Origin of the sequence: Salmonella enterica subsp. diarizonae (genome assembly GCF_008692785.1) — a bacterium.
Lineage (GTDB): Bacteria > Pseudomonadota > Gammaproteobacteria > Enterobacterales > Enterobacteriaceae > Salmonella > Salmonella diarizonae.
On the sequence record NZ_VXJV01000005.1, the window covers coordinates 172471 to 230141 of the forward strand.

Below are 57671 nucleotides of genomic sequence, written 5' to 3' on the forward strand. Positions count from 1 at the left end.
TACGGCCCTGATACATGGTGAACAACCAGTTGAAGATCTTCACCCCGGTCGGGATGGCGATAATCATGGTCGTGATACCGAAGAAGGCGTTAACGTTCGCGCCCGCGCCCATCGTGAAGAAGTGGTGCAGCCAAACGATAAACGACAGTACGGTAATACAGACGGTCGCCCAAACCAGCGAGGTATAGCCGAACAGACGTTTACGCGAGAAGGTCGCTGCGATTTCGGAGAATACCCCGAAGACCGGCAGAATCAGAATGTACACTTCCGGATGGCCCCAGGCCCAAATCAGGTTGATGTACATCATCATGTTGCCGCCCATATCGTTGGTAAAGAAATGGGTGCCCAGATAGCGATCCAGGGTCAGCAAAGCGACGGTAACCGTCAGAATCGGGAAAGAGGCGATGATCAGTACGTTGGCGCACAAAGAGGCCCAGGTAAAGACCGGCATCTTGAACATTGTCATACCCGGTGCACGCATCTTCAGGATCGTCACGAAGAAGTTGATACCGGTTAACGTCGTACCAATACCCGAGAGTTGCAACGCCCATATCCAGTAATCGACCCCGACGCTGGGACTGTACTCTATTCCCGATAGCGGCGGATAAGCCAGCCACCCCGTCTGCGCGAATTCACCCACGCCCAGCGAGAGGTTAACCAGGATAACGCCGACAACGGTGAACCAGAAGCTCAGGTTGTTCAGGAAAGGGAAAGCAACGTCGCGCGCGCCGATCTGCAGCGGAACCACCAGGTTCATCAGACCGATAACGAAGGGCATTGCCACGAAGAAGATCATGATTACGCCGTGAGCGGTAAAGATCTGATCGTAGTGGTGCGGCGGTAGAAAACCCGCTTCGCCTGCGGAGGCAAGCGCCTGCTGGCTACGCATCATGATGGCATCGGCGAAACCACGTAACAGCATTACAATCGCAACGATGATATACATGATGCCGAGGCGTTTATGGTCAACCGACGTTAACCACTCTTTCCATAGGTAGGTCCACTTACCGAAGTAAGTAATCGCTGCCAGTATCGCCAGTCCCCCGACGATAATTGCAGCGATCGTTACCATGACGATGGGTTCATGGAACGGTACTGCATCCAGTGATAATTTTCCGAACATCTTATCTTCCTCAACCCTTGGAGTTGGCGGATTCCGCGTGGCTCATGTCCATGCCTTCCATCCCTTCATGCGAGCTGTGCTCACCTTCAGGTTGGGTCATGTCCATACTCTTACCGTGGTCCATGAATTTGTTAATAACATCCTTGAACAAATCCGGTTTCACGCTGGAGAAATATTCCACCTTGTTGTACTCGCTTGGCATAGCCACTTTCTCGAACGCCGCCATATCATTCATGGTGTTCGGAGACTGCTTCGCTTTTGCGACCCATTGGTCGAACTCTGCGCGGTCTCTGGTGGCGATAGCTTTAAACTTCATACCAGAGAAGCCCGGGCCGCTATAGCTGGCGGAAATGCCATCGTAGCTTCCGGGTTCGTTGGCGATCAGATGCAAACGCGTTTGCATACCGGCCATGGCATAAATCTGGCTACCCAGACGCGGGATAAAGAAGGAATTCATCACGGAGTTGGAGGTCACTTTGAAATAAACCGGCGTGTTCGCCGGGAAGGCGATCTCGTTGACGGTGGCGATACCCTGCTCCGGATAGATGAAGAACCATTTCCAGTCCATGGAAACCACTTCGATGGTGATCGGTTTTTCGTCATGCACCAGCGGCTTGCTTGGTTCAAGCGCGTGCGTGGTTTTCCAGGTCAGTACGGCAAGGAAAATGATGATTAAGATAGGCACCGTCCAGACCACAGCTTCCACTTTATTGGAGTGTGACCAGTTCGGGCTATACTTCGCATCTTTATTACTCGCACGATACTTCCAGGCGAAACCAACAGCCATCAAGATGGCGGGAATAACGACGATCAACATCAGGCCAAATGCCGTCAGTATCAGCGAACGTTGCTCCAGTCCAATCTGTCCTTTGGGATCCAGCAGCGCAGAATTACAGCCACTGAGTAATGCAGTGCCTGCAATTAATGACAACCATCCCAAACTTTTATTGTATTTCCTGAGTCTCATTTAACGACCTCAATTCCACGGGACCTGGTGGCGTTTAAAGTGTAGGGGCATTTTACGGTAAGGTTACATTACTGTAAACATGATTGGTTCTGTGTTACCAAGTTCTGCCGTGCGTGTCACATATGTTGCCAAGTGTGTCGAAATAACTTTAAGACACTGTTGAAACTTTGCGTTATAACGGATGAGGTCTGTAAGAGGGGTGTTGAGGGGTAATTGGTATAACCAATGCAAAAATAAAACAATTACTTAACAGCTTATTATCAATAAAAAGACAATCAACGGTGGAAATTTAAATACAACGGGCTGAATCGTGTAAAGAAAATAGGTAGCATAGAAATTACCAATAATTTCCAAAATTCTGTTGCGCACAAAAAGACAAATATATTTTTATCAATTGATGTTTATTTAGCCGTTATAATTCCGGGTCGTTATTACAACGGCTAATAATGTTTTAGATCAGGCGTGTTTTTCGTAGCGCCAGGTAGTCCAGCAACCCGCCAAAGACAATGCCGCCTACGGCAACCGCTACCGCAGTCTCAAGCAATCCGGGCAGGAATGAGAAGTTAGTGTAATCCACCGCATTCATGGTCAGCAGGAGTATCCAGACTGCCAGTAAAGCGACGCCTGCAAGCAGGATTGAAAGCGCGAGGTTGTAGGCGCTACGGTATTCCGTACGGGGAATGAAACGCTCGCTCTGCCAGCTATATTCCAGCGTTTGCCGACAGACCAACAACAGCACGAGTCCGGGAACGGCGGCGACAACCGAGAAGAGGTAGAATGTCGGCCAACCGTGCGTTTCAACGAACCAGCCCGCCACAGGACCAACGTAAACGCGGCCTACCGCGGAGAGGGCTGACAGTAGGGCAAACTGCGTTGCGGAAAACGACTTATTACATAGCGTCATTAATAAGGCGACAAAGGCGGCAGTACCCATCCCCCCGCACAGATTTTCGAAAAAGACCGCAGCGCCCATGCTGAACATGTTTTTATCGGTAATGGAGAGTAACCAGTAACCGGCGTTGGACGCGCCTTGTAAAATGCCGAAAATCAGCAGCGCGCGGAACAGCGAAAGACGCTGCATTAACATGCCGCCGTATAATGCGCCGACGATCGTCGCCAGCAGGCCCAGCGTTTTATTGACCACGCCGACTTCGCCTGCGTCAAACCCGACGCCGCGAATCAAAAAGGTGGTGGTCAGGCTCATGGCGAAGGCGTCGCCCAATTTATAAAGCACAATGAGCAGTAAAATCAGCCAGGCGTTATTGCGGCCAAAGAAATCGCGTAGCGGCGCGACGACCGCCTGTTCCAGCGATTTCGGGGCCGGGATGGTATCGGTCGGTTCCGGCGCCAGTAAGGTGGCGATAATGCAGGGGATCAGCAATGCCGCCATCAGCCAGTACATGCCCTGCCAGCCGAGCCAGCGATCGGCCAGCCACAGCGCCAGGCCGCCGGAAACCAGCATCCCCAACCGGTAGCCAAGCACGCTGATTGCCGCGCCGGCGCCGCGTTCTTCTGCGGGTAAAACATCGGTTTTCCAGGCGTCGAACACGATATCCTGCGAGGCGGAGCAAAAAGCAATCACCACCGCCAGCGCCGCCATCCAGCGTAGCTGCGTGCCGGGTTCAAGAAAGCCCATCGCCGCAATTGCCGCCAGTAATAACAGTTGTGTGGCGAGTAGCCAACCGCGACGACGGCCTAAAAAAGGCGGCGTGTAGCGGTCCATTAGTGGGGACCAGAGAAACTTAAACACATAGGCCTGACCGACCAGCGAGAAGAAGCCAATCGTTTTAAGATCGATATTCTCGACGGTCATCCACGCCTGTAGCGTACCGGAGGTGAGCGCCAGCGGGAGACCGGAGGCAAAACCTAATATCAGCAGAATGGCTGAGCGCGGTTGCTGGAAAATGCGTAAATATTGACTTGACATAGGCATCTACAGGCCCGGCTTCCGCCAGGCCTTGCTGTTGCTATTAACGGGCGTTTTGCTTGATAAAATCGTGAATGCTGGTGTCCTGAGACATATCAGCAATGGTATCAGTCAGAACGCTGTTCACCGCGTCGGCAATATTCTGGTTAGAGGCCTGGAACGCCCCTTCAATAGAGTAACTGGCGCGATAGTTTTTGGTCATCTTGTTGCCATTTGCCGCAGTCGCAATAATCGCGATATCCGCTTTGGTTGCGATGTTGTAGCGCACGCTGCCCTGAGAAACATCAGCATACAGTTGGTTAACAATAATCTGCAGATTAACCGCGCCGTTAGGCCCGATCATATAGCCCCGCGCCGTCATCTGTTTTTCCAGTACTTCTTGTAACAGGAAGCGTAAATCGCGGGAGGCAGTTAACGTTACCAGTTGGTTGTTACGCGTGACCTTCGCTAACGCCTGATCCTGGCGTTGGTCCGCGCCGTTAATGCTAACGGTAACGCCCATCAGGCTCGGGTCCTGCTGTGGTAAGGTGATCTTCGGCGCGACGTCGATGGTCGTCGGCGGCGTGGCGCATCCTGCCAGCATAAACAGAGCGACTAACGGAAAGAGAAGTTTTTTTAACATATTCAGGCTCTCAATGACGCTTAAAACGTGATAGGTAAAAATTCCCGCCATCATAACACCGCTAACGGCGAGGGGAAGTGGTCAACGCAGGTAAATTCGTCGTAATGTCCGATTTGTTATTGATAACGGCGCGAGCGGAGATTTTGACCGCTAAGCGAATGATTAAGTCAGTAAACTTCATACGTTTGGTTGAAATAATCAGACGAAAGCTAAATTTTTGTTGTCATGCTGTAATGGAAACGGTAAAAGCGGCTAGTATTTAAAGGGATGGGTGACATCACAGCGTTGTCGGAGGAGATTTTCATGATGATACGTGAGCAAATAGAAGAAAAATTAAGGACAGCGTTCGACCCCGTGTTTCTCGAAGTTGTGGATGAAAGCTATCGTCACAATGTTCCAGCAGGATCGGAAAGTCATTTTAAGGTCGTGCTGGTGAGCGATCGTTTTACAGGCGAGCGTTTTCTTAATCGTCATCGGATGATTTACGGTACGTTAACGGCGGAACTCTCCACAACCGTACATGCGCTGGCACTGCATACTTATACCCTTAAAGAGTGGGAAGGATTGCAGGATACTATCTTCGCGTCGCCTCCTTGTCGCGGCGCGGGAAGCATCGCGTAGCAAAACGGATTTGCAACTACCTCCGCTTTTCCAGTATGTTGCTACAGAATTATGTGAAAACGGCCTGCGGGCCGTTTTGTTTTGTCTGAATTTTGAGCGTGTCGTACAGTATTCAGACAAAAATTAGCCGGGAATTGTGAAAACCGCCGCAGCATCGCGCAATCACCGTTCTCGACTCACAAAAGTGATGCCGCTATAATGCGCCGTCTTATATATGAACGTCTTCGGGATGATTCTGACAACAGGGAATGTGATTGATTATGAGAACATCCCGGTTCCGCGAAGCAAATAGCACGTGCTTGCGGAGTAGAGTTGACCGAGCACTGTGATTTTTTGAGGTAACAAGATGCAAGTTTCAGTTGAAACCACTCAGGGCCTTGGCCGCCGTGTAACGATTACAATCGCTGCTGACAGCATCGAGACCGCTGTAAAAAGCGAGCTGGTCAACGTAGCGAAAAAAGTACGTATTGACGGCTTCCGTAAAGGCAAAGTACCGATGAATATCGTCGCTCAGCGTTATGGCGCTTCTGTTCGCCAGGACGTGCTGGGCGATCTGATGAGCCGCAACTTCGTTGACGCGATCATCAAAGAAAAAATTAACCCGGCAGGCGCGCCGAACTATGTTCCGGGCGAATACAAAGTGGGTGAAGACTTTACTTACTCCGTCGAGTTTGAAGTCTATCCGGAGGTTGAGCTGACCGGTCTGGAGTCCATTGAAGTTGAAAAACCGGTTGTTGAAGTCACCGATGCTGACGTTGATGTAATGCTGGACACCCTGCGTAAGCAGCAGGCGACCTGGAAAGAAAAAGACGGCGCTGCTGATGCGGAAGACCGCGTGACCATCGACTTCACCGGCTCTGTAGACGGCGAAGAGTTCGAAGGCGGTAAAGCGAACGATTTCGTTCTGGCGATGGGCCAGGGCCGTATGATTCCGGGCTTTGAAGACGGCGTCAAAGGCCACAAATCCGGCGAAGAGTTCACCATCGACGTAACTTTCCCGGAAGAGTACCACGCTGAAAACCTGAAAGGTAAAGCCGCTAAATTTGTCATCAACCTGAAAAAAGTTGAAGAGCGCGAACTGCCGGAGCTGACCGAAGAATTCATCAAACGTTTCGGCGTTGAAGATGGTTCCGTTGCGGGTCTGCGTGCTGAAGTGCGTAAAAACATGGAGCGCGAGCTGAAAGGCGCCGTGCGTAACCGCGTTAAGTCTCAGGCGATTGACGGTCTGGTAAAAGCGAATGACATCGACGTTCCGGCTGCGCTGATCGACAGCGAAATCGACGTCCTGCGCCGTCAGGCTGCTCAACGTTTCGGTGGCAACGAGAAACAGGCTCTGGAGCTGCCGCGCGAACTGTTCGAAGAACAGGCTAAGCGTCGCGTTGTTGTTGGTCTGCTGCTGGGCGAAGTCATTCGTACCAACGAGCTGAAAGCGGACGAAGAACGCGTTAAAGGCCTGATCGAAGAGATGGCGTCTGCTTACGAAGATCCGAAAGAAGTGATCGAGTTCTACAGCAAAAATAAAGAGCTGATGGACAATATGCGTAACGTCGCTCTGGAAGAACAGGCTGTTGAAGCGGTTCTGGCGAAAGCGAAAGTGACTGAAAAAGCCACTTCCTTCAATGAGCTGATGAATCAGCAGGCGTAATTCGCCGCGTTAAAAGTACGAAATTCGCACAAAAACCCGTCACCTTCCAGTGACGGGTTTTTTTTGTCACGCATTTTGCATGGTAAGGGTGCGAAAACCGCGTTTCAGTGTTAGCGTTAGAGCAAAAGATTGTTATGCTTGAATTATGGCGATGCCGTACCCATTACAGAGGGACTGGCTGATAATCCGTCCATCAGGTTACAATCAGTACAGCAGGTTTTTTCAATTTTTATCCAGGAGACGGAAATGTCATACAGCGGAGAACGAGATAATTTTGCCCCTCATATGGCGCTGGTGCCGATGGTCATTGAACAGACCTCACGCGGTGAGCGCTCTTTTGATATCTATTCTCGTCTACTAAAGGAACGCGTCATATTTCTGACCGGCCAGGTCGAAGACCATATGGCTAATCTGATTGTGGCGCAGATGCTGTTTCTGGAAGCGGAAAACCCGGAAAAAGATATCTATCTGTACATTAATTCTCCTGGCGGCGTAATTACTGCGGGGATGTCTATCTATGACACCATGCAGTTTATTAAGCCAGACGTCAGCACCATTTGTATGGGACAGGCGGCCTCTATGGGGGCGTTTCTGCTGACTGCCGGGGCGAAAGGCAAACGTTTCTGCTTGCCGAACTCTCGCGTCATGATCCACCAGCCGCTGGGCGGTTACCAGGGCCAGGCGACGGATATTGAAATTCACGCCCGTGAAATTCTGAAAGTAAAAGGGCGCATGAATGAACTTATGGCGCACCATACGGGTCAATCTCTTGAGCAGATTGAGCGTGATACTGAGCGCGATCGCTTCCTCTCCGCGCCTGAAGCGGTAGAGTACGGTTTGGTTGACTCAATTTTGACCCATCGTAATTGATGCCCTGGACGCAAGTGTGCCGCTATAATAGGTAAAGGCGGCACAACGCTGATTAGCGGCTTGCGCCTGAGAATGGCATTTGCGTCGTCGTGTGCGGCACAAAGAACAAAGAAGAGGTTTTGACTCATGACAGATAAACGCAAAGATGGCTCGGGCAAATTGTTGTACTGCTCTTTTTGCGGCAAAAGCCAGCATGAAGTGCGCAAGCTGATTGCCGGTCCATCCGTGTATATCTGCGACGAATGCGTCGATTTATGTAACGACATTATTCGCGAAGAAATTAAAGAAGTTGCTCCGCACCGTGAACGCAGTGCGCTGCCGACGCCGCATGAAATTCGCACCCACCTGGACGATTACGTTATCGGTCAGGAGCAGGCGAAAAAAGTGCTGGCGGTGGCGGTCTATAACCACTACAAGCGTCTGCGTAATGGCGATACCAGCAATGGCGTCGAGTTAGGCAAAAGCAACATTCTGCTGATTGGACCGACCGGTTCCGGTAAAACGCTGCTGGCGGAAACGCTGGCGCGTTTGCTGGATGTGCCGTTCACTATGGCGGATGCTACCACGCTGACCGAAGCGGGTTACGTGGGTGAAGACGTCGAGAATATCATTCAGAAACTGTTGCAGAAATGCGACTACGACGTGCAAAAAGCGCAGCGCGGAATTGTCTACATTGATGAAATCGACAAGATTTCGCGTAAGTCAGACAATCCGTCCATTACCCGCGATGTTTCCGGCGAAGGCGTACAGCAGGCGTTGCTGAAACTGATCGAAGGCACCGTCGCCGCGGTTCCACCGCAGGGCGGTCGCAAACATCCGCAGCAGGAGTTCTTACAGGTAGATACCTCTAAGATTCTGTTTATCTGCGGCGGCGCGTTTGCCGGTCTGGATAAAGTGATCGCTAACCGTGTTGAAACCGGCTCCGGCATTGGTTTTGGCGCGACGGTGAAAGCGAAGTCCGACAAAGCCAGCGAAGGCGAGTTGTTGTCGCAGGTTGAGCCGGAAGATTTGATCAAATTTGGTCTGATTCCTGAGTTTATCGGTCGTCTACCGGTGGTGGCGACGCTGAACGAACTGAGCGAAGAAGCGCTGATTCAAATCCTGAAGGAGCCGAAAAATGCGCTGACCAAGCAGTATCAGGCGTTGTTTAACCTGGAAGGCGTCGATCTGGAATTCCGTGACGAAGCGTTGGACGCTATCGCCAGGAAAGCGATGGCGCGTAAAACCGGCGCCCGAGGTCTGCGTTCTATCGTCGAAGCGGCGCTGCTGGATACCATGTACGATCTGCCATCTATGGAAGACGTCGAAAAAGTGGTGATCGACGAGTCTGTTATTGACGGTCAGAGTAAGCCGTTGCTGATTTACGGCAAACCGGAAGCGCAGGCTTCTGGCGAATAATTAAACATTCATACAATCAGTTAGCCAAAAAAGGGGGGATTTTATCTCCCCTTTCGTTTTTCCTGTAAACACGCCGTTGAATGTGTGGGAAACATCCCCATATACTGACGTACATGTTAAAGGTGGTATGGAGCACAGCTATACTATCTGATTACCTGGCGGACACTAAACTAAGAGAGAGCTCTATGAATCCTGAGCGTTCTGAACGCATTGAAATCCCCGTATTGCCATTGCGCGATGTGGTGGTTTATCCGCACATGGTCATACCCTTATTTGTAGGGCGGGAAAAATCTATCCGTTGTCTGGAAGCGGCTATGGACCATGATAAAAAAATCATGCTGGTCGCCCAGAAGGAAGCATCAACGGATGAGCCGGGTGTAAACGATCTTTTCACCGTCGGGACCGTGGCCTCTATTTTGCAGATGCTGAAACTGCCTGACGGCACCGTAAAAGTGCTGGTCGAGGGGTTACAGCGCGCGCGCATTTCCGCGCTGTCTGACAATGGCGAACATTTCTCCGCGAAGGCGGAGTACCTTGATTCACCAGCCATTGATGAGCGTGAACAAGAAGTGCTGGTGCGTACCGCTATCAGCCAGTTCGAAGGCTACATCAAGCTGAACAAAAAAATCCCGCCGGAAGTGCTGACGTCGCTCAATAGCATTGACGACCCTGCACGTCTGGCTGACACCATCGCCGCGCATATGCCGCTGAAGCTGGCGGATAAACAGTCCGTACTGGAGATGTCCGACGTTAACGAACGTCTGGAATATCTGATGGCGATGATGGAATCTGAAATCGATCTGCTGCAAGTTGAGAAACGCATTCGCAACCGCGTGAAAAAGCAGATGGAGAAATCCCAGCGCGAGTACTATCTGAACGAGCAAATGAAAGCGATTCAGAAAGAACTCGGCGAGATGGATGACGCGCCGGACGAAAACGAAGCGCTGAAGCGTAAGATCGACGCGGCGAAAATGCCGAAAGAGGCGAAAGAGAAAGCAGAAGCGGAACTGCAGAAGCTGAAAATGATGTCTCCGATGTCGGCGGAAGCGACCGTGGTGCGCGGCTACATCGACTGGATGGTGCAGGTGCCGTGGAATGCGCGTAGCAAGGTCAAAAAAGACCTGCGTCAGGCGCAGGAAATCCTTGATACCGACCATTATGGTCTGGAGCGCGTTAAAGACCGTATCCTTGAGTATCTCGCGGTACAAAGCCGTGTAAATAAAATCAAGGGGCCGATCCTGTGCCTGGTGGGGCCGCCAGGGGTAGGTAAAACCTCGTTGGGTCAGTCCATCGCCAAAGCGACAGGGCGTAAATATATCCGTATGGCGCTGGGCGGCGTGCGTGATGAAGCGGAAATCCGCGGTCACCGCCGGACTTACATTGGCTCTATGCCGGGTAAACTGATCCAAAAAATGGCCAAAGTGGGGGTTAAAAACCCGCTATTCCTGCTCGATGAGATCGACAAAATGTCCTCGGATATGCGTGGCGATCCGGCGTCAGCGCTGCTTGAAGTACTGGACCCGGAGCAGAACGTGGCTTTCAGCGATCATTACCTGGAAGTGGATTACGATCTCAGCGATGTGATGTTCGTCGCCACCTCCAACTCCATGAACATTCCGGCGCCGTTGCTGGATCGTATGGAAGTGATCCGCCTGTCCGGTTATACCGAAGACGAGAAGCTGAATATTGCTAAACGCCACCTGCTGCCGAAGCAGATCGAGCGTAACGCGCTGAAGAAAGGCGAACTGACGGTCGACGATAGCGCGATTATTGGCATTATCCGCTATTACACGCGTGAAGCGGGCGTACGTAGTCTGGAGCGCGAAATCTCCAAACTGTGCCGCAAGGCCGTTAAGCAACTGCTGTTGGATAAGTCATTAAAAAACATTGTGATCAATGGCGATAACCTGCACGACTACCTCGGTGTGCAGCGCTTTGATTATGGCCGGGCGGATAGCGAAAATCGCGTAGGTCAGGTGACGGGGCTGGCGTGGACGGAAGTGGGCGGCGATTTGCTGACCATCGAAACCGCCTGCGTACCGGGCAAGGGCAAGTTGACTTATACCGGCTCGCTCGGTGAAGTGATGCAGGAATCCATTCAGGCGGCGCTGACCGTGGTGCGCGCGCGCGCAGAAAAACTGGGTATTAATCCGGACTTTTACGAAAAACGCGACATCCACGTTCACGTGCCGGAAGGCGCAACGCCGAAAGACGGTCCAAGCGCCGGTATCGCTATGTGTACCGCGCTGGTTTCCTGCCTGACCGGTAATCCGGTGCGCGCAGATGTGGCAATGACCGGTGAGATCACGCTGCGTGGTCAGGTATTGCCGATCGGCGGCCTGAAAGAAAAACTGTTGGCGGCGCATCGCGGCGGGATTAAAACGGTCTTAATTCCATTCGAAAATAAACGTGATCTGGAGGAAATTCCGGACAACGTAATTGCCGATCTGGATATTCATCCGGTGAAGCGTATTGAGGAAGTTCTGACGCTTGCTCTGCAAAACGAACCGTCTGGAATGCAGGTTGTAACCGCAAAATAGTGACCTCGCGCAAATAGCGCTAATAAAAACAGGGCTGGCAGGCTATTTCGGACTTGCCAGCCTTTTTTTGTATAGCTAATTTAGATGGTTGATTGGGTCTGCCACCATTAACGGGTGTTGTAAGGGCGTGGCAGGCCTGATATAACTGCTGCGCGGTCGTACTTCGAAGGATTCAAGTGCGATATAAATTATAAAGAGGAAGAGAAGAGTGAATAAATCTCAACTGATCGAAAAAATTGCTGCAGGGGCTGATATCTCTAAGGCTGCGGCTGGACGTGCGTTAGATGCGATTATTGCTTCTGTTACCGAATCTCTGAAAGAAGGGGATGACGTTGCACTGGTAGGTTTTGGTACTTTTGCTGTTAAAGAGCGTGCTGCCCGTACTGGTCGCAACCCGCAAACAGGTAAAGAGATCACCATCGCCGCTGCAAAAGTGCCGAGTTTCCGTGCAGGTAAAGCGCTGAAAGACGCGGTAAACTAAGCGTGATCCCCTCGGGGGATGTGACAAAGTACAAGGGCGCATCAACTGATGTGCCTTTTTTATTGGCTATTCGGGACTTTCTGCGCGTTGCGGGCTGACAATTGCCCTCGTTTCTTGTCACAATAGGCTTTTGCGCGCTGCGTTCAGAAAATGCGATGCGCGTGAAATATATATACGCAAATCATTCAAGTTGCGTCGACGCGGCAACTGAGCGAATCACTCGGTAGTCTGCAGAGAAGCCGCCTGAAAGATAAAGTGTAAAGTCACCTACAGCGGAGTGTGGTTACACCATGATGGACAGCTTACGCACGGCTGCAAACAGTCTCGTGCTCAAGATTATTTTCGTTATCATTATCGTGTCGTTCATTTTGACCGGCGTTAGTGGTTACCTGATTGGCGGAAGCAATAACTACGCCGCAAAAGTGAATGGCCAGGAAATCAGCCGGGCACAGTTTGAGAATGCGTTTAACAACGAACGTAACCGTATGCAGCAGCAGTTGGGCGACCGGTATTCTGAACTGGCGGCCAACGAAGGTTATATGAAAAGTCTGCGCCAGCAGGTGCTGAATCGTCTGATAGATGAAGCGCTGTTGGATCAATATTCCCGTGAACTGAAACTGGGCATCAGCGATGAGCAGGTAAAGCAGGCGATTTTCGCCACTCCCGCTTTTCAGGTGGACGGTCGGTTTGACAACAACCGCTATAACGCGATTGTGAATCAGATGGGAATGACGGCCGATCAGTATGCTCAGGCGCTGCGTAACCAGCTTACCACTCAGCAACTGATCAACGGCGTGGCCGGTACTGATTTTATGCTGAAAGGGGAAACCGACGAGCTGGCGGCATTAGTCTCTCAACAGCGCGTGGTGCGTGAAGCCGCTATTGATGTCAACGCGCTGGCGGCGAAGCAGCAGGTGACCGATCAGGAAGTGTCCAGCTACTACGATCAGAATAAAGCCCGCTTTATGACGCCGGAACAGTTCCGTGTAAGCTACATCAAGCTGGATGCTGCGACGATGCAGGCGCCGGTCAGCGATGCGGATATTCAGGCCTATTATGATCAGCATTTGGATCAGTTTACCCAGCCGGAGCGTAATCGTTACAGCATTATTCAGACCAAAACGGAAGATGATGCGAAAGCGGTACTGGATGCGCTGAACAAGGGCGAAGATTTCGCCACGCTGGCGAAAGAGAAATCTACCGACATCATCTCTGCGCGTAATGGCGGCGATATGGGCTGGCTGGAAGAGTCTGCCACGGTGCCGGAACTGAAAAATGCCGGTTTGAAAGAGAAAGGCCAGATATCTGGCGTGATTAAGTCGTCTGTCGGTTTTCTGGTGGCGCGTCTGGATGATATTCAGCCTGCCAAAGTGAAACCGTTAAGCGAGGTTCGCGACGACATTGCCGCGAAAGTGAAACAAGAGAAAGCGCTGGATGCTTACTATGCGTTACAGCAGAAGGTGAGCGATGCGGCAAGCAATGACAATGAGTCGTTAGCAAGCGCTGAACAGGCCGCTGGCGTAAAAGCGGTTGAAACCGGTTGGTTTAGCCATGACAACTTGCCGGAAGAGCTGAACTTCAAACCGGTAGCCGATGCTATCTTTAATGGCGGTCTGGTGGGCGAAAACGGTACGCCGGGGCCGAATTCAGACATTATCACCGTGGATGGTGACCGGGCTTTTGTCGTGCGCGTGAGCGAGCATAAACCTGAAGCCGTGAAGCCGTTGGCAGAGGTGAAAGAACAGGTCACTGCCCTGGTGAAGCATAATAAAGCTGAACAACAGGCGAAGCTGGATGCAGAAAAACTGCTGGTCGAGCTGAAAGCGGGCAAAGGCGCGGAAGCGATGAAAGCGGCGGGGCTGAGCTTTGGCGAGCCTAAAACGTTAAGCCGTACCAGTCAGGATCCGGTGAGTCAGGCGGCCTTTGCGTTAAGCCTCCCGACGAAAGATAAGCCAGTCTATGGCGTGGCGAACGATATGCAGGGTAACGTTGTTCTGCTGGCGTTTGACGAGGTGAAAGCGGGCTCCATGCCGGAAGCGCAGAAAAAAGCGATGGTGCAGGGCATCACGCAGAACAATGCGCAAATTGTCTTTGAGGCGCTGATGAGCAATCTGCGTAAAGAGGCGAAAATCAAAATCGGCGACGCTCTGGAACAGCAGTAATCGTCGAGGCGCTTCGCAAAAAATTGCAAAACGTTGTATCCCACAAAGGCCGCTTTCGCGGCCTTTTCCATTTTTGAGAATTGCCGTTTGTTCGTTTTTCTCCGTCCCGCTATCGTGGCTTCACTGTTAACAAACAAGGAGAAAACAGCATGAAACACGGAATTAAGGCACTGCTTATTACGCTTTCTTTAACCTGCGCGGGCATGACCCATAGCGCGCTGGCGGCGACGCCTGTTGCAAAAAACGCAGCGGTGGAAACAAAAGCGGATACGCCTTCTTCATCCTCCACCAAAGCGGCATTACCTGCTAAAGCCAGCGATGATGAAGGTACCAGGGTGAGCATTAATACCGCGTCAGCGGAGGATCTGGCGCGGGTGATGAACGGTGTTGGGCTGAAAAAAGCGCAGGCCATTGTAAGCTATCGAGAGGAGTATGGTCCTTTTAAAACGGTGGATGATTTAAAGCAGGTGCCGGGAATGGGAAGCGCGCTAGTAGAGCGTAATCTGGCAGTTTTAACATTGTAATAACTTGCACAGTGGCAAAAATTTGCCAGACTGTAGAGGTCATACCAGTTATGGCCTCTGTACTTGTCGTTTACTTATAACAACAACGTAAGGTTATTGCGCTATGCAAACACAAATCAAAGTTCGTGGTTATCATCTTGATGTTTATCAGCATGTTAATAATGCCCGCTATCTGGAGTTTCTGGAAGAAGCCCGCTGGGATGGGCTGGAAAACAGCGACAGCTTTCAGTGGATGACGGCCCGCAATATTGCGTTCGTGGTGGTAAACATCAATATAAATTACCGTCGCCCGGCGGTATTGAGCGATCTACTGACCGTTACCAGTCAGGTACAACAGCTTAACGGTAAAAGTGGCGTATTAAGCCAGACGATCACGCTGGAGCCAGAAGGGCAGGTGGTGGCGGATGCGCTCATCACATTTGTCTGCATTGATTTAAAAACGCAAAAAGCGCTGCCGCTGGAAGGCGAATTGCGTGAAAAGCTGGAACAGATGGTGCAATAACGCCTCGCAGCCTGATGGCGCTGCGCTTATCAGGCCTACGGGCGATATTGACCACGGTGAATGTCGCCAGGCCGGATAAGGTGCGTGCACCGCCATCCGGCAAAACAATCACCTTAACCCGGTTTTCTGCTTCATTGCCGCCATTACCGTCGCTTTATTCGCCAGATAATGATTCAGGCCGTTGGCGCGCAGATTACAGGCAGCACAATGACCACAGCCGTCGCCTTTGATGCCGTTATAACAGGTCAGCGTCTCTTCGCGAACTAAATCCAGTTTGCCCCAATAATCGGCCAGCGCCCAGGTTTCAGCTTTATCAATCCACATTAAGGGCGTTTCGAAACGGATATCTTTCGCCATGCCCAGATTCACAGCGTGATTCAGCGCCTTGACGAACTCATCGCGACAGTCTGGATAGCCGGAAAAATCGGTTTCGCAAACGCCGGTGATCACTGCCTCGGCTTTGACCTGATAAGCGTAAATCGCCGCCAGCGTCAGAAAGAGAATATTGCGTCCCGGTACGAAAGTATTGGGGATGCCGTCAGCGTTCGGTTCATAATCCGGCACCGGAATGCTATCCCGCGTCAGGCTGCTGACCGCCAGTTCGTTCAGCAAAGTGACATCCAGCACTTTATGCGCGCGCGCGCCAAGTTTTAACGCCAGAGAGCGTGCGACATCAATCTCTGCGCGGTGGCGCTGACCATAATCAAACGTGACACAATGCACTTCATCATACTGATGTCGCGCTTGCGCCAGACAAGTGGTGGAGTCCTGACCTCCACTAAATACAACAACGGCGCGTTTCATAGTTATCCTGATAAATGACGAAAACCAATATGGTAACGCGTGCGGATAATACCGACCAGCTTCTTCACGGCGAAGGCGGCGGAAGCCAGGCTTCGCTAAATTCAAACCAGCCGCGAGGGGTGAGCCGAACGCCGTTAACGCCAGGTGGAGCGCTGATGCGATAGTGATAATTAAACAGCGGCGTAAGTGTGGCGTCATCCATCAGGTTGGCAAAAACTTGTTGCAGGGCAGTGCGGCGATCCTTTTCATTGGGCTGAATTTGCAGGGCGTCAAGCGTAGCCTGCAGATGGGAAAACGCAGGCGCGTCCAGGACATGCGGCCAGATCTGATCGCAACGTAGCCACTGCTCCAGCGTATATTCCGGCGCTTCGCCGATCAGCCTGTCGCCCATCATCAGATCCGCTTGCGCCAGCGCAGGGCAGTCATCCCAGTTTTTGGCGTTATGAAAAATCAACGTTAACTCACAGCCGAGCGTCGCAAGGTAATGTCGAAGCTGCTCCGCCATCGTATGAAGCTCTACGGGAAGGTGGTACGCCAGGGTGAGTTTTTTAGGCAATGGCGTTTCATCAACAACCTGCCATTGCGGGATTGTCCAGCCGGGTAGCAGCCCCTGACTTGGCGTAATCAAATTCTCATCTACCGGCAATGTTTTCAGCAGAGAAGTATGATGGATAATATGTACCAGACGTCGTGCCTGTTGTACGTTGAGCCGTGAGCCCTTTTTGATAGTTAAATAGCAAAAGCCCAGACTGATACCACTACTTACCTGACTCAGCGTCGCCAGCTCTTCCGGTTTGCCGATGGCGATCTGCACCGGATGGCGGCAACTGGTGCCCAGATCCTGGGCAAACAGTTGCGGGGTGATCCAGAATTCAATCGCTTTCAGCAGCGGATGGTTAAGGTGATAATGGTCATGACTTTCCAGACGTACCAGTTCCGGCGTGAACAACGTCAGGCGAAAAGGGCCGGTGCCGATAAGCGGCAGGTCAGGATGTGCCAGACCGCTACAATAGCTGGCCAGACGATGCGCCAGCCAGTAATCAGGCCGGTGAAGGAGAAAGGTAAGGCACTGAGGATGCGTTATTTCGATACGGGCGACGCTAATAAACAATTTGCTTAGCGCGGGTAGGGTAAGCAGCCTTTCCAGGCGTTCGTGTAGCTGCGCGGTGTCCACCGTATCGCCATTATGCCAGTGCAGCGTGGAGCGAATATAAAAATCCCAGCGTAAACCGTCGGCGGAAACCTCCCAGTGATGCGCCAAATCCCCGCAAGGATATTGGCTGTCGCGGTCGAAGCGCGTTAACCCGGAAAAAATTTGCCCTGCGAGATGTTGTTCCGCGCGTCCTGGCAGGAAACCCGAATGCAGCGGTTCAAGCGGACGATAGTAGGGAATACGCAATGTCGGCGTATCGTTTTGCCATTGGCCGCCCATAAAAGGCTGGAGCATCGCCCGTAATTCGCCAGGCGCCAGTTGCGCCAGTTCCAGTACGTTGAGCTGCTGCCCTTTTTCCAGCGCCTGTTCCATCATGGCGGTACGGAGCGATTCCGGCGTGACCAGAAACTGTAGCCGTCCACGTTTCCCGCGCCCGGACTGTGCTTCCCATTTTAGCCAACCCGCCTGCTGGGCCTGACGCAGCAGCGTTCGCAGGTGGCGCTCGCTACAAAAACAGCGTTCAGCCAGTTCGCTAACGGTGACATGTTGTGTTTCTCCGGCGGAAGGCTGCCAGAGGCGTTGATATTGATTAAGCCGATTCAGTAGCCTCATAGAAACCCGGAACACTTCATTTTATCTGTTCACTATTACTTCCGTATATCTCAGGTAATACTGAATGACAAGTTAACCGCGTCACAGTGTGGAGAAAGAGATGGCCCGTCTGGCAGCATTTGATATGGATGGCACGTTATTAATGCCTGATCACCATTTGGGTAGAGAGACGATCGCCACGCTGTCGCGTCTGCGCGAACGCGATATCACCCTGACATTTGCCACGGGTCGTCATGTTCTGGAAATGCGGCATATTCTGGGGACGCTTTCACTGGATGCTTATCTTATTACCGGTAACGGGACGCGAGTTCATTCGCTGGAAGGCGACGTGCTGCATCGTCAGGATCTCGATCCTCAGGTTGCCGATACGGTGATGCACCATGCCTGGGATACCCGGGCCAGTATGCATGTTTTTAATGACAACGGCTGGTTTACAGGCCAGGAGATCCCCGCGCTACTCCAGGCGCATGTCTACAGCGGCTTTCGTTATCAGGTTATCGATGTAAAAAGCATCCCGGCCCATCAGGTGACGAAGATCTGTTTTTGCGGCGATCATGAAGATCTGATTCGCTTGCGCATTCAGCTCAATGAGGCGCTGGAAGAACGCGCGCACCTCTGTTTTTCTGCCGTCGACTGCCTGGAAGTGTTACCACTGGGGTGTAATAAAGGCTCTGCACTGGCGGTATTGAGCGGCCATTTGGGGCTTTCACTGGCAGATTGCATGGCGTTTGGCGATGCGATGAACGATCGGGAAATGCTGGGCAGCGTCGGGCGGGGGCTCATTATGGGCAACGCTATGCCGCAACTTATCGCCGCGCTGCCGCATTTGTCGGTCATCGGACATTGTGGTAATCAAGCGGTAGCACACTTTTTGACACATTGGCTGGACAAACCGCATCTACCTTATTCCCCCGAATGAGAGATCTCTTCCAGCAAGCCAGACGTTCAGTCTGGCTTTTTTTTTGGTTTTTAGTCGACGGTAAGTAATTTTGCGATGGCTGCTGACCACGGCGTCAAGTCGCCGATATGTTCGCTAACCCATGCCGGATGGTAATAGGTATCCAGATAACGATCGCCGCTATCGCACAATAACGTCACGATAGCGCCGGTTTCTCCGGCCTCGCGCATCCGGGCCGCAAGCTGCAGCGCTCCCCACATATTCGTGCCGGTAGAGGCGCCGACTTTACGGCCTAGCTGCGTTTCCAGCCAGTGTGCGGTGGCAATGCTGGCGGCGTCCGGCACACGCAGCATCTCATCAACGACATCCGGAATAAAAGAAGGCTCTACCCGCGGGCGACCAATCCCTTCAATTTTGCTGCCCACCGGGCTGCGTAATGAAACGTCGCGATCTTGCCAGTAAGGTAAAAAGACGGAATTTTCCGGATCCACCACCATTAGCTGAGTATCATAGCCCTGACAGCGAATATAGCGCCCAATCGTCGCAGAGGTTCCGCCCGTTCCGGCGCTCATAACGATAAATCGCGGTACCGGATGGGGTTCGTTGCGCATCTGTCTGAAAATACTGTCGGCAATATTATTGTTGCCCCGCCAGTCGGTAGCCCGTTCTGCGTAGGTAAACTGGTCCATATAGTGACCGTTCAGTTCATGCGCCAGCCGCTCGGAGGCGGCATAAATTTCGCAGGCGCTCTCCACAAAATGACAGTGGCCGCCGTAAAATTGAATCTGTTCGATTTTACGTTTTGCGGTACAGGCGGGCATGACGGCGATGAACGGCAGTCCCAGTAAACGCGCGAACCAGGCTTCGGAAATCGCCGTTGAGCCTGATGACGCTTCAATAATTGGAGTGCCTTCTTTAATCCAGCCATTGCACAGCCCATAAAGGAACAGCGAGCGCGCCAGGCGGTGCTTGAGGCTACCGGTGGGATGCGTGCTTTCATCTTTCAGGTAAAACTGAATACCTGGAAATGCCGGCAGGGGCAGACGAATAAGATGCGTATCGGCCGAGCGCTGGTGGTCAGCGTTAATTTCATTAATGGCATTTTTAACCCAATTGCTACCCATCATTAATATCCGTTTATCATTTTGTGCCCAGATTAGCGAAAAGCACGGAAAAAATTGTTGCTATTTGACCTTTAAATTACAATGTAAGGAGAAAAATATTCTCTACGGGATGGGTATGTTAGATAAAATTGACCGTAAACTGCTTTCCTTATTGCAGCAGGACTGTACCCTCTCTTTGCAGGCGCTGGCGGATGCCGTTAATCTGACGACAACGCCTTGCTGGAAGCGGCTTAAACGCCTGGAAGACGACGGTATTCTTCTTGGCAGGGTCGCGCTGCTGGACCCGGAAAAACTGGGTCTGGGATTAACCGCTTTTGTATTGATAAAAACGCAGCACCACAGCAGTGAATGGTACTGTCGGTTCGTGACTGTCGTCACTGAGATGCCGGAAGTGCTTGGTTTCTGGCGGATGGCGGGGGAATACGATTATCTGATGCGGGTTCAGGTTGCCGACATGAAGCGGTATGACGATTTCTATAAACGTCTGGTCAATAGCGTTCCAGGACTGTCAGACGTCACCTCCAGTTTTTCGATGGAACAGATTAAGTACACCACTTCTCTGCCCATTGAATAATTCTCCCGGTATTGCCGGAAATCATATCAGGAAATAACGCGTGCGATTATTTGCTCAATTAAGCTGGTACTTTCGCCGGGAATGGCGTCGCTATCTTGGCGCGGTGGCCCTGCTTATGCTTATTTCGATTCTTCAGCTGATCCCACCCAAAGTGGTGGGGATCGTCGTGGATGGCGTAACCGCACAGCATTTTACTTCTGGCCGGATAGCGATGTGGATTGGCACCATTGCCCTGATCGCCGTGGTGGTCTATTTGTTGCGCTATGTCTGGCGCGTGCTGCTATTTGGTGCCTCTTATCAATTAGCCGTTGAACTGCGTGAAGATTATTATCGCCAGCTTAGTTGCCAGCATCCTGAATTTTATCAGCGCCATCGGACGGGCGATCTTATCGCGCGCGCGACGAATGATGTGGATCGCGTGGTATTTGCGGCAGGCGAGGGCGTTCTGACGCTGGTTGACTCGTTGGTAATGGGCTGCGCGGTACTGATTGTCATGTCGACGCAAATTAGCTGGCAGCTAACGCTATTAGCGTTGTTGCCGATGCCGATTATGGCGCTGATGATCAAACGTTACGGCGATCGGCTGCATGATTACTTCAAACTGGCGCAGGCCGCCTTCTCCAGCCTGAACGACCGCACGCAGGAGAGTCTGACCAGCATTCGCATGATAAAAGCGTTTGGCCTGGAGGACCGCCAGTCCTCGCTGTTTGCGGCGGATGCCGAAGATACTGGCAAGAAAAATATGCGAGTGGCGCGTATTGATGCGCGTTTTGATCCAACTATTTACATCGCCATTGGCATGGCGAACCTGCTCGCGATTAGCGGCGGAAGCTGGATGGTGGTTAACGGCAGCCTGACGCTGGGCGAACTCACCAGCTTTATGATGTATCTGGGGTTGATGATTTGGCCCATGCTGGCGCTGGCTTGGATGTTTAATATCGTGGAGCGAGGTAGCGCCGCTTACAGCCGCATCCGCGCCATGCTGGCGGAAGCGCCGGTAGTTAAGGATGGCGAAGAGCCGGTCCCGGCGGGGCGGGGCGAATTGACGGCGGCCATTCGTGAGTTTCGCTATCCGCAAACGACGCATCCGGCGCTGGAGAATGTGAACTTTCGTCTTAAACCGGGTCAGATGCTGGGGATATGCGGTCCGACCGGCGCGGGGAAAAGCACAATATTGTCGCTTATCCAGCGCCATTTTGATGTGACGCAGGGAGAAATCCGTTTCCATGACATGCCGTTGACGCATCTGCAGCTTGATAGCTGGCGTAGCCGACTGGCGGTGGTCAGTCAGACGCCGTTTTTGTTCTCGGACTCTATTGCCAATAATATTGCGCTCGGACGCCCGGAGGCGACCCAGGAAGAGATTGAACAGGTGGCACGTTTAGCCAGCGTACATGAGGATATTCTCCGTCTTCCTCAGGGCTACGACACGCAGGTAGGCGAACGCGGCGTAATGCTATCGGGAGGGCAAAAACAGCGTATCTCGATTGCCAGAGCGCTACTGTTGAATGCGGAAATTCTGCTTCTCGATGATGCGCTCTCGGCAGTAGATGGTCGCACGGAGCATCAGATTTTGCATAATTTGCGCCAGTGGGGCGAAGGGCGCACGGTCATCATAAGCGCGCATCGTTTATCTGCGTTGACCGATGCCAATGAAATTATGGTGATGCAACATGGTCATGTTGTTCAGCGCGGCGATCACGATCAACTGGCGCAGCAGCTTGGCTGGTATCGCGATATGTATCGCTATCAGCAACTGGAGGCCGCGCTGGATGACGCGCCGGAAAGCGGCGAGGAGGCGGCGAATGCGTAGTTTTGGACAGCTATGGCCGACGCTGAAACGGTTGCTGGCGTATGGCTCGCCCTGGCGAAAACCGCTCTCTGTCGCGGTGATTATGCTGTGGATTGCGGCGGCGGCGGAGGTTAGCGGTCCGCTGCTGATCAGCTATTTCATTGACAACATGGTGGCCCAACACCATTTACCTCTGGGTAAAGTCGCGGGGCTGGCGGCCGCCTATGTGGGACTACAGTTTCTGGCGGCGGGCCTGCATTACGCCCAGTCTTTATTATTTAACCGGGCGGCCGTTGGCGTGGTTCAGACCTTGCGCACTGACGTAATGGATGCCGCCTTGCGCCAGCCGTTAAGCGCCTTCGACACCCAGCCTGTCGGACAATTAATTTCACGCGTGACTAACGACACGGAAGTTATCCGCGATCTGTATGTCACGGTCGTCGCGACGGTATTACGTAGCGCGGCGCTGATCGGCGCCATGCTGGTCGCCATGTTCAGCCTTGACTGGCGGATGGCGCTGGTGGCGATTTTGATTTTTCCGGCGGTATTGACCGTGATGATCATCTATCAGCGCTACAGCACGCCGATGGTACGCCGCGTGCGGGCATACCTGGCGGATATTAACGATGGATTTAACGAAATCATCAACGGGATGAGCGTTATTCAGCAGTTTCGCCAGCAGGCGCGCTTTGGCGAACGAATGGGCGAGGCCAGCCGTTCGCACTACATGGCGCGGATGCAGACGCTGCGCTTAGACGGATTTTTATTGCGTCCGCTGCTTAGCCTCTTTTCCGCGCTCATTTTGTGCGGTCTGTTGATGCTCTTCAGTTTTACGTCTGCCGGCACGATTGAGGTCGGGGTACTGTATGCGTTCATTAGCTATTTGTCGCGTCTGAACGAGCCGCTCATTGAACTGACCACCCAGCAATCCATGCTACAGCAGGCGGTTGTGGCGGGAGAGCGTGTTTTTGAACTGATGGATCGCCCACGACAGCGCTATGGCAGCGACGACAGGCCGTTGCAAAGCGGCGCGATTGATATTGATCATCTGTCGTTTGCTTACCGCGATGATAGCCTTGTTTTACAGGACATTACGCTATCAGTACCGCCCCGTAGTTTTGTGGCGCTGGTGGGACACACAGGCAGCGGGAAGAGCACGCTCGCCAGCTTGTTGATGGGGTACTACCCGCTGACGCAAGGCGAAATTCGGCTGGATGGGCGAGAAATCTCTTCTTTTAATCATCGCGTTTTACGCCAGGGCGTGGCGATGGTTCAACAGGACCCGGTAGTGATGGCGGATACCTTTCTGGCCAATGTGACGCTGGGGCGCGATGTTTCAGAGGCGCAGGTCTGGCAGGCGCTGGAAACGGTACAGTTGGCAGACCTGGCGCGCGGCCTGAGCCACGGGCTGCATACGCGTCTTGGTGAGCAGGGGAATACGCTGTCCGTCGGGCAAAAACAACTCTTGGCGCTGGCGCGCGTGCTGGTTGACGCCCCGCAAATATTAATTCTTGATGAAGCGACGGCCAGCATCGATTCCGGCACTGAGCAGGCGATACAGCAGGCGCTGGCGGCGATTCGCGAGCGCACCACGCTGGTGGTTATCGCCCATCGGCTATCGACTATCGTGGAGGCGGATACCATTCTGGTACTCCACCGCGGCCAGGCGGTGGAGCGCGGGACGCATCAACAATTGCTGACGGCGCAAGGACGCTACTGGCAAATGTATCAATTACAGTTGGTTGGTGAGGAGTTAGCCGCCAGCGTACATGAGGAGTCCGGCCCCGCGACGTAAGGTTTTGCCCCGTGGCGCAAAACCTCGCCCATCATGCACCGTCATGGTGCGTTTTTCTTTTCCTGCTTCGATTTTGGGGCGCGTCAATATAAAGACGCCCCGCTAACCGCGCCTTTCACCACTCACTCATTTCTGGCACACCCTTTGCAACGCTCATTTTGAATAGTCTATATGCCTTACCTAATTCTGACTGGAGGGGGTCTATGAAGCTGGTTACCGTGGTTATCAAACCGTTTAAGCTGGAGGACGTGCGGGAAGCGCTTTCTTCTATTGGCATTCAGGGATTGACCGTCACCGAAGTGAAAGGGTTTGGTCGTCAAAAAGGACACGCCGAACTGTATCGCGGCGCGGAGTACAGCGTGAATTTCCTGCCGAAAGTCAAAATTGATGTGGCTATCGCCGACGACCAACTGGAAGAGGTGATCGATATCATCACTAAAGCGGCTTATACCGGAAAAATTGGCGATGGCAAAATTTTCGTCGCGGAGCTCACGCGTGTTATTCGGATTCGTACCGGCGAAGCTGACGAAGCGGCGCTTTAAGACCCGCCACACAGCAACAGGAAATGAAAAAATGAAGATAGCGATGATAAAAACCACACTGGCTTCACTGGTGCTGCTGCCTGGGCTAACGATGGCCGCGCCAGCGGTTGCCGATAAAGCGGATAATGCTTTTATGATGATCTGCACCGCGCTGGTGCTGTTTATGACGATACCGGGTATCGCGCTGTTTTATGGCGGATTAATCCGCGCTAAAAACGTGCTGTCGATGTTAACGCAAGTGACCGTCACCTTTGCGCTGGTCTGTATTTTATGGGTGGTATACGGCTATTCGCTGGCTTTTGGCGAAGGGAATCATTTCTTCGGTAATGTCGAGGGGGCGATGTTGAAGAACATCGCGTTGACGGCGGTAACGGGCACGATTTATCAGTATATCCATGTCGCGTTTCAGGGATCTTTCGCCTGTATTACCGTCGGGCTGATTGTCGGCGCGCTGGCGGAACGTATTCGTTTTTCGGCGGTACTGATTTTTGTCGTGGTGTGGTTCACGCTCTCGTATATTCCGATTGCGCACATGGTGTGGGGCGGCGGCCTGCTGGCTGCTCACGGCGCGCTGGATTTTGCCGGCGGTACGGTGGTGCACATTAACGCCGCTATCGCCGGTCTGGTGGGGGCTTATTTAATTGGTAAGCGCGTCGGCTTTGGGAAAGAAGCATTTAAACCCCATAATCTGCCGATGGTCTTTACCGGTACTGCGATCCTGTATATCGGCTGGTTTGGATTTAACGCGGGTTCTGCCAGTAGCGCAAACGAGATAGCCGCGCTGGCTTTTGTGAACACCGTGGTGGCGACCGCCGCCGCGATTCTGGGGTGGATTATCGGCGAGTGGACGCTACGCGGTAAACCTTCCCTGCTGGGAGCCTGTTCCGGCGCGATTGCCGGTCTGGTCGGCGTGACGCCAGCCTGTGGTTATGTTGGCGTTGGCGGCGCGCTGGTTATCGGCGTTATTGCGGGTCTGGCGGGATTGTGGGGAGTCACCATGCTTAAACGTCTGTTACGGGTAGATGATCCGTGCGACGTATTTGGCGTTCACGGCGTTTGCGGAATAGTCGGCTGTATCCTGACCGGCGTTTTTGCCGCCAGTTCGCTGGGCGGCGTTGGCTTTGTCGACGGCGTTACGATGGGCCATCAGGTTATGGTACAACTGGAAAGTATTGCTATTACGGTCGCCTGGTCCGGCGTTGTCGCGTTTGTTGGTTACAAACTGGCGGATATCCTTGTTGGACTGCGCGTACCGGAAGAGCAGGAGCGCGAGGGGCTGGATGTGAACAGCCACGGCGAGAATGCATATAACGCGTGATTGCGCAACATGCCGGATGGCGACGCGAAAGCGTCTTATCCGGCCTACGGTAGGCCTGATAAGCGCATCGCCATCAGGCCATTAACGCCGGATAGCGGCATGTTTTTTAATTGTGATTACGCATCACCCCTTCCTGCACGGTCGAGGCGACCAGCGCGCCATCCTGAGTATAAAACTCGCCGCGAACAAAGCCCCGGGCGCTGGAGGCGGAAGTGCTCTCCACGCTATAAAGTAGCCATTCATTAAGATTGAACGGGCGATGGAACCACATAGAGTGATCGATAGTGGCGATCTGAATGCCCTTTTCCAGAAAACCGATGCCGTGAGGCTGAAGCGCGACGGGGAGGAAATTCAGGTCAGAGGCATATCCCAGTAAATATTGATGGACGCGAATGTCATCCGGAACGGTGCCGTTGGCGCGAATCCATACCTGACGGGTTGGCGCGGCGACGTGACCTTTTAACGGATTGTGAAATTCGACAGGACGAATCTCCAGGGGGCGATCGCAGAGAAACTTTTCTTTCAGAATCGGCGGCAGTAAATGCGCCAGCGACTGCGCGATTTCCGTTTCTGACGGTAGTCCTTCCGGCCCGGTTGCCGTCGGCATGGTTTTTTGATGTTCAAAACCCGGTTCCGGCGCCTGGAATGAGGCGGTCATGTAAAAGATGGGTTTCCCGTTCTGAATAGCGGCAACGCGGCGGGCGCTAAAACTATTTCCATCGCGCAGCACTTCAACGTCATAGATAATGGGTTTTTGACTATCGCCTGGTCGCAGAAAATAACTGTGGAATGAATGCACCAGTCGCTCTTCCGGCACCGTCTCTTTGGCGGCATATAACGCCTGGCCCACCACCTGACCGCCAAATACCTGACGCAGCCCTAAGTCTTCACTTTGGCCCCGAAAGAGTCCTTCTTCAATTTTTTCCAGATTCAACAATGTCAGCAAATTATTTAGCGTCTGACTCATACATGCTCTCCAGGTGACAACGATGCCGAAGCGAGGTAGGCCTGAGTATAACGCAATTTCGCAAGTGGTCCGATGGGTACAAAAGTCTGAATAACAGAGCAATTCCAGGCAAAAATGAGTGACCTGTGCCACACTTAATCACGTTATGTTTCTGTTAACCACTCTTCCGGCGGGGGGAAAGGCCTGCTGGTGCATTGATGATAAGGAGAATTGAATGAAACTCGTGCACATCGTAAGTGGTTTAGCGGTTGCGATATCTCTGGCGGCCTGCGCTGATAAAAGCGCTGATATCCAGACGCCTGCGCCAAACCCTAACATGTCGATTACAGCTAACCAGTCTACTATTCAGCAACCCAATGTTTCCGGTACCGTCTGGATCCGCCAGAAGGTCGCTCTGCCGCCAGATGCGGTGCTGACCGTAACGCTTTCTGATGCTTCTTTGGCTGATACACCGTCTAAGGTGCTGTCGCAAAAAGCGGTACGGACCGAAGGTAAACAGGCGCCTTTCAGTTTTGTGCTGCCGTTTAACCCATCAGATATTCAACCTAACGCACGTATTCTCCTGAGCGCGGCAATCACCGTTGACAATAAGCTGGTATTTATTACCGATAGCGTGAAACCGGTGATTAATAATGGCGGCACCAAAGCGGACCTGACGCTGGTACCGGTACAGCAAACGGCGGTGCCTGTTCAGGCCAGTGGTGGTGCGACGACGACGGTTCCATCGACTTCGCCGACCCAAGTCAATCCGTCTTCTGCCGTTCCTGCGCCTACCCAGTATTAATCCTGCGCCAACCCTCTCCGTAACGGAGAGGGTTAATACACCCAGCGATAGCGTTGTAAATCGATTTGCCCGCTCCCCGACACCACCACGCCTTCTGCCAGTAATGCCTGGCGTTGCCGTTGTAGATCCGGCCCGGTAAGTGATATCGCGCCGCGGCGGTTCACTACCCGATGCCATGGCAAAGTGCTGCCTTCCGGCAGACGTTTTAAAACTCCGCCGACCTGACGCGCCGCCCGAGGCGAACCGGCAAGCCGGGCGACATCGCCGTAGGTCGTGACAAAACCTTCCGGGATCGAGGCGACGATTTGCCAGACGCGCTGCGGAAATGTGTCCTGAATATCCATAATAGAATCCTGCATTAATGCTTCAGGATAATCTGGAATAAGGGGAGAGGAAAGTCCAGGTGCGCAAGAAACCAGCATCCAGCGCCTGATGGGTTGCAATTACACGGTATAGCAGTGATAATGCGCCTGCGCGTTGGTTCACAACGCTCTCAATGGGGGCTCTGTTGGTTCTCCCGCAACGCTACTCTGTTTACCAGGTCAGGTCCGGAAGGAAGCAGCCAAGGCAGATGACGCGTGTGCCGGGATGTAGCTGGCAGGGCCCCCACCCAATTCTGCCTCTCCACACTGTTCTTTTCTTCTGTGCGACGTTATAGCCGCTGTTCCGCCCAAAGAATAAATGCCGAGCCGGATAGCGGTTTACTGTATAACCAGCCCTGACCATAATGCACGCCATGCTGGCGTAGCCACTGTTCTTGTCTGGTCGTTTCGATACCTTCTGCGACCATTTTGAGTTTGAGCGTTTTTGCCATTTCAATAATATGCGGCGTGACGTTTTTATATTCCAGCGCATCGACAAAAGATTTATCAATTTTAAGGACATCCACATCCAGATTTTGTAAGTAGCTGAGGCTGGAATAGCCGGTGCCAAAGTCATCAATATAAATTGAATGCCCTGCGTTACGGTATCTGGCGACAATTGGCGCGCTGGTTTTCGGATCGGCGAACTCGCGTTCCGTTAACTCAAGCGCGATTTGCGACGGAGAAATTTGGCTACGGTTCAGCAGCGTGCTTAACAGCGCCGGGAGCGTTTCCGACGCCAGATCGGATGCCTCAAGATTGATCGAAATATGTTGCTCGGGATGGGACTTTAACCAACTCCCCATGTCTTCAAAAACGGTTTCGATGATTAGCCGGGTTAGCGGCTCCGTAAGTCCGGTTTGCTCAGCCAGCGCGATAAAAATTTCCGGTGAAAGGAAGGTGCCGTCCGCCTGTTGCCAACGAGCTAACGCTTCGGCGCCGACAATTTTCCCGCTGCTCAGGGAGACAATAGGCTGATAGTGTACGTTAATTTCGCGATTGTCTATCGCATCCTGGAGACGGTGGCGGGGCGACTGTAGCCGACGTAAAATACGCAGAATAAAGGCCGCGGCCAGCAGACCCGTTACGATGCCCGCCGGTAGCCAGATAAACGCCTGGCGATACCAGTTCTTTTCCTGCGGAGCGGTGGATGCCCAGCTTACGATAGTGATGCCCATTTCCGGAAGGGGGTGGATAGCGTACAGAATGCCTCGGTTTTCCAGCCGCAGGGGCGTCTCATGCTGAATCAGCGGAAGGATTGCGGGGTTAAGCTTACCGCTGCTGGCAACCACGGTATTACGCTCCCGACCAATAATGGCGACGTCAATCGGCCATGCTCCAAATGGAATCACATCGATAAAGGACGCCGGGTCGATCATCACGATATAGTTATCGCTACCGAGTGCCGCCATATAGCGTTTTATACCCAGATCGTTTTGCGCCGTAAACCAGGCGCGATAACCGTCCCGAGTGATTTTCATGGGCGGAGGGAAGGCGGGAATATGGCTCTCTTTTTCAAGTGAGGAGCAAACGGGAATCGTATTTTTAAGGTACAGAACTTCCTGAACATACCGAAAGCTATAAGACACGCGACGCATGGCGAGTAAATGAGCGCTGCTGCAGGGCTCGCCTTTAAAGGCGGCGATATGCGTTAACGCGGCTTTTGCCTGGTCACTGACCCTTTCTGTACGTAGCGCCACCCGGGACGAGAAGATATCCAGCTCTTCATTAAACCTTTTTTCAACTTGACGGTGCGCCAGCCACAGACTCAATCCTATCGGGAAAAGGACAGACAGGATAAGCACTCCCGTTACCAGGCTGACCAGATGTCGTGTTGTCACAGTGATGTCCTTATAAACACAGCGTAGATAAAGTATATCCGATCGCAAATCGCGCCCTCGAATGATAAAGCTATTCTATCGATTTTATAGATTCAGGAGCCAGACTAGCGCGTTACGCCACGTTGTTTTTGCCGCCAGGAAGAGATCGTGAATGTTTGCGGGTTGAAAAAAGATCGTTAATGGCGTACTGTATTGTTATGTTATAACATAATCATGAGAGTGCAATGAAACCTGATATCCATCCTGTGTACCGCACCGTCGTATTTCACGACACTAGCGCAAATGAATATGTGAAGGTGGGGTCAACTATCAAAACCGAACGTGAAATCGAACTGGACGGCGTAACGTATCCATATGTCACCATTGATGTGTCATCAAAATCACATCCTTTTTATACCGGTAAACAAAAAACGTTTGATAACGAAGGTAGCGCCGCGCGTTTCCAGAAACGTTTTGGTCATTTTATCGGCGCTAAACGGGGGTAAATGAAATGCAGGTGCTAAACTCACTTCGCAATGCAAAACAGCGGCATCCGGATTGCCAGATAGTGAAACGAAAAGGACGTTTATACGTGATTTGTAAAACAAATCCACGGTTTAAGGCGGTTCAGGGACGTAAAAAAAGACGTTAAAAGCCAACAGTTCGGGGAAAGCAGTGCGTACCAGGGAGGGTGCGCACTTTTTTATTATCGGCTTGCTTCTGCACGAGCCAGCGTAAAAATATCGTAGAAGGAAAGCTCGCCTTTACGGGCAACCATTTTTTGTAGCTGGACTTTATGCTCATTATCCACCTGTGGAGATTGAAGAATTGTCTCAATGAGCGTGGGGGGAACAAAGCGGGTGTTGTACCATTCGCCGTTGTAACAGACCCGGAGATCCAGCACGTCGATGTCGTCATAGTGATAACGCGGGGCGATGTCGAAAAAGAAAAAGCCATTAAATACGATAAATAGCACCACTAACAGCCACACTGACCCCACCAGCGTTTCTGATTGCAGCATGACCGCCAGCGTCGCAAACCAGGCGGCATACATCGCGATAAATAGCCCAGGATGCTTGCGGATAAAACTGATACTAAAACGCGGTCTGTTATCGCGTTTTTCACGGACGTTTAAGTCATCAATAGTTTCGCTAAGCAGGCGCTGTATCTCTGTCATCTTTTGCCTTCATGATTTCTGCGACATACGGGTAATAACAGCCCATTTTAAAGGGAGGCGTAACGTGAAAAAAGTAACAGATTAACCACGAATTAGCATAACAGTTGTCATTTTAACTACAATTTTTTAATAATCCGCGCCGGGTTTCCGCCTACCACGACATCTGGCGGTACGTTTTTTATCACCACAGCGCCTGAAGCGACGACGACGTTATCGCCGATGGTTACGCCCGGATTAATGACGGCTCGTCCACCTATCCAGACGTTATTTCCGATAGTAACAGGTTTGCCTAACTCTCTGCCGCTGTTGCGTTCGATGGCGTCCAGCGGATGCGTGGCAGTATAGATATGTACCCCTGGCGCGAGCATACAATTGTCGCCGATATGAATTGGGCAAACATCAAGCATGACGCAGTCGAAGTTAGCGTAAAAGGAGTGACCAAGAAAAATATTATAGCCATAGTCGCAGCGAAAAGAAGGCTCAATATAAGCGTCTTCGCTTCGGGCTAACAGATTGTCTAAAATGGCCTGACGCTTATTTATTTCATCAGGCGTAGTATGGTTGTATTGATGGATGAGTTGGCGCGCCCGCAGACGATCCTGGCATAAAGTTTCATCGGTCGGGCAATACAGCGCCCCAGCGATCATTTTTTGTTTTTCATCACTCACTGCGCGTTCCCCTTAGTGGATATTATCGTAATATAAGCGATAGTATATTATTAGAGGGAACGTTCCCTGATATTTGTATGTGATCTATGTCACTGTTATATAATAGTCCATTGTGTTATTAGCCAAAAACGAAGGGTCGGATAACACCTGAGTATTCCCTGAAAAGCAATGCCGAGTGATTAACGAATGAATTTCCATACTGAAGAGGGGATCTTGTCGTAAAGTTTGTTCATCGTCAATTCTGCAAGCCGGTGATCCGCTGCTGAGTAAAATACAGCCAACTCATTATCGGACAGTTCATATTTATTTTTTTCAATGACGCGCTCCAGAGTGTCAATTGTCTGACAGCGCCGTAAACGCATCAAATAATCAGTTTTAGTTAATGGTTTATCAGACATAAATTCTACCTATGATTGTAATAATTTTTAACAAGACAAACTAACAGGATTGGCCCTGGTGGCGTTGACGAAACAGCGAAACAGGCGGTTGCCCGATTTACGCCATTTTTGCAAATCCTGCGTATTAATACCATAGCTGCTGAACAACATAAAGGTGTCGTCCAGGTATTCATCTATCTGCGCAATCAATTTATTGTCTTCATTGTACTTAATCTTATAATTAAGTGCGAAGGTTGCAATATGCTCTATCAGCTCATTGAGCTGGAGATTGACTGCTGAAGTCGGGTCATTAACCCAACCATGATTGCTTTCTTCAAGGTTTGCAAGACAGTCATGATACAGGGTTTCGCAAAGGAATTTAAGCTGTGCTATATCATGTCTTTTGGGTGAGTATTCGTCCATAATGCATCCCCTTTTTAGTGGCTTGAACTAACCGAACACCTTCGGGATGGATACAACTAACTAACCTGGTACTTCCCCACGTCACCTTATGATTTAACTATAATCTACTCTAAAAAACTTTTCATCGTCATATTACGAAAAATTACAATTGCGTGAAATCCGCTTACTGGCATACTTTTTCGAATGTTAACAGTCGGCGCCATATGCCTAAAAAGGGACCATTTTTAATGTTTGTGTAATCATTGGGTTAACGTTTTTTAGCTTTTCAGGCTAAAACAATAGTCACTAACAGGAGAAAATAGCCAGGAATATTCTTAATATTCCTTAATTAATGGCTGAATTAAGGAATTGCCGGGCTTCCTAAGAAAAGCCTTTAAAGCGGTAGGGACTATACGTTTTATTAATATGGCAAAAAATAAACAATCTAACAATAAGCGTATTTTATGATTTTTACGCAAAAAAAGGCCGCTTGCGCGGCCTTATCAACAATCAGTAGATCAGCGATGTTCTGTAGAATGGCTGTGCTCTATATCTTCGCTTTTACGGCTAAAGCGGCGGCGGACCACCACGAAGAAGACCGGTACGAAGAAAATAGCCAGTACGGTTGCCGTTACCATCCCGCCCAGTACGCCAGTACCTACCGCATTCTGAGCGCCGGAACCCGCGCCGGAACTGATAACCAGCGGCATAACCCCCAGCATGAATGCTAACGAGGTCATCAGAATCGGGCGCAAACGCATACGGACGGCCTCCAGCGTCGCTTCTACCAGACCTTTTCCTTCTTTATCCATTAAGTCTTTGGCGAATTCGACGATAAGTATCGCGTTCTTCGCCGACAACCCAATGGTTGTGAGCAGGCCCACCTGGAAGTAAACGTCGTTAGTCAGCCCGCGGAAGGTGGCGGCAAGCAGAGCGCCGATAACCCCAAGCGGCACGACCAGCATTACGGAGAACGGTATAGACCAGCTCTCATACAATGCCGCCAGACACAGGAAGACGACGATCAGCGAGATAGCATACAGGGCAGGGGCCTGGTTGCCGGACAATCGTTCCTGGTAGGACATCCCGGTCCAGTCATACCCGATGCCGGATGGCAGCTTGCTGGCCAGTTCTTCCATCATCGCCATCGCTTCACCGGTACTCTTACCTGGCGCCGCCTGACCCAGAATTTCCATCGAAGGCAGACCGTTATAGCGTTCCAGACGCGGCGAACCATATTCCCAGCGGGAAGAGGAGAATGCGGAGAACGGCACCATCTGACCATCGCTACCACGGACGTACCAGTCATTAATATCATCAGGCAACATGCGGTATTTCGCTTCGGACATCACGTAAACTTTTTTCACACGACCGCGATCGATAAAGTCGTTTACATAGCTGCCACCCCATGCTGCGCCCAACGTGGTATTAATGTCGCTAATGGACACGCCCAGCGCCTGAGCTTTTTCCTGGTCGATATCGATTTTGAACTGCGGCGTATCTTCCAGGCCGTTAGGTCGAACACCTACCAGCAGATCAGGATATTTCGCCACTTCGCCGAACAACTGATTACGCGCCTGGGTGAGTTTTTCATGGCCGAGGCCTGCCTGGTCAATCAACTCGAAGTCAAACCCGGTTGCGGTGCCCAGTTCAACAATCGCTGGCAGGTTAAAGGCGAAAACCATCGCATCTTTAATTTGTGAAAACGCTGCGGTTGCCCGTTGGGTAATCGCTTCAACCTTGTTTTCATCACCTGGACGATCGGCCCAGTCTTTTAACGATACGAACGCAATACCGGTATTTTGACCGCGTCCTGCAAAACCGAAGCCGTTGACGGCGAATACTGACTCAACGTTGGCTTTCTCTTTGTTCAGGTAGTAATCCGTGACCTCATCCAGCACTTTTTGCGTGCGTCCTTGCGTCGCGCCAGCAGGGAGCTGAACCATTGTCAGAAATACGCCCTGGTCTTCATCCGGCAAGAAAGAACTTGGCAGACGAACGAACAGATAAGCCATACCGACGACGATAATGAGATAGAGAAGCAGATAACGACCGGTGCTGCGCAGAATATTGCCTACGCTATCGGTGTAGTGATGCGTGCTCTTATCGAACAGGCGGTTAAACCAGCCGAAAAAGCCTTTTTTCTCTTCGCCGTGATCGCCTTTGGCGACGGGTTTGAGCATCGTGGCGCACAGCGCAGGCGTCAGGATCAGCGCAACCAGCACTGACAGCGCCATCGCCGATACGATGGTGATAGAGAACTGCCGATAAATCGCTCCGGTTGAGCCGCCAAAGAAGGCCATCGGAATAAATACCGCCGACAGTACCATCGCGATACCCACCAGTGCGCCCTGAATCTGCCCCATTGATTTGCGCGTTGCTTCCTTCGGCGGAAGGCCTTCTTCCGTCATAACACGTTCAACGTTCTCGACCACCACGATGGCGTCATCCACCAGCAAGCCGATGGCGAGCACCATCCCGAACATCGTCAGAGTGTTTATCGAGAAACCGAAGGCCGCAAGCACGGCAAAGGTTCCCAACAACACTACCGGAACCGCAATGGTCGGAATCAACGTCGCACGGAAGTTCTGCAGGAACAGGTACATGACCAGGAACACGAGGATAATCGCTTCGACCAGCGTTTTTACCACTTCATGAATAGAGATTTTCACGAATGGCGTGGTGTCATACGGATAGACGATTTTCATACCAGGCGGGAAGAACGGTTCCATTTTTTTCAGTTCGGCGCGAATAGCGGTAGCGGTATCCAGCGCGTTGGCGCCGGTAGCCAGTTTGATGCCAAGACCTGAAGCCGGCTGACCGTTAAATTTCGCGATGATGTCGTAGTTTTCGCCGCCAAGCTCAATTTTCGCTACATCCCGCAGACGAACCTGGGAGCCATCCTGATTCACCTTCAGCAGGATTTTGCCAAACTCATCCGTCGAGGTCAGACGCGTTTGGGCAATAATCGATGCGTTAAGCTGCTGGCCTTTTACTGGCGGCGTACCACCGAGCTGACCTGCTGCGACCTGGGCGTTCTGCGCTTTGATAGCGTTAATCACGTCGACTGGCGTTAGTTGGTATTTGGTCAGCTCTGTCGGATTCATCCAGATACGCATCGCGTACTGCGAACCAAATAGCTGAACGTCGCCCACCCCAGAAGTACGGCTGATCGGATCTTTCATATTGGCGGCAACATAATCCGAAATATCCTCCTGGGTCATGGTGCCGTCAGTGTTAATGACGCCCACTACCATCAGGAAGCTACTTGAGGATTTCTCAACGCTCACGCCCTGTTGCTGTACTTCCTGCGGAAGTAACGGCATTGCCAGTTGCAGTTTGTTCTGAACCTGAACCTGCGCGATGTCCGCATCGGTGCCGGATTCAAAGGTCAGCGTGATCTGCACGGTCCCCGTGGAGTCACTGTTTGAGGACATATACATCAGGTTATCGATACCGTTCATATTCTGTTCGATAACCTGCGTGACGGTATCCTGTACCGTTTTCGCATCAGCGCCAGGATAGGTCGCGGAGATCGTCACTGCTGGCGGCGCAATCGTTGGATATTGCGCTACCGGCAATTTGAGGATCGCGAGCCCCCCTGCCAACATGATGATGATGGCGATCACCCACGCAAATATAGGGCGATCGATAAAGAAATTAGGCATGTCTTAACGGCTCCTGTTTAAGTTAAGACCTGGGCTGAGCAGGTTGATCACCGCTTGCGGCTTGCTGTTTGTTATCCGCGGTAATTTCCTGCACTTTAACCTGTGCGCCAGGACGTACTTTTTGCAGCCCGCTGACGACTACGCGGTCGCCCGCTTTCAACCCGTCAGTCACCAGCCACTTATCGCCGATCGCCTGGTTTGCGACGATTTGGCGGGTTTCGACTTTGTTATCGGCGCCAACCACCAGCACCGTGGCATCGCCGCGTGGAGTACGGGTAACGCCCTGTTGTGGAACCAGTAATGCCGTCGGTTTTGTCCCTTCCTGCAGACGTGCGCGAACGAACATTCCTGGCAATAAGGTGTGATCCGGGTTAGGGAAGATGGCGCGCAAAGTAATAGATCCGGTGGTTTGGTCAACGGTAACGTCGGAGAATTCAAGTGTACCGGACTGTGGGAATTTGATACCGTCGCTGGTCACCAGGTCCACCTTCGCTTTGCCGTTTTCCTGTTTCAGCGAACCATTTGCCAGCTCCTGTTTCAGGCGCAGGAAGTCATTGCTGGACTGGGTCACATCCACATAGATAGGGTCTAGCTGCTGCACTGTCGCCAGCGCCGACGCCTGACCGTTCTGTACCAGCGCCCCTTCCGTTACGGACGACTTACCAATACGGCCGCTAATCGGTGAGGTAACTTTGGTATATGCCAGGTTGATACGTGCGGTTTCAACGGCGGCTTTTGCTGCGACAACGGCGGCAGTCGCTTGTTGCGCGTCGGCCAGCGCCTGATCGTATTCCTGCTTACTGATGTACTGCGTACCCAGCAGTTTTTGATAACGCTTCACCGTCAGTTCAGCGATATTCGCGGCGGCCTGTGCTTTTGCCAAATCGCCCTTGGCGCTGTCGTAAGTCGCCTGATAGGTCGCAGGATCAATCTGATAGAGAGAGACTCCCGCTTCGATATCACTTCCTTCAACGAAATTACGCTTCAGGATAATGCCGCTTACCTGTGGACGAACTTCGGCGATACGGTAAGCAACGGTACGACCCGGAAGTTCAGTTGTGATCTGCAGTGGTTCCGTTTTTAGCGTGACAACCCCAACTTCTGGCATCTGCTGGCCGCCTTGCTGGTCCTGTTTGTCGTCACATCCTGTTAGCGCTAAGCTGCCTGAGAGCATCAGAACGACCGCCAGAGGCGTTAACCCTCTGTTTTTGTTCATATGTAAACCTCGAGTGTCCGATTTCAAATTGGTCAATGGTCAAAGGTCCTTAAACCCATTGCTGCGTTTATATTATCGTCGTGCTATGGTACATACATCCATAAATGTATGTAAATCTAACGCCTGTAAATTCACCGACATATGGCACGAAAAACCAAACAACAAGCGCTGGAAACACGACAACACATCCTGGATGTGGCCCTGCGCTTGTTCTCGCAGCAAGGCGTATCGGCGACCTCGCTGGCGGAGATTGCGAACGCTGCTGGTGTGACGCGCGGCGCAATCTATTGGCATTTCAAAAATAAGTCGGATTTATTCAGTGAGATCTGGGAGCTATCAGAATCCAATATTGGTGAGCTTGAGATTGAGTATCAGGCAAAATTCCCCGACGATCCACTATCTGTATTAAGAGAAATTTTAGTTCATGTTCTTGAAGCTACTGTAACAGAAGAACGACGCCGCTTATTGATGGAGATTATATTCCATAAATGTGAGTTTGTCGGAGAAATGGTTGTGGTTCAACAGGCGCAACGTAGCCTTTGTCTGGAAAGTTACGATCGGATAGAACAAACGTTAACACATTGTATTAATGCTAAAATGTTGCCTGAAAATCTGTTGACCCGTCGTGCGGCGATACTGATGCGCAGCTTTATTTCAGGGATTATGGAAAACTGGTTATTTGCCCCGCAATCATTTGATTTAAAAAAAGAAGCTCGCGCCTACGTCACCATCCTGCTGGAGATGTATCAACTGTGTCCGACCCTGCGAGCGTCGACGGTCAACGACACCCCCTGATACTATTCCAGGAAAACTCCTGGACGTTTTCTGTCTCGCTATTCTGTTTGTTACAGGCGTGATACTCTTGCGGCTTAATTATTTCCGCTCTGCTTGCCGGTTCAGACACTTCATTCTCATGACTATGTTGAAGCTTTATAAACGTTCACAGCATTTTGTTTTTATTACAATTAGCTTCCTTATTATCCTGCTGTCCTGTCAGTCTCTGGCGTTTGCACGGGGGCAAACGAATGGCGACCTGCCGTCAAAGGCGGATGTGCAAAACCAGTTGGATACGCTGAATAAGCAAAAAGATCTCTCCGCCCAGGATAAGCTCGTCCAGCAAGATCTTATTGATACGCTAGCCACGCTGGAGAAAATCGAGCGGATAAAAGATGAGACCGTACAACTGCGGCAGAAGGTGGCGCGGGCGCCTGAAAAAATGCGTCAGGCGACGGACGCGTTGAATGCGCTGAGCGATGTCGATAATGATGATGAAACGCGAAAAATGCTGAGTACGCTTTCGCTACGCCAGCTTGAACTGCGCGTGGCGCAGGTACTGGATGATTTGCAAAATTCGCAAAACGATCTTGCCGCTTATAACAGCCAGTTGGTTTCGCTACAGACCCAGCCGGAGCGCGTACAAAACGCCATGTATACCGCCTCACAGCAAATGCAGCAAATCCGTAACCGTCTGGACGGCAATAACGTCGGCGAGGCTGCGCTGCGCCCCAGCCAACAGGTGTTATTACAGGCGCAGCAGGCGCTGCTTAACGCGCAGATCGACCAGCAACGTAAGAGTCTCGAAGGGAATACTGTTTTGCAGGATACCTTGCAAAAACAGCGGGATTACGTGACGGCCAACAGTAATCGCCTTGAGCATCAGCTTCAACTTTTACAAGAGGCGGTCAACAGTAAACGACTTACGCTAACGGAAAAAACGGCCCAGGAGGCCATTTCGCCGGACGAAACGGCGCGTATCCAGGAAAACCCGCTGGTAAAGCAGGCGCTGGATATTAACCATCAACTAAGCCAGCGTCTGATTGTCGCGACCGAAAATGGCAATATGTTGATGCAGCAAAATATTAAAGTGAAAAACTGGCTCGATCGCGCGCTGCAGTCGGAAAGAAATATCAAAGAACAGATTGCCGTCTTAAAAGGCAGCCTGTTGCTGTCGCGTATTCTTTACCAGCAGCAGCAAACCCTGCCCTCTGCCGATGAACTCGAAGACATGACCAACCGCATTGCGGATTTGCGCCTGGAACAGTTTGAAGTCAACCAGCAGCGTGATGCCTTATTCCAAAGCGATGCTTTTGTCGACAAGCTGGAAGAGGGGCATACCAGTGAGGTGAATGATGAAGTTCACGATGCGTTGCTTCAGGTAGTGGAGATGCGCCGTGAGCTGTTGGATCAGCTAAATAAACAGTTGGGTAACCAGCTGATGATGGCAATTAACCTGCAGATTAATCAGCAGCAGTTAATGAGCGTCTCGAAAAATCTGAAAGCCATTCTGACGCAGCAGATTTTTTGGGTGAACAGTAACCGCCCCATGGACTGGGACTGGCTTAAAGCATTCCCCCAAACGTTAAAAGATCAGTTCAGCGCCATGAAAGTCACGGTGAACTGGCAAAAAGCCTGGCCCGCGGTATTTATTGCTTTTTTGGCCGGATTGCCGCTCTTGCTTATCGCCGGTTTAATTCGCTGGCGCCTGAAATGGTTAAAAGCGTATCAACAGAAGCTGGCCGCCGCCGTGGGGTCGTTGCGTAACGATAGTCAACTCAACACGCCGAAAGCTATTTTGATCGATCTGATCCGCGCGCTGCCGGTGTGCCTGATTATCCTCGCGCTTGGACTGATCCTGTTGACCATGCAGTTAAATATCAGCGATCTGCTCTGGGCCTTTAGCAAGAAGCTCGCGCTGTTCTGGCTGGTATTTGGGCTGTGCTGGAAGGTTCTGGAAAAAGAGGGCGTGGCGATACGCCATTTTGGTATGCCGACGCAGTTGACCAGCCACTGGCGTCGCCAGATTGTACGCATTAGCCTCGCATTGCTGCCGCTGCATTTTTGGTCTGTGGTGGCGGAACTGTCGCCGCTGAACCTGATGGATGACGTGCTGGGGCAGGCAGTTATTTTTCTCAACCTGTTGTTGATAACGTTGCTGGTGTGGCCACTGTGCCGGGAAAGCTGGCGCGATAAAGAATCTCACGGCATTCGACTGGTGACCGTGACGATTCTTTCCATCATTCCGGTAGCGTTAATGGTATTAACGGCGACTGGCTATTTCTATACCACGCTGCGCCTGGCGGGGCGCTGGATTGAAACCGTCTATCTGGTCATTATCTGGAACCTGCTTTATCAAACGGTGCTGCGTGGATTAAGCGTAGCGGCGCGCCGGATTGCCTGGCGCCGCGCACTGGCTCGCCGTCAAAACCTGGTTAAAGAGGGAGCGGAAGGTGCGGAGCCACAGGAAGAACCCACCATCGCGCTGGAGCAAATTAACCAGCAAACGTTACGTATCACGATGCTGCTGATGATTGCCCTGTTCGGCGTTATGTTCTGGGCGATTTGGTCCGATCTGATCACTGTATTCAGCTATCTTGATAGCATCACGCTGTGGCACTACAACGGCTCCGAAGCTGGCGCTGCGGTGGTGAAAAGCGTAACGATGGGCAGCTTGTTATTCGCCATTATCGCCGCGATGGTGGCCTGGGCGCTCATCCGCAACTTACCCGGTCTGCTGGAAGTGCTGGTGCTTTCACGCCTGAATATGCGCCAGGGCGCCTCGTATGCGATCACCACGATCCTTAACTACATCATTATTGCTGTTGGCGCGATGACGGTATTCGGATCGCTTGGCGTCTCATGGGATAAACTCCAGTGGCTGGCGGCGGCGTTGTCGGTGGGTCTCGGCTTTGGGCTACAGGAGATCTTCGGTAACTTTGTCTCGGGTTTAATCATCCTCTTCGAACGTCCGGTACGCATTGGCGATACGGTAACGATCGGCACCTACTCCGGCACGGTCAGTAAGATTCGTATTCGCGCCACCACTATTACCGATTTTGATCGTAAAGAGGTGATCATTCCGAACAAAGCGTTCGTGACGGAGCGGCTGATTAACTGGTCCCTGTCCGATACCACGACCCGTTTGGTGATCCGGCTTGGCGTGGCCTATGGTTCGGATCTGGAGAAAGTGAAAAAAGTCCTGCTACAGGCGGCGATGGAACATCCGAAGGTGATGCACGATCCGGAACCTGCCGTATTCTTCACCACCTTTGGCGCCAGTACGCTAGATCATGAACTGCGTCTGTATGTGCGTGAATTGCGCGATCGTAGCCATACGGTGGATGAACTGAACCGCGCGATCGATCGACTGTGCCGAGAAAATGATATCGATATCGCCTTTAACCAGCTTGAGGTGCATCTGCACAACGCGAAGGGCGATGAAGTCACGGAAGTGAAGCGCGATCTCAACGGCGGCGATCTGGCGTCGGCGGCAAGCTAAAAGGCGGTGGGCCGCGCGCTTTATTAGTGCGCGCGGCACCGCTAATGCGAAAGCGTAGAAAGCTCTTCCGGCGTAATGCCGGTGACGCTAGCGATGAGTCCGGGTTCCAGCCCGTTGGCAAGCATTTTGCGGGCAATAGCGCGCGCTTCGGCCTCACGGCCTTGTGCTAACCCTTGCTCAAGCCCTTTTTGCAGGCCCTTTTGCAACCCTTCCGTGCGGCCTTTTTCTTCCAGCCATTCCGCTATTGTCATCAGTTGCTCCTTATACTGCGGCGCGCCCTGCGCCAGTTGACGAATCAGCGCCCCGGGTTCTGCGGCGTTTCCTGCTTTCAACATATAGTTGACCAGCACACTGAGCTGCGTGTCCGTTAAATGGTCCTGCGTTAAAAGCGTGATAAGGGGGTCGAGCAGTTCGCTTAAATCGCGTTGACGAATATGTTTTTGCAGGAGCGCTAACATCGCTATCCGCCGATGCTGCAAAAGCTGATTATCCGGCATTATCGTCAGGTCGACCAGCGCAAATTCATGACTGTATATACCCTTCATACTTCAAGTTGCTTATGTGTTGGCTACGCTCGCTCACCCCAGTCACATAGTTATCTATGCTCCTGGGGACTCACTCCCTTGCCGCCTTTAAGCAACTCGAATTATTTTGGGTATAAGGCCTTCGCCATATCCGGTTTCACAAACATATTATGCCAGTTAAGGCTATAGGGCCACGGGCTTTCCGGACCGTGATAAAAGAGGATTGGCACCACCAGCGGCAAGGTATCATGACCGGCATCCAGATGACGCTGCATTGCGGCAATGGCGTAACGCATCAGGCGAAAAGCCATCAGCCGGTCTGATTTGCTCTGATGTTCAATGAGCGCGTAAACATACCCGGGGCCGTGTTGGATATGCAGAGAGTAGAGAATATCTGAATAGCGGCTGTGTAAATTGCCTTCAACAAAACTCCCCGACTCCAGCTTCAGTGAATCCAGATCGCAGATTTCAAGAAAGGCTTCTGGCAAGTGGATAGCCAGAAAGTCGCGGGCGACCTCTTTTTGCATCAGCATCTGTCGAAATACCGCATCGTGCGGCGTGGTGGGTAGACGTTCCATGACCCGTCCCTTGTTGCCTGACTGTGGCGACCACTCTGTCAGCGACAACGAGGACAAACCAGGGGGCAATTACTCTGTTTGCGAGTCGTCTTCCGTACTTTTTAACTTGTTTTCATAATCACGCCTAACAATTTCCAGCGCGCGTAGCACCGTTCGTGCCGGTAAGCGATTCTCTTCAAGTAGAACAATTAAATCCACGGCCAGTTTGACTTCATCAGGGGCATTTTCAAGCGACATACTTTCTCCTGGATTAACGGGTTAAACGCGCCAGTACGTTTTCTATTTTTTCCAGCGCATGTCGACAGCGCGCCAGTCGTTCTTCATAGATCTCGACTTCCTTTTGCAGCGTTTGTTGTTCGACAAGGCGGGTCGCCTGCGCCAGACGAATTTTGCGCTCCTGTGTCATCGCCAGGAGTCGACGTTCAAACTCCTGATGCTGTATTCGTCTGCGCTGCCAACGGCCAAGTCCTGGCGCGGCGGTATCCCACTGGCGCAGCGACCAGGCGGCGGTTTCACGCGATATCGCCTCTAGTTGCGAAGCCAGATGTTCCGCCAGCCAGGCGACTTGCGGCAGTTGCTCATGTTTTACCGCCTGACGCAGCGCGGCGAGATTGGCGTCTGCCTCTTCCAGATATCCCTGCAACAGAGTACTGCGGGTACGGAAAAGATGCCGGTCAAAGCGCGCGCTTAACGTCGCATGTTGCGCCAGCGGCGCGCAGCGTTGGCGTAGCGTCGCCAGCCTCTCTTCCAGCGTCTGTAACAGCATAGCGGTTTTCAATTCAACACCCCGATGAAAATAAGACAGGCTGTGCTACAGTAGCCTTCTGTTTGATAACGATTCGCATTATGCAACGTACTATTTTAATCATCATTGGCTGGCTGGCGGTAGTATTAGGGACATTGGGCGTGGTTTTGCCCCTGTTGCCGACTACGCCGTTCATTTTACTGGCGGCCTGGTGTTTCGCCCGCTCGTCGCCGCGTTTCCATGCCTGGCTGTTATACCGCTCATGGTTTGGCGGTTATCTGCGCCACTGGCAACGCTATCGAGCCATGCCGCCGGGAGCAAAACCGCGAGCGATCGCGCTGATATTGCTGACCTTTGGTATTTCGCTGTGGCTGGTGAATATGATGTGGGTGCGGGTGCTGCTGTTGGTTATTTTGACCTGCCTGCTGATTTTTATGTGGCGGATACCGGTGATTGATGAAAAGCAACAAAAGCGCTGAAGCACACGAATCGCTGTTGCAATTGTCGTTCACAGCCAGTAAATTCGACCGTTTTCGAGCACAGGCGCAGGCGGTCAAAGAGTAACCGAGCGTTACTCCTGACCGAAAAGTATTGCGCCGTGAGTAACACCGTACTTAGCAGGCATATATCCATGACCGCGACTGCACAGCAGCTTGAGTTTCTCAAAAACAGCATCAAAAGCATTCAGGATTACCCGAAACCGGGCATTCTTTTCCGTGATGTCACCAGCTTACTGGAAGACCCGAAAGCCTACGCGCTCAGTATTGACCTGTTGGTTGAGCGTTATAAAAATGCGGGTATTACCAAAGTGGTCGGCACCGAAGCGCGTGGCTTCCTGTTTGGCGCGCCGGTTGCGCTTGGGCTGGGCGTTGGTTTTGTTCCGGTACGTAAACCGCGCAAATTACCGCGTGAAACTATTGCCGAGACCTATGAACTGGAGTATGGCACCGATCAGCTGGAAATCCATGTCGACGCGATTAAACCTGGCGACAACGTGCTGGTCGTGGACGATCTGTTGGCGACAGGTGGCACCATTGAGGCGACCGTGAAGCTGATCCGTCGTCTGGGCGGGAAAGTCACCGATGCGGCGTTCATCATCAATTTGTTCGATCTGGGCGGTGAGTAGCGTCTGGAAAAGCAGGGGATTACCTGTTATAGCCTGGTGCCGTTTCCAGGGCATTAATTCAGACTATCCGCACTGCTATTTTAGCCAGAGAGACAACCTCGCTGTATCGGCGAGGTTGTGTTAGCATTACCCTCCTATGAATCCACCTTCCAGCGTTTCAGAGCCTGCCAATGAGTTATCAGGTCTTAGCCCGAAAATGGCGCCCACAAACCTTTGCTGACGTCGTCGGCCAGGAACATGTGCTGACCGCACTGGCGAACGGCTTGTCGTTAGGGCGCATTCATCACGCATATCTTTTTTCCGGCACGCGCGGCGTCGGTAAAACCTCTATCGCCCGACTGCTGGCGAAGGGGCTGAACTGTGAAACCGGCATCACCGCGACGCCGTGCGGCGTTTGCGATAACTGCCGGGAAATTGAGCAGGGGCGTTTTGTCGATCTCATTGAGATTGACGCCGCATCGCGTACCAAAGTCGAAGACACCCGCGACCTGCTGGATAACGTCCAGTACGCGCCTGCGCGCGGTCGCTTTAAGGTCTATCTGATAGACGAAGTCCACATGCTGTCGCGCCACAGCTTTAATGCGCTCCTTAAAACGCTTGAAGAGCCGCCAGCGCATGTGAAATTTTTACTGGCGACCACCGATCCGCAGAAGCTACCGGTGACCATTTTGTCGCGCTGCCTACAGTTTCATCTCAAAGCGCTGGATGTTGAACAGATTCGTCATCAGCTTGAGCATATTCTCAATGAGGAACATATCGCTCACGAACCCCGCGCGTTGCAGTTATTATCACGCGCGGCTGACGGCAGCCTGCGCGATGCATTAAGTCTGACTGACCAGGCGATCGCCAGCGGCGATGGACAGGTCTCGACGCAGGCGGTAAGCGCCATGCTCGGTACGCTGGACGACGACCAGGCATTGTCATTAGTCGAGGCGGTGGTTGACGCTAACGGCGAACGCGTCATGTCGCTTATCAACGAGGCGGCGGCACGCGGTATTGAATGGGAAGCGCTGCTGGTCGAAATGCTTAGCCTGCTGCACCGTATTGCGATGGTGCAACTTTCGCCTGCCGCGTTAGGCAGCGATATGGCGGCTATTGAGCAACGGATGCGCGAACTTGCCCGGACGGTGCCTCCCGGCGATCTCCAGCTCTATTATCAGACGTTGTTGATTGGCCGCAAAGAATTGCCCTGGGCGCCGGACCGGCGGATGGGCGTTGAAATGACGTTACTGCGTGCGCTGGCGTTTCACCCGCGTATGCCCTTGCCGGAGCCTGAAACGCCGCGGCAGTCTTTTGCGCCCGTCGCCCCAACGGCGGTAATGACGCCGACGCAGGTGCCGCAGCAGTCGGCGCCCGCGTCGCAGACATCGCCAGCGCCGCTGCCAGCTTCCACCAGTCAGGTGCTGGCGGCGCGTAATCAGCTACAGCGCGCGCAGGGAGTAACCAAAACAAAAAAGAGTGAACCGGCAGCCGCATCCCGCGCGCGGCCGGTGAATAACTCTGCGCTGGAGCGGCTGGCCTCGGTTTCAGAGCGCGTACAGGCGCGCCCAGCGGTGTCTGCGCTGGAAACGGCGTCAGTAAAGAAAGAGGCTTATCGCTGGAAGGCCACCACGCCGGTAGTGCAAACCAAAGAAGTGGTGGCTACGCCAAAAGCGCTTAAGAAAGCTCTGGAGCATGAAAAAACGCCGGAGCTGGCGGCTAAACTGGCGGCGGAAGCTATTGAGCGCGATCCGTGGGCAGCGCAGGTTAGCCAGCTTTCTCTGCCTAAGCTGGTGGAGCAGGTGGCGCTCAATGCCTGGAAGGAGCAAAGCGGCAACGCGGTTTGTCTGCATCTGCGTTCGACGCAGCGGCATCTCAACTCCAGCGGCGCGCAGCAAAAGCTGGCGCAAGCGCTAAGCGATCTGACAGGAACGACGGTTGAACTGACCATCGTTGAAGATGATAATCCCGCAGTGCGTACGCCGCTGGAATGGCGTCAGGCCATTTATGAAGAGAAACTCGCGCAGGCGCGTGAGTCAATTATCGCGGATAATAACATTCAGACGCTACGCCGATTCTTCGACGCAGAGCTGGATGAAGAGAGTATCCGCCCCATTTGATCGTAAGCCTGGCTTGCGATTGTGAACCATCAAGAGAGAGAGCTTATGTTTGGAAAAGGCGGTCTGGGCAATCTGATGAAACAGGCCCAGCAGATGCAGGAAAAAATGCAGAAAATGCAGGAAGAGATTGCGCAGCTAGAAGTAACCGGCGAATCCGGCGCGGGTCTGGTGAAGGTTACCATCAACGGCGCGCATAACTGCCGCCGCGTGGAAATTGACCCAAGCCTGCTGGAAGATGACAAAGAGATGCTGGAAGATCTGGTCGCTGCGGCCTTCAACGATGCGGCGCGCCGCATTGAAGAGACGCAGAAAGAGAAGATGGCTTCCGTCTCTTCCGGTATGCAACTGCCGCCAGGCTTTAAGATGCCATTCTGATGCAAACCAGTCCGCTGTTAACTCAGCTTATGGAAGCGTTGCGCTGCCTGCCGGGCGTCGGCCCTAAGTCGGCGCAGCGGATGGCGTTTACCCTGTTGCAGCGCGATCGCAGTGGCGGAATGCGCCTGGCGCAGGCGCTGACCCGGGCGATGTCGGAAATCGGCCACTGCGCCGATTGCCGCACCTTTACCGAGCAGGATATCTGTAATATCTGTTCGAACCCGCGGCGTCAGGAAAACGGCCAGATTTGCGTGGTGGAGAGTCCTGCGGATATCTACGCCATTGAGCAGACCGGGCAATTTTCCGGACGGTATTTTGTACTGATGGGCCACCTGTCACCGCTGGACGGCATCGGGCCGGATGATATCGGTCTCGATCGTCTGGAACAGCGACTGGCGTCAGAAAAAATCAGCGAGCTGATCCTCGCGACCAACCCGACGGTTGAAGGGGAGGCTACCGCGAACTATATTGCCGAGCTGTGCGCGGAGTATGGCGTCGAGGCTAGCCGTATCGCCCACGGCGTGCCGGTTGGTGGCGAACTGGAGATGGTCGACGGTACGACGCTGTCCCACTCTTTGGCGGGACGCCATAAGATTATTTTCTGAACAAACGGAGGCGGCATTCGCGGCCTCCGCTTGAAATCACACCCGCTTGTCCCCATCTCACCCTCAACGTATTTTTACCATTAAAAATGGCATTGTTGAGGTCTATCCACATGAAAGGACAAGAAACGCGTGGTTTTCAGTCAGAAGTTAAACAGCTTCTGCACCTGATGATCCATTCTCTTTATTCCAATAAAGAAATCTTCCTGCGTGAACTCATCTCTAACGCCTCAGATGCGGCGGATAAGCTGCGTTTCCGCGCTCTGTCAAACCCGGACCTGTATGAGGGCGATGGCGAACTGCGTGTGCGCGTCTCTTTCGATAAAGATAAGCGTACGTTGACCATTGCCGATAACGGCGTGGGGATGAATCGTGATGAGGTGATTGACCACTTAGGCACCATTGCCAAGTCCGGCACCAAATCTTTCCTCGAATCAATGGGGTCCGATCAGGCGAAAGATAGCCAGCTCATCGGTCAGTTTGGCGTAGGCTTCTACTCCGCGTTTATTGTTGCCGATAAAGTGACTGTGCGTACCCGTGCGGCAGGTGACAAGCCGGAAAATGGCGTGTTCTGGGAATCGGCTGGCGAAGGCGAATACACCGTTGCCGATATCACCAAAGATGACCGCGGTACGGAAATCACCTTACACCTGCGTGAAGGCGAAGATGAATTCCTCGATGACTGGCGCGTACGCTCGATTATCAGCAAATATTCCGATCACATCGCCCTGCCGGTAGAGATTGAAAAACGGGAAGAAAAAGACGGCGAAACCGTGATCTCCTGGGAGAAAATCAACAAGGCCCAGGCGCTGTGGACCCGCAACAAGTCGGAAATTAAAGACGACGAGTACAACGAGTTTTACAAGCATATCGCGCATGATTTTACCGATCCGCTGACCTGGAGCCACAACCGCGTGGAAGGCAAGCAGGAATACACCAGCCTGCTGTATATCCCGTCGCAGGCGCCGTGGGATCTGTGGAACCGCGATCACAAACATGGCCTGAAGCTATACGTACAGCGTGTGTTCATTATGGACGATGCCGAGCAGTTCATGCCGAACTATCTGCGTTTCGTGCGCGGCCTGATTGATTCTAACGACCTGCCGTTGAACGTCTCCCGTGAAATCCTGCAGGACAGCACGGTGACGCGTAATCTGCGCAGCGCCCTGACCAAACGCGTTCTGCAAATGCTGGAAAAACTGGCGAAAGACGACGCGGAAAAATACCAAACCTTCTGGAAACAGTTCGGTCTGGTGCTGAAAGAAGGCCCGGCGGAAGATCACGCCAACCAGGAAGCGATCGCCAAACTGTTGCGCTTTGCCTCCACCTATACCGACTCTTCCGCACAGACCGTGTCGCTGGAAGATTACGTCTCCCGGATGAAAGAAGGGCAGGAAAAAATCTACTACATCACCGCAGACAGCTATGCGGCGGCGAAAAACAGCCCGCATCTGGAACTGCTGCGTAAGAAAGGCATCGAAGTGCTGCTGCTCTCCGATCGCATCGACGAGTGGATGATGAACTACCTGACCGAGTTTGACGGTAAAGCGTTCCAGTCTGTCGCCAAAGCCGATGAGTCCATCGAAAAACTGGCGGATGAAGTAGACGAAAACGCGAAAGAAGCGGAAAAGGCGCTTGAGCCGTTTGTGGAGCGTGTCAAAACCCTGCTGGGCGATCGCGTGAAAGACGTGCGTCTGACGCACCGTTTAACCGATACGCCGGCGATTGTCACCACCGATGCGGATGAAATGAGCACCCAGATGGCGAAACTGTTCGCCGCGGCCGGTCAGTCCGTACCGGAAGTGAAATATATCTTTGAGCTCAACCCGGATCATGTGCTGGTCAAACGCACTGCCGATACCCAGGATGAAGCGCAGTTTAAAGAGTGGGTCGAGCTGCTGCTGGATCAGGCGCTGTTTGCCGAACGCGGCACGCTGGAAGATCCGAACCAGTTTATCCGCCGTATGAACCAACTGCTGGTATCCTGATAGCGGTTATGTGATGCCGGATGGCGCTAACGCTTATCCGGCCTACAACATCTCGTCGATCTCAGGCCGGATAAGGTGTTTACACTGCCATCCGGCATTTTCCCGCCTTATTTTCAATTTTCCCATCGTTAACCGTTTCAGCCCGGGGCTGCTTCCTTGAGCGAAATGCGTGATGGTGGTATCGTTTAGCGCTTTTTTAAAAATATCGACAACCTTTGAGGGGATTTTCGTAATGCGTATTATTCTGCTTGGCGCTCCGGGCGCGGGTAAAGGAACTCAGGCTCAGTTCATCATGGAGAAATATGGTATTCCGCAAATCTCCACCGGCGATATGCTGCGCGCCGCAGTGAAATCAGGCTCCGAGCTGGGCAAACAGGCGAAAGATATCATGGACGCCGGTAAACTGGTGACCGATGAACTGGTGATCGCGCTGGTTAAAGAGCGCATCGCCCAGGAAGACTGCCGTAACGGCTTTCTGCTGGACGGTTTTCCGCGCACGATCCCGCAGGCTGACGCGATGAAAGAAGCGGGTATTGTGGTGGATTACGTGCTGGAATTTGACGTACCGGACGAACTGATCGTTGACCGTATTGTTGGTCGTCGCGTACACGCCGCATCTGGCCGCGTTTACCACGTTAAGTTTAATCCGCCGAAAGTAGAAGGCAAAGATGACGTCACCGGTGAAGATCTGACGACTCGTAAAGACGATCAGGAAGAGACCGTTCGCAAACGTCTGGTGGAATATCATCAGATGACCGCGCCGCTGATTGGCTACTACCAGAAAGAAGCGGAAGCGGGCAACACTAAATACGCCAAAGTTGACGGTACGCAGGCCGTTGCCGACGTGCGTGCCGACCTGGAAAAAATCCTCGGTTAATGTATGACGCTATCCGGCGCATTGAGTGCCGGATAGCGGCGTAAACGCCTTATCCTGCCTACAAGACCCCAGGTCTTAACGCTGCGCGCCATCAGGCAACATCCCTTTGTGCCTTTCACAGCAATTAGTTTTTCTTCTTCGCTTTTCCGCTACAATTATCAACAATTTGAATAGATAAGAGGCGGCAATGCGTCAGACGAAAACCGGTATCCTGCTGGCTAACCTTGGCACGCCAGATGCCCCAACTCCCGAAGCGGTAAAGCGCTACCTTAAACAATTTTTAAGCGACAGACGCGTGGTAGATACTCCTCGTCTGCTATGGTGGCCGCTACTGCGCGGCATTATTTTACCGTTGCGTTCTCCGCGCGTCGCGAAACTCTATCAATCTATCTGGATGGATGGCGGTTCGCCGCTCATGGTATATAGCCGCGAACAGCAACAGGCGCTGGCCGCGCGGCTGCCAGACACGCCCGTCGCGCTGGGGATGAGCTACGGCTCGCCCTCGCTGGAAAGCGCTGTCGATGAACTGTTAGCAAGCGACGTCGACCATATCGTCGTGCTGCCGTTGTACCCGCAGTACTCTTGCTCAACGGTGGGCGCAGTCTGGGACGAACTGGGGCGGATACTGGCGCGTAAACGTCGTATTCCCGGTATCTCATTTATTCGCGATTACGCGGATGACGGCGCTTATATCGATGCGCTGGCGAAAAGCGCGCGTGAGTCGTTCGCCAGACACGGCGAGCCGGATTTACTTCTGCTCTCCTATCACGGCATTCCACAACGTTATGCGGATGAAGGCGATGACTACCCGCAGCGCTGTCGCGATACCACGCGCGAGCTGGTTTCCGCATTGGAGCTGCCGCCGGAAAAGGTAATGATGACATTCCAGTCGCGTTTTGGCCGTGAACCGTGGCTGACACCGTACACCGATGAAACGCTAAAAATGTTGGGTGAAAAGGGAACGGGCCATATTCAGGTTATGTGTCCGGGATTTGCCGCGGATTGTCTGGAGACACTGGAAGAGATAGCGGAACAGAACCGCGAGATTTTCCTTGAAGCGGGCGGTAAAAAATACGCGTACATTCCGGCGCTGAACGCGACGCCGGAACATATTGATATGATGCTGAAACTCACGGCGCCGTACCGTTAACGCGGCGTCTTAATTCTCGCCATAAAGAAGCGCGCGCCGTCCTGCAAGGCATCGTCGGCGCTTGTCATCATCCGTGAATAGTGCAGGAAGGCGTGCAGCGTGCCGGGATACATTTTGTATTCGCAGGGCTGCCGGTGCGCCTGTAATGTCTGGTGCAGCAAACGGCTGTCATCAATGAGCGGATCAAACTCCGCGCTGGCAATAAAACAGGGCGGCACGTTACGCGTCAGATCGTTATTAAACAGACAATACCAGGGCGATTCCCGATCTTCTTCGTTACGCAGATAGGCCTTTTCGTACATGTCCAGATCCTCACGCGTCAGGCCGTCCCACTCGCCGCCGAACAGACGCCGGCTTACCGAATCCTGCAACCCATACAGCCCATACCACAACAGAATAGCGATAACGTTACCGCAGCGAATTTGCTTATCACGTAACCAGAGCGCGCTGGCAAGCGCCAGCATGGCGCCTGCGGAATCTCCGGCGAAACCGATCTTCTCCACGTTGAGCCAGTATTTATCGGCATGTTGAGAAAAGTAGCGGCATACCGCGACGGTTTCTTCAATGGCCTGCGGATAACGCGCTTGTGGCGACAGCGAATAATCAATACCGATAACGGTGCAGCAGGTATAACGCGCCAGCAGACGCATTATCCGGTCATGCGTATCCAGATTACCGAGGATAAATCCGCCGCCGTGCAGATAGTATAAGGTGGCCTGACTGGTCGGCTGCGGCGAGTAGAGCCGGGTTATTACATCGCCATAAGGCGTAGGGACGGCGCAGGTGCGAGTGGCCATGGGCGGCGCGTCGGCATTCCAGAAACGGCGCTCAAGAAGATAATACTGACGTTGGGTCTCAATATCGCCATCGGCAGGCCAGGGGGGAAGGCCTGGTTGCTGGAAGTTCACGACGGCTTTCATTTCGTCTGAAAGTCGGGTGAGTACGGGAATTTTATTTTCCGGCTTCATAAAACGCTCCTTGTGAAAGTGAACCATTGTAAAAAATGCGGCTGGAGAAACTGCGATCTCGCCGTCTGATATTGAAACGCCGTCACCCGTCGCGCGTATTAGGAGGAATGTGCTACCATGCAGCGCTCCGTTATTCATCCGTAAGCACAATCATGAAATTTCCCGGTAAACGTAAATCCAAACACTATTTTCCCGTCAATGCGCGTGACCCGTTGTTGCAACAAATTCAGCCAGAACAGGAAACCAACGCCTCCTGGGTCGTCGGTATCGACCAAACGTTGGTGGATATTGAGGCGAAAGTGGATGACGATTTTATTACACGCTATGGATTAAGCGCCGGGCATTCTCTGGTGATAGAAGACGAGGTGGCGGAGAAGCTGTATCAGGAACTGACGCGGGAAAATCTGATCACTCATCAGTTTGCTGGCGGTACTATAGGCAATACGATGCATAACTACTCGGTACTGGCGGATGACCGTTCGGTGTTACTGGGCGTGATGTGCAGCAACATTGAGATTGGCAGCTACGCTTATCGCTACCTGTGTAATACTTCCAGCCGTACCGACCTGAATTATCTGCAAGCTGTAGATGGCCCGATTGGCCGCTGTTTCACGCTGATTGGCGAATCCGGCGAGCGCACCTTCGCTATCAGTCCCGGGCATATGAATCAGCTACGGGCGGAAAGTATTCCGGAAGCGGTGATCGCTGGCGCCTCCGCGCTGGTGTTGACCTCATATCTGGTGCGCTGTAAGCCTGGCGAACCGATGCCTGACGCGACGATGAAAGCGATCGAATACGCGAAAAAGCATAACGTGCCGGTTGTCATGACGCTGGGCACCAAATTTGTGATTGCCGATAACCCGCAGTGGTGGCAGGCGTTTCTCAAAGAGAATGTCTCGATTCTGGCAATGAATGAAGAAGAAGCGGAAGCGCTGACCGGCGAAAACGATCCGCTGCTGGCGGCGGATAAGGCGCTGGACTGGGTCGACCTGGTGTTATGCACCGCCGGGCCGATAGGGTTATATATGGCAGGCTTCACCGAAGAGGAAGCAAAACGTAAAACCCAGCATCCGCTGCTGCCGGGGGCTATCGCTGAATTTAACCAGTATGAATTTAGCCGGGCGATGCGCCATAAAGATTGTATTAATCCGCTACGCGTCTATTCGCACATTGCGCCGTATATGGGCGGGCCGGAAAAAATCATGAATACCAACGGCGCAGGCGATGGCGCGCTGGCGGCGCTGTTGCATGATATTACGGCGAACAATTACCATCGTAGCAACGTACCGAATTCCAGTAAGCACAAATTCACCTGGCTGACCTATTCGTCGCTGGCGCAGGTGTGTAAATATGCTAACCGTGTCAGCTATCAGGTACTGAACCAACACTCTCCGCGTCTGACGCGTGGGCTACCGGAGCGTGAGGATAGTCTGGAAGAGTCGTACTGGGATCGCTAGTCTGTCTTGCCCGATGGCGCTGGGCGCATCGGGCCGTCCGGCGTTGACTGCCTGGTGGCGCGGTCTACGTAAACCGGGACGTTCCATGCCGGATAAGGCGCCTGGTGTCATCCGGCAACCCCTCAACTGGCGACGACTTCACCCACGGGCGGCGTTTCAAGGAGTTCCAGCATCGCCCGGGCAATCTCTCGCTCGCCCATCACGACCTGGTTCGCCCCGCGTTCAGTAATGTAATCGACTTCATCGTCGTAATGCGCTCTGGCGATAATTTCAATACCCGGGCTTTTTTCCCGCGCTGAGGCGACGATCTCACCGGCTTCGTAACCGTTGGGGATGGTCAATAGCAGCCAGCGGGCGCAGTCCAGATGCGCCAGATTCATGATTTCTTCGTTGGCGGCATTGCCCAGCACGGCGCGAATCCCGCGTTCGCGCAGTTCATCCACGCGGGTACGGGACGTTTCGATAACCACCAGCGGAATACCCGCCGCCAGTAATTTTTCCCCCAGCAGACTGCCGACGCGGCCAAAACCCACCAGTAGGGCATGATTACAAATATCCACCGGAATTTGCTTCTCTTCTTCGATAGCCTCTTCCAGCGTCTGCTCTTCCAGCGTTTCAGTTTTCGCCAGATACTTCTCCAGCAGGGCAAACAGCACAGGATTAAGCATAATCGACAAAATAGCGCCTGCCAGCACCAGGTTCTGACCCGCTTGCGGTAGCAGGTTGAGCGCCATGCCGAGTCCGGCGAGAATAAAGGCGAACTCGCCGATTTGCGCCAGGCTGGCGGCAATGGTCAGCGCGGTTCGCGGCGAGTGACCGAACAAACGCACCAGGAAAAACGCGGCGATCGATTTACCAAAGACGATAATGGCAAGCGTCGCCAGCACCGCCAGCGGTTGTTGGATCAATATTAACGGATCGAACAGCATGCCGACGGAAACAAAAAACAGGACGGCAAATGCGTCGCGTAGCGGCAACGTATCGTGCGCCGCCCGGTGACTCAGTTCCGACTCATTAAGCACCATGCCGGCAAAGAACGCGCCCAGCGCAAAAGAGACGTCAAACAATTCTACCGCGCCAAACGCAATGCCTAACGCCAGCGCCAGTACGGAAAGAGTGAATAATTCGCGCGAACCGGTGGCGGCGCTGCGGGCCATAATCCACGGTACCAGGCGGCGTCCAACCAGCATCATGATGGCGATAAACGCCACCACTTTACCAATGGTCATCCCCATATCGACCGCCAGCGAGGCTATGCCGACATCGCCTTTTTCCACCATGCCGGCGACGGCGGGCAGCAAGACCAGCGTTAGCACCATCACCAGATCTTCGACAATCAGCCAGCCGATGGCGATTTGTCCGCGCTGGCTATCAAGGAGTTGTCGCTCCTCAAGCGCGCGCAGCAGGACGACGGTACTGGCGGTAGACAGACAGAGCCCAAAGACGATGCCGGTCATTAATGACCATCCCAACACGGCGGAAAGCGCCATACCCAGCAGCGTCGCCACCGCTATCTGGGCGACGGCGCCGGGAATGGCGATAGACTTTACCGCCATCAAATCCTTCAGTGAAAAATGCAGCCCGACGCCGAACATCAATAGAATCACGCCGAGCTCCGCCAGCTCAGGAGCCAGTTTGGTATCCGCAACAAAACCCGGTGTAAAGGGTCCCGCCAGAACGCCCGCTAACAGATATCCCACCAGTGGAGAAATACGCAATTTGTTGGCAATCATGCCGAGAATAAAAGCGAGCACAAGGCCGCCGACAATGGTGGTGATAAGCGGGGTGGCGTGATGCATTCCGTCTCCTTTGGTTGTTGGACTCCAAAACTCCGGGTAATAGTTTATGACAATTTCAATCAGGATGTTTATAAATAATGGTTGTGTTTTGGAAAAAGATAGAATCTGACGGTAAAAAGAGCACGGGACGGAAAAGTGGTAAGTATGGGATGGGCAAAGCGTGATGGCATCGGGATGTGCGGGCGGTCAAAGCGTACCTTTAACCGCCATAAAATCATGCTTTATGTCGATTATCAGGTAAGAATATGGTTAGTATCCCCAGAAGCGGCAGGAAAGCACAGATTTTATAAACTAAATAGATACTGGTATGGTCGGCAATCAGCCCCAGTACCGCTGCGCCCAAGCCTCCCATCCCGAAGGCAAACCCGAAAAACAGGCCGGAAACCATACCGATACGTCCTGGCAGCAGTTCCTGGGCATAAACCAGAATGGCGGAAAACGCCGAAGCGAGAATAAAGCCGATAATAACGGTTAAAATTCCCGTCCAGTACAGCGTGGCGTAGGGTAAAACGAGGGTAAACGGCGCGACGCCGAGAATAGACCCCCAAATCACATATTTTCTGCCGATTTTATCGCCCACCGGCCCGCCGATTACCGTCCCGGCAGCCACCGCAAACAGGAAGGCAAACAGATGGAGCTGCGCGTTTTGTATTGATAATCCGAATTTTTGCATCAGATAAAAGGTGTAGTAGCTACTGATGCTCGCCATATAAAAATATTTAGAGAAAATGAGTAGCAGTAACACGCTTACGGCCAGCACGACTTTATTGCGCGGCAGCGGGTTAGCTATTATCGCTTTTGGCTTTCCTTTCGCTATCCGGTGCTGGGCTGCGTACCAGCGGCTGATCTGCGCCAGCACCACGATCGCCAGCAGCGCGGCCAGCACAAACCAGGCGACATTCCCTTTGCCATAGGGCGCGATAATCACGGCGGCCAGCAGCGGACCCAACGAACTGCCGAAGTTACCGCCGACCTGGAAGATAGACTGCGCCAGGCCATGACGTCCGCCGGAGGCCATACGCGCCACGCGGGACGATTCCGGGTGAAAAACGGACGAGCCGGTACCCACCAGCGCCGCTGCGAGCAATACGGCGCCAAAACTTCCCGCCATCGCCAACAGCACCAGCCCGCTCAGGGTAAAACACATGCCGACAGGCAGCGACCACGGCATGGGATACTTATCCGTCCAGTAGCCGACGACCGGTTGCAGCAGCGATGAGGCGAGCTGGAACGTCAGGGTGATCAAGCCTATCTGGACGAAGGTCAGCGAGAACTCCGCCTGCAACAGGGGATAAATGGCTAAGATTAGCGACTGGATCATATCGTTCAGCAGATGGGAAAGACTGATCGCGCCCAAAATACCAAACGAAGTACGTGCTTTAGCGGCCGCTGCGGGCGCGCCGACTAACGGCTGGGTTGGTTCACTCATGGCCATAGAAAGTCACTTAAATTTTATGCAATATTGGAGATAATCGGATGTGTAATTATTACTCGCCTAACATACCTGTGAAATGTGTTTGAAGGAAGTCTCAATTCTGAAAACATATTTGTCTATTATTGCGAGGAAAGGTAATTTCTGCGGTTGATATTGAGTCAGGGAGAGAAACATGAAATTTTTGAAACGGGGTGTGGCGCTGGCGTTACTGACGGCGTTCGCGCTGGCGAGTCAGCC

General features: G+C 52.6%; 51 protein-coding genes, 1 other RNA gene, 2 pseudogenes and 1 other annotated feature (2 of these 55 only partly in view). Of the genes and pseudogenes, 31 read left to right on the top strand and 23 right to left on the bottom strand.

Going from position 1 to position 57671, the window contains the following annotated elements:
- The 4 genes from cyoB to F4V72_RS12035 form a co-directional block, all read right to left on the bottom strand.
- A protein-coding gene (cyoB, locus tag F4V72_RS12020) for a cytochrome o ubiquinol oxidase subunit I (protein ID WP_000467156.1) crosses the window boundary here: on the bottom strand, positions 1 to 1123 show its 5' portion. The gene continues 869 nt to the left of window position 1, outside the view; only the first 1123 of its 1992 coding nucleotides appear in the window; it begins with the start codon at positions 1121 to 1123; its stop codon lies beyond the left edge, outside the window.
- Positions 1124 to 1133: 10 nt separating this feature from the next.
- On the bottom strand, positions 1134 to 2090 hold the full coding sequence (gene cyoA / locus F4V72_RS12025; protein ID WP_023246683.1) for a cytochrome o ubiquinol oxidase subunit II: 957 nt from the start codon (positions 2088 to 2090) through the stop codon (positions 1134 to 1136).
- A gap of 451 nt (positions 2091 to 2541) precedes the next feature.
- Positions 2542 to 4017 carry a muropeptide MFS transporter AmpG gene (gene ampG, locus F4V72_RS12030; RefSeq protein ID WP_053508554.1) on the bottom strand — a complete coding sequence of 492 codons (1476 nt, stop codon included), beginning with the start codon at positions 4015 to 4017 and terminating at the stop codon, positions 2542 to 2544.
- Positions 4018 to 4060: 43 nt separating this feature from the next.
- Positions 4061 to 4639, bottom strand: coding sequence for a lipoprotein (locus F4V72_RS12035; RefSeq protein ID WP_023182804.1), 579 nt, complete (start codon positions 4637 to 4639; stop codon positions 4061 to 4063).
- A gap of 303 nt (positions 4640 to 4942) precedes the next feature.
- Here F4V72_RS12035 and bolA point away from each other — a divergent pair, with 303 nt between their 5' ends.
- The 9 genes from bolA (at position 4943) to fadM (ending at position 15382) form a co-directional block, all read left to right on the top strand.
- Positions 4943 to 5260: a transcriptional regulator BolA gene (gene bolA, locus F4V72_RS12040; protein WP_000973433.1), complete on the top strand. Its 318-nt coding sequence runs from the start codon at positions 4943 to 4945 to the stop codon at positions 5258 to 5260.
- Between the two features lie 346 nt (positions 5261 to 5606).
- Positions 5607 to 6905 carry a trigger factor gene (tig, locus tag F4V72_RS12050; protein WP_053529238.1) on the top strand — a complete coding sequence of 433 codons (1299 nt, stop codon included), beginning with the start codon at positions 5607 to 5609 and terminating at the stop codon, positions 6903 to 6905.
- Between the two features lie 246 nt (positions 6906 to 7151).
- A complete protein-coding gene (gene clpP, locus F4V72_RS12055) occupies positions 7152 to 7775 on the top strand; it encodes an ATP-dependent Clp endopeptidase proteolytic subunit ClpP (protein WP_000122251.1) in 624 nt (207 codons plus the stop codon).
- Positions 7776 to 7901: 126 nt separating this feature from the next.
- Entirely contained in the window at positions 7902 to 9173 is a 1272-nt protein-coding gene (clpX, locus tag F4V72_RS12060; protein WP_023178539.1) for an ATP-dependent protease ATP-binding subunit ClpX, read from the top strand.
- 185 nt (positions 9174 to 9358) lie between these two features.
- Positions 9359 to 11713: an endopeptidase La gene (gene lon, locus F4V72_RS12065; protein ID WP_001067727.1), complete on the top strand. Its 2355-nt coding sequence runs from the start codon at positions 9359 to 9361 to the stop codon at positions 11711 to 11713.
- A gap of 190 nt (positions 11714 to 11903) precedes the next feature.
- Positions 11904 to 12194, top strand: coding sequence for a nucleoid-associated protein HU-beta (gene hupB, locus F4V72_RS12070; RefSeq protein ID WP_254888479.1), 291 nt, complete (start codon positions 11904 to 11906; stop codon positions 12192 to 12194).
- A gap of 290 nt (positions 12195 to 12484) precedes the next feature.
- The gene (ppiD, locus tag F4V72_RS12075) at positions 12485 to 14356 is read left to right on the top strand and encodes a peptidylprolyl isomerase (protein WP_053529239.1); all 1872 of its coding nucleotides are present in this window, start codon (positions 12485 to 12487) and stop codon (positions 14354 to 14356) included.
- A gap of 149 nt (positions 14357 to 14505) precedes the next feature.
- Complete coding sequence (locus F4V72_RS12080) at positions 14506 to 14880, top strand: helix-hairpin-helix domain-containing protein (RefSeq protein WP_023246687.1); 375 nt, start codon at positions 14506 to 14508, stop codon at positions 14878 to 14880.
- Between the two features lie 103 nt (positions 14881 to 14983).
- Positions 14984 to 15382 (top strand): long-chain acyl-CoA thioesterase FadM, encoded by a 399-nt coding sequence (gene fadM, locus F4V72_RS12085; protein WP_001194543.1) that lies wholly within the window; start codon positions 14984 to 14986, stop codon positions 15380 to 15382.
- 108 nt (positions 15383 to 15490) lie between these two features.
- Here the strand turns inward: fadM and queC are convergent, their stop codons facing one another.
- Entirely contained in the window at positions 15491 to 16186 is a 696-nt protein-coding gene (gene queC / locus F4V72_RS12090) for a 7-cyano-7-deazaguanine synthase QueC (protein WP_023246688.1), read from the bottom strand.
- A gap of 64 nt (positions 16187 to 16250) precedes the next feature.
- Complete coding sequence (locus F4V72_RS12095; RefSeq protein WP_053508547.1) at positions 16251 to 17951, bottom strand: SgrR family transcriptional regulator; 1701 nt, start codon at positions 17949 to 17951, stop codon at positions 16251 to 16253.
- A 100-nt stretch (positions 17952 to 18051) separates the two neighbouring features.
- On the opposite strand from F4V72_RS12095, the gene cof reads away from it, so the two are divergent.
- Positions 18052 to 18870, top strand: coding sequence for an HMP-PP phosphatase (gene cof / locus F4V72_RS12100; protein WP_023246690.1), 819 nt, complete (start codon positions 18052 to 18054; stop codon positions 18868 to 18870).
- Between the two features lie 50 nt (positions 18871 to 18920).
- On the opposite strand, the gene cdsH is transcribed toward cof, so the two are convergent.
- A complete protein-coding gene (gene cdsH, locus F4V72_RS12105) occupies positions 18921 to 19976 on the bottom strand; it encodes a cysteine desulfhydrase (protein WP_072162028.1) in 1056 nt (351 codons plus the stop codon).
- A gap of 112 nt (positions 19977 to 20088) precedes the next feature.
- On the opposite strand from cdsH, the gene decR reads away from it, so the two are divergent.
- The 5 genes from decR (at position 20089) to amtB (ending at position 25994) form a co-directional block, all read left to right on the top strand.
- Positions 20089 to 20547, top strand: coding sequence for a DNA-binding transcriptional regulator DecR (decR, locus tag F4V72_RS12110; RefSeq protein ID WP_023246692.1), 459 nt, complete (start codon positions 20089 to 20091; stop codon positions 20545 to 20547).
- 40 nt (positions 20548 to 20587) lie between these two features.
- Positions 20588 to 22360, top strand: coding sequence for a SmdA family multidrug ABC transporter permease/ATP-binding protein (locus F4V72_RS12115; RefSeq protein WP_063390208.1), 1773 nt, complete (start codon positions 20588 to 20590; stop codon positions 22358 to 22360).
- Positions 22353 to 24134: a SmdB family multidrug efflux ABC transporter permease/ATP-binding protein gene (locus F4V72_RS12120; RefSeq protein WP_114048638.1), complete on the top strand. Its 1782-nt coding sequence runs from the start codon at positions 22353 to 22355 to the stop codon at positions 24132 to 24134. The genes F4V72_RS12115 and F4V72_RS12120 overlap by 8 nt, the downstream gene beginning before the upstream one ends.
- Before the next feature lie 203 nt (positions 24135 to 24337).
- Positions 24338 to 24676 carry a P-II family nitrogen regulator gene (gene glnK / locus F4V72_RS12125; protein WP_023246695.1) on the top strand — a complete coding sequence of 113 codons (339 nt, stop codon included), beginning with the start codon at positions 24338 to 24340 and terminating at the stop codon, positions 24674 to 24676.
- A 31-nt stretch (positions 24677 to 24707) separates the two neighbouring features.
- A complete protein-coding gene (gene amtB / locus F4V72_RS12130; RefSeq protein ID WP_080168292.1) occupies positions 24708 to 25994 on the top strand; it encodes an ammonium transporter AmtB in 1287 nt (428 codons plus the stop codon).
- Positions 25995 to 26100: 106 nt separating this feature from the next.
- On the opposite strand, the gene tesB is transcribed toward amtB, so the two are convergent.
- Positions 26101 to 26961 (bottom strand): acyl-CoA thioesterase II, encoded by an 861-nt coding sequence (gene tesB, locus F4V72_RS12135; protein ID WP_023246697.1) that lies wholly within the window; start codon positions 26959 to 26961, stop codon positions 26101 to 26103.
- 214 nt (positions 26962 to 27175) lie between these two features.
- On the opposite strand from tesB, the gene F4V72_RS12140 reads away from it, so the two are divergent.
- Positions 27176 to 27745, top strand: coding sequence for a YbaY family lipoprotein (locus F4V72_RS12140; RefSeq protein ID WP_000779808.1), 570 nt, complete (start codon positions 27176 to 27178; stop codon positions 27743 to 27745).
- A 32-nt stretch (positions 27746 to 27777) separates the two neighbouring features.
- Here the strand turns inward: F4V72_RS12140 and F4V72_RS12145 are convergent, their stop codons facing one another.
- On the bottom strand, positions 27778 to 28167 hold the full coding sequence (locus F4V72_RS12145) for an MGMT family protein (protein WP_023246698.1): 390 nt from the start codon (positions 28165 to 28167) through the stop codon (positions 27778 to 27780).
- Positions 28168 to 28251: 84 nt separating this feature from the next.
- Between F4V72_RS12145 and ffs the strand changes: the two genes are divergently transcribed.
- Positions 28252 to 28348, top strand: an RNA gene (gene ffs, locus F4V72_RS12150) — signal recognition particle sRNA small type.
- Positions 28349 to 28397: 49 nt separating this feature from the next.
- Here the strand turns inward: ffs and F4V72_RS12155 are convergent.
- Positions 28398 to 29948 (bottom strand): EAL domain-containing protein, encoded by a 1551-nt coding sequence (locus tag F4V72_RS12155; protein ID WP_053508537.1) that lies wholly within the window; start codon positions 29946 to 29948, stop codon positions 28398 to 28400.
- Positions 29949 to 30172: 224 nt separating this feature from the next.
- On the opposite strand from F4V72_RS12155, the gene F4V72_RS12160 reads away from it, so the two are divergent.
- Both F4V72_RS12160 and ykgO read left to right on the top strand, forming a co-directional pair.
- Positions 30173 to 30433, top strand: a complete 261-nt coding sequence (locus tag F4V72_RS12160; protein WP_023182818.1) for a type B 50S ribosomal protein L31 — start codon at positions 30173 to 30175, stop codon at positions 30431 to 30433.
- Positions 30434 to 30438: 5 nt separating this feature from the next.
- Positions 30439 to 30579, top strand: coding sequence for a type B 50S ribosomal protein L36 (gene ykgO, locus F4V72_RS12165; RefSeq protein WP_001197749.1), 141 nt, complete (start codon positions 30439 to 30441; stop codon positions 30577 to 30579).
- A 54-nt stretch (positions 30580 to 30633) separates the two neighbouring features.
- On the opposite strand, the gene F4V72_RS12170 is transcribed toward ykgO, so the two are convergent.
- The 6 genes from F4V72_RS12170 to acrA all read right to left on the bottom strand — a co-directional run bounded on the left by F4V72_RS12170 (position 30634) and on the right by acrA (position 37435).
- Entirely contained in the window at positions 30634 to 31104 is a 471-nt protein-coding gene (locus F4V72_RS12170; RefSeq protein WP_023246700.1) for a YlaC family protein, read from the bottom strand.
- Positions 31105 to 31220: 116 nt separating this feature from the next.
- Positions 31221 to 31772, bottom strand: coding sequence for a maltose O-acetyltransferase (gene maa / locus F4V72_RS12175; protein WP_053508533.1), 552 nt, complete (start codon positions 31770 to 31772; stop codon positions 31221 to 31223).
- A gap of 179 nt (positions 31773 to 31951) precedes the next feature.
- Complete coding sequence (locus F4V72_RS12180; RefSeq protein ID WP_001280991.1) at positions 31952 to 32170, bottom strand: HHA domain-containing protein; 219 nt, start codon at positions 32168 to 32170, stop codon at positions 31952 to 31954.
- A 27-nt stretch (positions 32171 to 32197) separates the two neighbouring features.
- Positions 32198 to 32572, bottom strand: coding sequence for an Hha toxicity modulator TomB (gene tomB / locus F4V72_RS12185; protein ID WP_000344807.1), 375 nt, complete (start codon positions 32570 to 32572; stop codon positions 32198 to 32200).
- Between the two features lie 497 nt (positions 32573 to 33069).
- On the bottom strand, positions 33070 to 36219 hold the full coding sequence (gene acrB / locus F4V72_RS12190) for an efflux RND transporter permease AcrB (RefSeq protein ID WP_023246702.1): 3150 nt from the start codon (positions 36217 to 36219) through the stop codon (positions 33070 to 33072).
- A 22-nt stretch (positions 36220 to 36241) separates the two neighbouring features.
- Positions 36242 to 37435: a multidrug efflux RND transporter periplasmic adaptor subunit AcrA gene (acrA, locus tag F4V72_RS12195; protein ID WP_023246703.1), complete on the bottom strand. Its 1194-nt coding sequence runs from the start codon at positions 37433 to 37435 to the stop codon at positions 36242 to 36244.
- A 141-nt stretch (positions 37436 to 37576) separates the two neighbouring features.
- On the opposite strand from acrA, the gene acrR reads away from it, so the two are divergent.
- Positions 37577 to 38230: a multidrug efflux transporter transcriptional repressor AcrR gene (gene acrR / locus F4V72_RS12200; RefSeq protein WP_023246704.1), complete on the top strand. Its 654-nt coding sequence runs from the start codon at positions 37577 to 37579 to the stop codon at positions 38228 to 38230.
- Positions 38231 to 38348: 118 nt separating this feature from the next.
- Positions 38349 to 41711 (top strand): mechanosensitive channel MscK, encoded by a 3363-nt coding sequence (gene mscK, locus F4V72_RS12205; protein WP_079813406.1) that lies wholly within the window; start codon positions 38349 to 38351, stop codon positions 41709 to 41711.
- A 41-nt stretch (positions 41712 to 41752) separates the two neighbouring features.
- Here mscK and F4V72_RS12210 read toward each other — a convergent pair.
- The 4 genes and pseudogenes from F4V72_RS12210 to priC form a co-directional block, all read right to left on the bottom strand.
- A pseudogene (locus F4V72_RS12210) lies at positions 41753 to 42244 on the bottom strand (Rpn family recombination-promoting nuclease/putative transposase); the annotation flags it as partial.
- 125 nt (positions 42245 to 42369) lie between these two features.
- A pseudogene (locus F4V72_RS12215) lies at positions 42370 to 42813 on the bottom strand (Rpn family recombination-promoting nuclease/putative transposase); the annotation flags it as partial.
- A 69-nt stretch (positions 42814 to 42882) separates the two neighbouring features.
- Positions 42883 to 43050 (bottom strand): pleiotropic regulatory protein RsmS, encoded by a 168-nt coding sequence (gene rsmS / locus F4V72_RS12220; protein ID WP_023246708.1) that lies wholly within the window; start codon positions 43048 to 43050, stop codon positions 42883 to 42885.
- Positions 43051 to 43063: 13 nt separating this feature from the next.
- Positions 43064 to 43591, bottom strand: a complete 528-nt coding sequence (priC, locus tag F4V72_RS12225) for a primosomal replication protein N'' (RefSeq protein ID WP_023246709.1) — start codon at positions 43589 to 43591, stop codon at positions 43064 to 43066.
- 68 nt (positions 43592 to 43659) lie between these two features.
- On the opposite strand from priC, the gene F4V72_RS12230 reads away from it, so the two are divergent.
- The 8 genes from F4V72_RS12230 to hemH all read left to right on the top strand — a co-directional run bounded on the left by F4V72_RS12230 (position 43660) and on the right by hemH (position 51775).
- Complete coding sequence (locus F4V72_RS12230) at positions 43660 to 44037, top strand: DUF454 family protein (RefSeq protein ID WP_023178567.1); 378 nt, start codon at positions 43660 to 43662, stop codon at positions 44035 to 44037.
- A gap of 152 nt (positions 44038 to 44189) precedes the next feature.
- Positions 44190 to 44684, top strand: coding sequence for an adenine phosphoribosyltransferase (gene apt, locus F4V72_RS12235; RefSeq protein WP_136058430.1), 495 nt, complete (start codon positions 44190 to 44192; stop codon positions 44682 to 44684).
- A 170-nt stretch (positions 44685 to 44854) separates the two neighbouring features.
- Positions 44855 to 46783, top strand: coding sequence for a DNA polymerase III subunit gamma/tau (gene dnaX / locus F4V72_RS12240; RefSeq protein ID WP_070801513.1), 1929 nt, complete (start codon positions 44855 to 44857; stop codon positions 46781 to 46783).
- Positions 46116 to 46180, top strand: a sequence feature (DnaX frameshifting element). (Overlaps the previous gene by 65 nt.)
- A 45-nt stretch (positions 46784 to 46828) precedes the next feature.
- The gene (locus F4V72_RS12245) at positions 46829 to 47158 is read left to right on the top strand and encodes a YbaB/EbfC family nucleoid-associated protein (RefSeq protein ID WP_000467098.1); all 330 of its coding nucleotides are present in this window, start codon (positions 46829 to 46831) and stop codon (positions 47156 to 47158) included.
- Entirely contained in the window at positions 47158 to 47763 is a 606-nt protein-coding gene (recR, locus tag F4V72_RS12250; protein ID WP_001195019.1) for a recombination mediator RecR, read from the top strand. Before F4V72_RS12245 ends, recR begins: the two co-directional genes overlap by 1 nt.
- A gap of 110 nt (positions 47764 to 47873) precedes the next feature.
- Positions 47874 to 49748 (top strand): molecular chaperone HtpG, encoded by a 1875-nt coding sequence (htpG, locus tag F4V72_RS12255; protein ID WP_053508520.1) that lies wholly within the window; start codon positions 47874 to 47876, stop codon positions 49746 to 49748.
- 232 nt (positions 49749 to 49980) lie between these two features.
- Positions 49981 to 50625, top strand: a complete 645-nt coding sequence (adk, locus tag F4V72_RS12260; RefSeq protein WP_023246713.1) for an adenylate kinase — start codon at positions 49981 to 49983, stop codon at positions 50623 to 50625.
- Positions 50626 to 50812: 187 nt separating this feature from the next.
- The gene (gene hemH, locus F4V72_RS12265; protein ID WP_023246714.1) at positions 50813 to 51775 is read left to right on the top strand and encodes a ferrochelatase; all 963 of its coding nucleotides are present in this window, start codon (positions 50813 to 50815) and stop codon (positions 51773 to 51775) included.
- Here the strand turns inward: hemH and aes are convergent.
- Positions 51772 to 52743, bottom strand: a complete 972-nt coding sequence (aes, locus tag F4V72_RS12270; protein ID WP_023246715.1) for an acetyl esterase — start codon at positions 52741 to 52743, stop codon at positions 51772 to 51774. The genes hemH and aes overlap by 4 nt on opposite strands.
- 152 nt (positions 52744 to 52895) lie before the next feature.
- Here aes and gsk point away from each other — a divergent pair, with 152 nt between their 5' ends.
- Entirely contained in the window at positions 52896 to 54200 is a 1305-nt protein-coding gene (gene gsk / locus F4V72_RS12275) for an inosine/guanosine kinase (RefSeq protein WP_023246716.1), read from the top strand.
- Positions 54201 to 54322: 122 nt separating this feature from the next.
- Here gsk and ybaL read toward each other — a convergent pair whose 3' ends face one another.
- A complete protein-coding gene (gene ybaL, locus F4V72_RS12285; RefSeq protein ID WP_053508516.1) occupies positions 54323 to 55999 on the bottom strand; it encodes a YbaL family putative K(+) efflux transporter in 1677 nt (558 codons plus the stop codon).
- A gap of 214 nt (positions 56000 to 56213) precedes the next feature.
- On the bottom strand, positions 56214 to 57434 hold the full coding sequence (locus tag F4V72_RS12290; protein WP_136058429.1) for an MFS transporter: 1221 nt from the start codon (positions 57432 to 57434) through the stop codon (positions 56214 to 56216).
- 172 nt (positions 57435 to 57606) lie between these two features.
- Between F4V72_RS12290 and ushA the strand changes: the two genes are divergently transcribed.
- Positions 57607 to 57671, top strand: the beginning of a protein-coding gene (ushA, locus tag F4V72_RS12295; protein WP_023246719.1) for a bifunctional UDP-sugar hydrolase/5'-nucleotidase UshA. Its footprint extends 1588 nt past the window's final position; only the first 65 of its 1653 coding nucleotides appear in the window; it begins with the start codon at positions 57607 to 57609; its stop codon lies beyond the right edge, outside the window.

What these genes read in the sequence shown, in the direction of transcription:
- F4V72_RS12290 (WP_136058429.1), bottom strand. Translation starts at nt 57,434, where the DNA reads ATGGCCATGAGTGAACCAACCCAGCCGTTAGTCGGCGCGCCCGCAGCG.
- F4V72_RS12145 (WP_023246698.1), bottom strand. Translation starts at nt 28,167, where the DNA reads ATGCTGGTTTCTTGCGCACCTGGACTTTCCTCTCCCCTTATTCCAGAT.
- F4V72_RS12095 (WP_053508547.1), bottom strand. Translation starts at nt 17,951, where the DNA reads ATGAGGCTACTGAATCGGCTTAATCAATATCAACGCCTCTGGCAGCCT.
- clpX (WP_023178539.1), top strand. Translation starts at nt 7,902, where the DNA reads ATGACAGATAAACGCAAAGATGGCTCGGGCAAATTGTTGTACTGCTCT.
- aes (WP_023246715.1), bottom strand. Translation starts at nt 52,743, where the DNA reads ATGAAGCCGGAAAATAAAATTCCCGTACTCACCCGACTTTCAGACGAA.
- hemH (WP_023246714.1), top strand. Translation starts at nt 50,813, where the DNA reads ATGCGTCAGACGAAAACCGGTATCCTGCTGGCTAACCTTGGCACGCCA.
- F4V72_RS12245 (WP_000467098.1), top strand. Translation starts at nt 46,829, where the DNA reads ATGTTTGGAAAAGGCGGTCTGGGCAATCTGATGAAACAGGCCCAGCAG.
- F4V72_RS12080 (WP_023246687.1), top strand. Translation starts at nt 14,506, where the DNA reads ATGAAACACGGAATTAAGGCACTGCTTATTACGCTTTCTTTAACCTGC.
- tig (WP_053529238.1), top strand. Translation starts at nt 5,607, where the DNA reads ATGCAAGTTTCAGTTGAAACCACTCAGGGCCTTGGCCGCCGTGTAACG.
- F4V72_RS12230 (WP_023178567.1), top strand. Translation starts at nt 43,660, where the DNA reads ATGCAACGTACTATTTTAATCATCATTGGCTGGCTGGCGGTAGTATTA.
- apt (WP_136058430.1), top strand. Translation starts at nt 44,190, where the DNA reads ATGACCGCGACTGCACAGCAGCTTGAGTTTCTCAAAAACAGCATCAAA.
- F4V72_RS12180 (WP_001280991.1), bottom strand. Translation starts at nt 32,170, where the DNA reads ATGTCTGATAAACCATTAACTAAAACTGATTATTTGATGCGTTTACGG.
- decR (WP_023246692.1), top strand. Translation starts at nt 20,089, where the DNA reads ATGTTAGATAAAATTGACCGTAAACTGCTTTCCTTATTGCAGCAGGAC.
- htpG (WP_053508520.1), top strand. Translation starts at nt 47,874, where the DNA reads ATGAAAGGACAAGAAACGCGTGGTTTTCAGTCAGAAGTTAAACAGCTT.
- mscK (WP_079813406.1), top strand. Translation starts at nt 38,349, where the DNA reads ATGACTATGTTGAAGCTTTATAAACGTTCACAGCATTTTGTTTTTATT.
- ppiD (WP_053529239.1), top strand. Translation starts at nt 12,485, where the DNA reads ATGATGGACAGCTTACGCACGGCTGCAAACAGTCTCGTGCTCAAGATT.
- tesB (WP_023246697.1), bottom strand. Translation starts at nt 26,961, where the DNA reads ATGAGTCAGACGCTAAATAATTTGCTGACATTGTTGAATCTGGAAAAA.
- glnK (WP_023246695.1), top strand. Translation starts at nt 24,338, where the DNA reads ATGAAGCTGGTTACCGTGGTTATCAAACCGTTTAAGCTGGAGGACGTG.
- F4V72_RS12120 (WP_114048638.1), top strand. Translation starts at nt 22,353, where the DNA reads ATGCGTAGTTTTGGACAGCTATGGCCGACGCTGAAACGGTTGCTGGCG.
- fadM (WP_001194543.1), top strand. Translation starts at nt 14,984, where the DNA reads ATGCAAACACAAATCAAAGTTCGTGGTTATCATCTTGATGTTTATCAG.
- acrA (WP_023246703.1), bottom strand. Translation starts at nt 37,435, where the DNA reads ATGAACAAAAACAGAGGGTTAACGCCTCTGGCGGTCGTTCTGATGCTC.
- ybaL (WP_053508516.1), bottom strand. Translation starts at nt 55,999, where the DNA reads ATGCATCACGCCACCCCGCTTATCACCACCATTGTCGGCGGCCTTGTG.
- recR (WP_001195019.1), top strand. Translation starts at nt 47,158, where the DNA reads ATGCAAACCAGTCCGCTGTTAACTCAGCTTATGGAAGCGTTGCGCTGC.
- ampG (WP_053508554.1), bottom strand. Translation starts at nt 4,017, where the DNA reads ATGTCAAGTCAATATTTACGCATTTTCCAGCAACCGCGCTCAGCCATT.
- F4V72_RS12035 (WP_023182804.1), bottom strand. Translation starts at nt 4,639, where the DNA reads ATGTTAAAAAAACTTCTCTTTCCGTTAGTCGCTCTGTTTATGCTGGCA.
- cyoA (WP_023246683.1), bottom strand. Translation starts at nt 2,090, where the DNA reads ATGAGACTCAGGAAATACAATAAAAGTTTGGGATGGTTGTCATTAATT.
- acrB (WP_023246702.1), bottom strand. Translation starts at nt 36,219, where the DNA reads ATGCCTAATTTCTTTATCGATCGCCCTATATTTGCGTGGGTGATCGCC.
- cof (WP_023246690.1), top strand. Translation starts at nt 18,052, where the DNA reads ATGGCCCGTCTGGCAGCATTTGATATGGATGGCACGTTATTAATGCCT.
- acrR (WP_023246704.1), top strand. Translation starts at nt 37,577, where the DNA reads ATGGCACGAAAAACCAAACAACAAGCGCTGGAAACACGACAACACATC.
- tomB (WP_000344807.1), bottom strand. Translation starts at nt 32,572, where the DNA reads ATGGACGAATACTCACCCAAAAGACATGATATAGCACAGCTTAAATTC.
- lon (WP_001067727.1), top strand. Translation starts at nt 9,359, where the DNA reads ATGAATCCTGAGCGTTCTGAACGCATTGAAATCCCCGTATTGCCATTG.
- F4V72_RS12170 (WP_023246700.1), bottom strand. Translation starts at nt 31,104, where the DNA reads ATGACAGAGATACAGCGCCTGCTTAGCGAAACTATTGATGACTTAAAC.
- cdsH (WP_072162028.1), bottom strand. Translation starts at nt 19,976, where the DNA reads ATGATGGGTAGCAATTGGGTTAAAAATGCCATTAATGAAATTAACGCT.
- dnaX (WP_070801513.1), top strand. Translation starts at nt 44,855, where the DNA reads ATGAGTTATCAGGTCTTAGCCCGAAAATGGCGCCCACAAACCTTTGCT.
- queC (WP_023246688.1), bottom strand. Translation starts at nt 16,186, where the DNA reads ATGAAACGCGCCGTTGTTGTATTTAGTGGAGGTCAGGACTCCACCACT.
- gsk (WP_023246716.1), top strand. Translation starts at nt 52,896, where the DNA reads ATGAAATTTCCCGGTAAACGTAAATCCAAACACTATTTTCCCGTCAAT.
- rsmS (WP_023246708.1), bottom strand. Translation starts at nt 43,050, where the DNA reads ATGTCGCTTGAAAATGCCCCTGATGAAGTCAAACTGGCCGTGGATTTA.
- amtB (WP_080168292.1), top strand. Translation starts at nt 24,708, where the DNA reads ATGAAGATAGCGATGATAAAAACCACACTGGCTTCACTGGTGCTGCTG.
- adk (WP_023246713.1), top strand. Translation starts at nt 49,981, where the DNA reads ATGCGTATTATTCTGCTTGGCGCTCCGGGCGCGGGTAAAGGAACTCAG.
- bolA (WP_000973433.1), top strand. Translation starts at nt 4,943, where the DNA reads ATGATGATACGTGAGCAAATAGAAGAAAAATTAAGGACAGCGTTCGAC.
- ykgO (WP_001197749.1), top strand. Translation starts at nt 30,439, where the DNA reads ATGCAGGTGCTAAACTCACTTCGCAATGCAAAACAGCGGCATCCGGAT.
- F4V72_RS12160 (WP_023182818.1), top strand. Translation starts at nt 30,173, where the DNA reads ATGAAACCTGATATCCATCCTGTGTACCGCACCGTCGTATTTCACGAC.
- clpP (WP_000122251.1), top strand. Translation starts at nt 7,152, where the DNA reads ATGTCATACAGCGGAGAACGAGATAATTTTGCCCCTCATATGGCGCTG.
- F4V72_RS12140 (WP_000779808.1), top strand. Translation starts at nt 27,176, where the DNA reads ATGAAACTCGTGCACATCGTAAGTGGTTTAGCGGTTGCGATATCTCTG.